The sequence below is a fragment of the Devosia sp. Root105 genome, assembly GCF_001424865.1.
GTDB lineage: Bacteria > Pseudomonadota > Alphaproteobacteria > Rhizobiales > Devosiaceae > Devosia_A.
Genome location: NZ_LMCR01000016.1, coordinates 168,957 through 220,762, shown reverse-complemented (window position 1 = coordinate 220,762; position 51,806 = coordinate 168,957). Strand labels below are relative to the sequence as shown.

Annotated in this window: 71 protein-coding genes and 2 tRNA genes (2 of these 73 cut by a window edge); 46 read left to right on the top strand and 27 right to left on the bottom strand. The window is 64.9% G+C overall.

Annotated features, from left to right (window positions below; translation table 11 throughout):
* Positions 1 to 54 carry the end of a cysteine synthase A gene (cysK, locus tag ASC68_RS17175; protein WP_055881864.1) on the top strand. The gene continues 1,002 nt to the left of window position 1, outside the view, so the window shows 54 of its 1,056 coding nt (coding positions 1,003-1,056); its start codon lies off the left edge, out of view; it ends in the stop codon at positions 52 to 54.
* A 171-nt stretch (positions 55 to 225) separates the two neighbouring features.
* Here cysK and ASC68_RS17170 read toward each other — a convergent pair whose 3' ends face one another.
* Entirely contained in the window at positions 226 to 1,311 is a 1,086-nt protein-coding gene (locus ASC68_RS17170) for a citrate synthase (RefSeq protein ID WP_055881861.1), read from the bottom strand.
* Between the two features lie 73 nt (positions 1,312 to 1,384).
* Between ASC68_RS17170 and ASC68_RS17165 the strand changes: the two genes are divergently transcribed.
* The 6 genes from ASC68_RS17165 to ASC68_RS17140 all read left to right on the top strand — a co-directional run bounded on the left by ASC68_RS17165 (position 1,385) and on the right by ASC68_RS17140 (position 9,244).
* The gene (locus tag ASC68_RS17165) at positions 1,385 to 2,539 is read left to right on the top strand and encodes a citrate synthase (RefSeq protein WP_055881857.1); all 1,155 of its coding nucleotides are present in this window, start codon (positions 1,385 to 1,387) and stop codon (positions 2,537 to 2,539) included.
* Positions 2,540 to 2,739: 200 nt separating this feature from the next.
* Positions 2,740 to 5,181 (top strand): endopeptidase La, encoded by a 2,442-nt coding sequence (gene lon / locus ASC68_RS17160; protein WP_055881854.1) that lies wholly within the window; start codon positions 2,740 to 2,742, stop codon positions 5,179 to 5,181.
* 184 nt (positions 5,182 to 5,365) lie between these two features.
* Complete coding sequence (locus tag ASC68_RS28385; protein ID WP_197421270.1) at positions 5,366 to 6,310, top strand: SH3 domain-containing protein; 945 nt, start codon at positions 5,366 to 5,368, stop codon at positions 6,308 to 6,310.
* A 189-nt stretch (positions 6,311 to 6,499) separates the two neighbouring features.
* Positions 6,500 to 7,402, top strand: coding sequence for an aspartyl protease family protein (locus ASC68_RS17150; RefSeq protein WP_055881852.1), 903 nt, complete (start codon positions 6,500 to 6,502; stop codon positions 7,400 to 7,402).
* Between the two features lie 211 nt (positions 7,403 to 7,613).
* Entirely contained in the window at positions 7,614 to 8,813 is a 1,200-nt protein-coding gene (gene tet, locus ASC68_RS17145) for a Tet(A)/Tet(B)/Tet(C) family tetracycline efflux MFS transporter (RefSeq protein WP_055881849.1), read from the top strand.
* Between the two features lie 155 nt (positions 8,814 to 8,968).
* On the top strand, positions 8,969 to 9,244 hold the full coding sequence (locus ASC68_RS17140; protein ID WP_055881846.1) for an HU family DNA-binding protein: 276 nt from the start codon (positions 8,969 to 8,971) through the stop codon (positions 9,242 to 9,244).
* A gap of 119 nt (positions 9,245 to 9,363) precedes the next feature.
* Here ASC68_RS17140 and ASC68_RS17135 read toward each other — a convergent pair.
* Positions 9,364 to 9,439, bottom strand: a tRNA-Val gene (locus ASC68_RS17135).
* Between the two features lie 181 nt (positions 9,440 to 9,620).
* Here ASC68_RS17135 and ASC68_RS17130 point away from each other — a divergent pair.
* Positions 9,621 to 11,009 carry an FAD-binding oxidoreductase gene (locus ASC68_RS17130; protein ID WP_055881843.1) on the top strand — a complete coding sequence of 463 codons (1,389 nt, stop codon included), beginning with the start codon at positions 9,621 to 9,623 and terminating at the stop codon, positions 11,007 to 11,009.
* Positions 11,010 to 11,163: 154 nt separating this feature from the next.
* Positions 11,164 to 11,240 (top strand) — tRNA-Asp (locus ASC68_RS17125).
* A 65-nt stretch (positions 11,241 to 11,305) separates the two neighbouring features.
* Here the strand turns inward: ASC68_RS17125 and ASC68_RS17120 are convergent.
* Genes ASC68_RS17120 through ASC68_RS17110 form a run of 3 tightly spaced genes read right to left on the bottom strand, consistent with a single transcriptional unit; the run spans position 11,306 to position 12,997 of the window.
* Positions 11,306 to 12,505: a hypothetical protein gene (locus ASC68_RS17120; protein ID WP_055881840.1), complete on the bottom strand. Its 1,200-nt coding sequence runs from the start codon at positions 12,503 to 12,505 to the stop codon at positions 11,306 to 11,308.
* Positions 12,498 to 12,776, bottom strand: coding sequence for a hypothetical protein (locus ASC68_RS17115; RefSeq protein ID WP_055881839.1), 279 nt, complete (start codon positions 12,774 to 12,776; stop codon positions 12,498 to 12,500). Before ASC68_RS17115 ends, ASC68_RS17120 begins: the two co-directional genes overlap by 8 nt.
* A gap of 2 nt (positions 12,777 to 12,778) precedes the next feature.
* Complete coding sequence (locus ASC68_RS17110) at positions 12,779 to 12,997, bottom strand: hypothetical protein (RefSeq protein ID WP_055881837.1); 219 nt, start codon at positions 12,995 to 12,997, stop codon at positions 12,779 to 12,781.
* A gap of 144 nt (positions 12,998 to 13,141) precedes the next feature.
* On the opposite strand from ASC68_RS17110, the gene ASC68_RS29385 reads away from it, so the two are divergent.
* Positions 13,142 to 13,270 carry a hypothetical protein gene (locus tag ASC68_RS29385; protein WP_282569964.1) on the top strand — a complete coding sequence of 43 codons (129 nt, stop codon included), beginning with the start codon at positions 13,142 to 13,144 and terminating at the stop codon, positions 13,268 to 13,270.
* Between the two features lie 2 nt (positions 13,271 to 13,272).
* On the opposite strand, the gene ASC68_RS17100 is transcribed toward ASC68_RS29385, so the two are convergent.
* From ASC68_RS17100 to ASC68_RS17035, 16 genes are all read right to left on the bottom strand, one after another.
* Entirely contained in the window at positions 13,273 to 13,536 is a 264-nt protein-coding gene (locus tag ASC68_RS17100) for a hypothetical protein (RefSeq protein ID WP_055881832.1), read from the bottom strand.
* Positions 13,537 to 13,568: 32 nt separating this feature from the next.
* On the bottom strand, positions 13,569 to 14,240 hold the full coding sequence (locus ASC68_RS17095) for a hypothetical protein (protein ID WP_055881829.1): 672 nt from the start codon (positions 14,238 to 14,240) through the stop codon (positions 13,569 to 13,571).
* The gene (locus tag ASC68_RS17090; RefSeq protein WP_055881827.1) at positions 14,237 to 14,599 is read right to left on the bottom strand and encodes a hypothetical protein; all 363 of its coding nucleotides are present in this window, start codon (positions 14,597 to 14,599) and stop codon (positions 14,237 to 14,239) included. The genes ASC68_RS17095 and ASC68_RS17090 overlap by 4 nt, the downstream gene beginning before the upstream one ends.
* Entirely contained in the window at positions 14,599 to 15,042 is a 444-nt protein-coding gene (locus ASC68_RS17085) for a hypothetical protein (protein WP_055881825.1), read from the bottom strand. Before ASC68_RS17085 ends, ASC68_RS17090 begins: the two co-directional genes overlap by 1 nt.
* Complete coding sequence (locus ASC68_RS17080; RefSeq protein WP_055881823.1) at positions 15,042 to 15,236, bottom strand: hypothetical protein; 195 nt, start codon at positions 15,234 to 15,236, stop codon at positions 15,042 to 15,044. Before ASC68_RS17080 ends, ASC68_RS17085 begins: the two co-directional genes overlap by 1 nt.
* Positions 15,236 to 15,958 carry an exonuclease domain-containing protein gene (locus tag ASC68_RS17075; RefSeq protein WP_055881820.1) on the bottom strand — a complete coding sequence of 241 codons (723 nt, stop codon included), beginning with the start codon at positions 15,956 to 15,958 and terminating at the stop codon, positions 15,236 to 15,238. The genes ASC68_RS17080 and ASC68_RS17075 overlap by 1 nt, the downstream gene beginning before the upstream one ends.
* A complete protein-coding gene (locus tag ASC68_RS17070) occupies positions 15,955 to 16,572 on the bottom strand; it encodes a hypothetical protein (RefSeq protein ID WP_055881817.1) in 618 nt (205 codons plus the stop codon). The genes ASC68_RS17075 and ASC68_RS17070 overlap by 4 nt, the downstream gene beginning before the upstream one ends.
* Positions 16,572 to 17,468: a recombinase RecT gene (locus tag ASC68_RS17065; protein ID WP_055881816.1), complete on the bottom strand. Its 897-nt coding sequence runs from the start codon at positions 17,466 to 17,468 to the stop codon at positions 16,572 to 16,574. The genes ASC68_RS17070 and ASC68_RS17065 overlap by 1 nt, the downstream gene beginning before the upstream one ends.
* Positions 17,469 to 17,470: 2 nt before the next feature.
* On the bottom strand, positions 17,471 to 18,478 hold the full coding sequence (locus ASC68_RS17060) for a PD-(D/E)XK nuclease-like domain-containing protein (protein ID WP_055881813.1): 1,008 nt from the start codon (positions 18,476 to 18,478) through the stop codon (positions 17,471 to 17,473).
* A complete protein-coding gene (locus tag ASC68_RS29380) occupies positions 18,475 to 18,600 on the bottom strand; it encodes a hypothetical protein (protein WP_282569963.1) in 126 nt (41 codons plus the stop codon). Before ASC68_RS29380 ends, ASC68_RS17060 begins: the two co-directional genes overlap by 4 nt.
* Positions 18,597 to 18,938: a hypothetical protein gene (locus ASC68_RS17055; protein WP_055881810.1), complete on the bottom strand. Its 342-nt coding sequence runs from the start codon at positions 18,936 to 18,938 to the stop codon at positions 18,597 to 18,599. The genes ASC68_RS29380 and ASC68_RS17055 overlap by 4 nt, the downstream gene beginning before the upstream one ends.
* A gap of 105 nt (positions 18,939 to 19,043) precedes the next feature.
* A complete protein-coding gene (locus ASC68_RS28710; RefSeq protein WP_156387367.1) occupies positions 19,044 to 19,196 on the bottom strand; it encodes a hypothetical protein in 153 nt (50 codons plus the stop codon).
* Positions 19,196 to 19,387, bottom strand: coding sequence for a hypothetical protein (locus ASC68_RS17050; protein ID WP_055881808.1), 192 nt, complete (start codon positions 19,385 to 19,387; stop codon positions 19,196 to 19,198). The genes ASC68_RS28710 and ASC68_RS17050 overlap by 1 nt, the downstream gene beginning before the upstream one ends.
* A complete protein-coding gene (locus ASC68_RS17045; RefSeq protein ID WP_055881804.1) occupies positions 19,387 to 19,677 on the bottom strand; it encodes a hypothetical protein in 291 nt (96 codons plus the stop codon). Before ASC68_RS17045 ends, ASC68_RS17050 begins: the two co-directional genes overlap by 1 nt.
* A complete protein-coding gene (locus tag ASC68_RS17040) occupies positions 19,677 to 19,862 on the bottom strand; it encodes a hypothetical protein (protein WP_055881802.1) in 186 nt (61 codons plus the stop codon). Before ASC68_RS17040 ends, ASC68_RS17045 begins: the two co-directional genes overlap by 1 nt.
* Positions 19,863 to 20,142: 280 nt before the next feature.
* A complete protein-coding gene (locus ASC68_RS17035; RefSeq protein ID WP_055881800.1) occupies positions 20,143 to 20,772 on the bottom strand; it encodes a LexA family transcriptional regulator in 630 nt (209 codons plus the stop codon).
* A gap of 74 nt (positions 20,773 to 20,846) precedes the next feature.
* On the opposite strand from ASC68_RS17035, the gene ASC68_RS17030 reads away from it, so the two are divergent.
* The 18 genes from ASC68_RS17030 (at position 20,847) to ASC68_RS16945 (ending at position 34,219) form a co-directional block, all read left to right on the top strand.
* A complete protein-coding gene (locus tag ASC68_RS17030) occupies positions 20,847 to 21,041 on the top strand; it encodes a helix-turn-helix transcriptional regulator (RefSeq protein ID WP_055881799.1) in 195 nt (64 codons plus the stop codon).
* Between the two features lie 282 nt (positions 21,042 to 21,323).
* Complete coding sequence (locus ASC68_RS17025; protein WP_156387366.1) at positions 21,324 to 21,788, top strand: hypothetical protein; 465 nt, start codon at positions 21,324 to 21,326, stop codon at positions 21,786 to 21,788.
* Entirely contained in the window at positions 21,788 to 22,873 is a 1,086-nt protein-coding gene (locus ASC68_RS17020) for a phosphoadenosine phosphosulfate reductase family protein (protein ID WP_055882543.1), read from the top strand. The genes ASC68_RS17025 and ASC68_RS17020 overlap by 1 nt, the downstream gene beginning before the upstream one ends.
* A 48-nt stretch (positions 22,874 to 22,921) precedes the next feature.
* Positions 22,922 to 23,533 carry a hypothetical protein gene (locus ASC68_RS17015; protein ID WP_156387365.1) on the top strand — a complete coding sequence of 204 codons (612 nt, stop codon included), beginning with the start codon at positions 22,922 to 22,924 and terminating at the stop codon, positions 23,531 to 23,533.
* A 1-nt stretch (position 23,534) separates the two neighbouring features.
* Entirely contained in the window at positions 23,535 to 23,996 is a 462-nt protein-coding gene (locus ASC68_RS17010; RefSeq protein ID WP_055881792.1) for a hypothetical protein, read from the top strand.
* Entirely contained in the window at positions 23,996 to 24,586 is a 591-nt protein-coding gene (locus ASC68_RS17005) for a hypothetical protein (RefSeq protein ID WP_055881790.1), read from the top strand. The genes ASC68_RS17010 and ASC68_RS17005 overlap by 1 nt, the downstream gene beginning before the upstream one ends.
* A complete protein-coding gene (gene ssb / locus ASC68_RS17000; RefSeq protein WP_055881785.1) occupies positions 24,586 to 25,047 on the top strand; it encodes a single-stranded DNA-binding protein in 462 nt (153 codons plus the stop codon). The genes ASC68_RS17005 and ssb overlap by 1 nt, the downstream gene beginning before the upstream one ends.
* Before the next feature lie 8 nt (positions 25,048 to 25,055).
* Positions 25,056 to 25,574: a hypothetical protein gene (locus ASC68_RS16995; RefSeq protein ID WP_055881782.1), complete on the top strand. Its 519-nt coding sequence runs from the start codon at positions 25,056 to 25,058 to the stop codon at positions 25,572 to 25,574.
* Positions 25,571 to 26,449 (top strand): hypothetical protein, encoded by an 879-nt coding sequence (locus ASC68_RS16990; protein WP_055881779.1) that lies wholly within the window; start codon positions 25,571 to 25,573, stop codon positions 26,447 to 26,449. Before ASC68_RS16995 ends, ASC68_RS16990 begins: the two co-directional genes overlap by 4 nt.
* Positions 26,446 to 28,377 (top strand): DNA cytosine methyltransferase, encoded by a 1,932-nt coding sequence (locus tag ASC68_RS16985; RefSeq protein ID WP_055881777.1) that lies wholly within the window; start codon positions 26,446 to 26,448, stop codon positions 28,375 to 28,377. The genes ASC68_RS16990 and ASC68_RS16985 overlap by 4 nt, the downstream gene beginning before the upstream one ends.
* Before the next feature lie 23 nt (positions 28,378 to 28,400).
* Positions 28,401 to 28,946 (top strand): MT-A70 family methyltransferase, encoded by a 546-nt coding sequence (locus tag ASC68_RS16980; protein ID WP_055881775.1) that lies wholly within the window; start codon positions 28,401 to 28,403, stop codon positions 28,944 to 28,946.
* Entirely contained in the window at positions 28,939 to 29,127 is a 189-nt protein-coding gene (locus ASC68_RS16975) for a hypothetical protein (RefSeq protein ID WP_055881772.1), read from the top strand. The genes ASC68_RS16980 and ASC68_RS16975 overlap by 8 nt, the downstream gene beginning before the upstream one ends.
* The gene (locus ASC68_RS16970) at positions 29,124 to 29,597 is read left to right on the top strand and encodes a GcrA family cell cycle regulator (RefSeq protein ID WP_055881770.1); all 474 of its coding nucleotides are present in this window, start codon (positions 29,124 to 29,126) and stop codon (positions 29,595 to 29,597) included. The genes ASC68_RS16975 and ASC68_RS16970 overlap by 4 nt, the downstream gene beginning before the upstream one ends.
* A gap of 9 nt (positions 29,598 to 29,606) precedes the next feature.
* Entirely contained in the window at positions 29,607 to 29,957 is a 351-nt protein-coding gene (locus tag ASC68_RS16965) for a hypothetical protein (RefSeq protein WP_055881768.1), read from the top strand.
* Entirely contained in the window at positions 29,954 to 32,263 is a 2,310-nt protein-coding gene (locus tag ASC68_RS16960) for an AAA family ATPase (RefSeq protein WP_055881765.1), read from the top strand. Before ASC68_RS16965 ends, ASC68_RS16960 begins: the two co-directional genes overlap by 4 nt.
* Positions 32,260 to 32,604: a hypothetical protein gene (locus tag ASC68_RS16955; protein ID WP_055881763.1), complete on the top strand. Its 345-nt coding sequence runs from the start codon at positions 32,260 to 32,262 to the stop codon at positions 32,602 to 32,604. The genes ASC68_RS16960 and ASC68_RS16955 overlap by 4 nt, the downstream gene beginning before the upstream one ends.
* 23 nt (positions 32,605 to 32,627) lie before the next feature.
* Positions 32,628 to 33,125 (top strand): hypothetical protein, encoded by a 498-nt coding sequence (locus ASC68_RS16950; protein ID WP_055881761.1) that lies wholly within the window; start codon positions 32,628 to 32,630, stop codon positions 33,123 to 33,125.
* A gap of 23 nt (positions 33,126 to 33,148) precedes the next feature.
* Positions 33,149 to 34,219, top strand: a complete 1,071-nt coding sequence (locus ASC68_RS16945; protein ID WP_055881759.1) for a DUF2806 domain-containing protein — start codon at positions 33,149 to 33,151, stop codon at positions 34,217 to 34,219.
* A gap of 85 nt (positions 34,220 to 34,304) precedes the next feature.
* Here ASC68_RS16945 and ASC68_RS16940 read toward each other — a convergent pair whose 3' ends face one another.
* Complete coding sequence (locus ASC68_RS16940; protein WP_197421268.1) at positions 34,305 to 34,760, bottom strand: HIRAN domain-containing protein; 456 nt, start codon at positions 34,758 to 34,760, stop codon at positions 34,305 to 34,307.
* A gap of 16 nt (positions 34,761 to 34,776) precedes the next feature.
* Positions 34,777 to 35,010 (bottom strand): hypothetical protein, encoded by a 234-nt coding sequence (locus ASC68_RS29000; RefSeq protein WP_197421266.1) that lies wholly within the window; start codon positions 35,008 to 35,010, stop codon positions 34,777 to 34,779.
* Between the two features lie 340 nt (positions 35,011 to 35,350).
* Here ASC68_RS29000 and ASC68_RS16930 point away from each other — a divergent pair, with 340 nt between their 5' ends.
* The 3 genes from ASC68_RS16930 to ASC68_RS16920 are packed head-to-tail and all read left to right on the top strand — an operon-like array spanning position 35,351 to position 38,749.
* Positions 35,351 to 35,830 carry a hypothetical protein gene (locus tag ASC68_RS16930; RefSeq protein WP_055881753.1) on the top strand — a complete coding sequence of 160 codons (480 nt, stop codon included), beginning with the start codon at positions 35,351 to 35,353 and terminating at the stop codon, positions 35,828 to 35,830.
* Positions 35,736 to 37,370: a hypothetical protein gene (locus ASC68_RS16925; RefSeq protein ID WP_156387363.1), complete on the top strand. Its 1,635-nt coding sequence runs from the start codon at positions 35,736 to 35,738 to the stop codon at positions 37,368 to 37,370. Before ASC68_RS16930 ends, ASC68_RS16925 begins: the two co-directional genes overlap by 95 nt.
* The gene (locus ASC68_RS16920) at positions 37,367 to 38,749 is read left to right on the top strand and encodes a phage portal protein (RefSeq protein WP_055881751.1); all 1,383 of its coding nucleotides are present in this window, start codon (positions 37,367 to 37,369) and stop codon (positions 38,747 to 38,749) included. Before ASC68_RS16925 ends, ASC68_RS16920 begins: the two co-directional genes overlap by 4 nt.
* On the opposite strand, the gene ASC68_RS16915 is transcribed toward ASC68_RS16920, so the two are convergent.
* Complete coding sequence (locus ASC68_RS16915; protein WP_055881748.1) at positions 38,715 to 38,924, bottom strand: hypothetical protein; 210 nt, start codon at positions 38,922 to 38,924, stop codon at positions 38,715 to 38,717. The genes ASC68_RS16920 and ASC68_RS16915 overlap by 35 nt on opposite strands.
* A 41-nt stretch (positions 38,925 to 38,965) precedes the next feature.
* Between ASC68_RS16915 and ASC68_RS16910 the strand changes: the two genes are divergently transcribed.
* From ASC68_RS16910 to ASC68_RS16885, 6 genes are all read left to right on the top strand, one after another.
* Complete coding sequence (locus ASC68_RS16910) at positions 38,966 to 40,108, top strand: hypothetical protein (RefSeq protein ID WP_055881746.1); 1,143 nt, start codon at positions 38,966 to 38,968, stop codon at positions 40,106 to 40,108.
* Between the two features lie 4 nt (positions 40,109 to 40,112).
* Positions 40,113 to 40,574 (top strand): hypothetical protein, encoded by a 462-nt coding sequence (locus tag ASC68_RS16905; RefSeq protein ID WP_055881744.1) that lies wholly within the window; start codon positions 40,113 to 40,115, stop codon positions 40,572 to 40,574.
* Between the two features lie 12 nt (positions 40,575 to 40,586).
* On the top strand, positions 40,587 to 41,636 hold the full coding sequence (locus ASC68_RS16900; RefSeq protein WP_055881743.1) for a major capsid protein: 1,050 nt from the start codon (positions 40,587 to 40,589) through the stop codon (positions 41,634 to 41,636).
* Between the two features lie 71 nt (positions 41,637 to 41,707).
* A complete protein-coding gene (locus tag ASC68_RS16895) occupies positions 41,708 to 41,971 on the top strand; it encodes a hypothetical protein (RefSeq protein WP_055881741.1) in 264 nt (87 codons plus the stop codon).
* A 113-nt stretch (positions 41,972 to 42,084) separates the two neighbouring features.
* On the top strand, positions 42,085 to 42,417 hold the full coding sequence (locus tag ASC68_RS16890) for a hypothetical protein (RefSeq protein WP_156387362.1): 333 nt from the start codon (positions 42,085 to 42,087) through the stop codon (positions 42,415 to 42,417).
* Positions 42,410 to 42,814 carry a hypothetical protein gene (locus tag ASC68_RS16885; protein WP_055881737.1) on the top strand — a complete coding sequence of 135 codons (405 nt, stop codon included), beginning with the start codon at positions 42,410 to 42,412 and terminating at the stop codon, positions 42,812 to 42,814. The genes ASC68_RS16890 and ASC68_RS16885 overlap by 8 nt, the downstream gene beginning before the upstream one ends.
* Here ASC68_RS16885 and ASC68_RS16880 read toward each other — a convergent pair.
* The gene (locus ASC68_RS16880) at positions 42,811 to 43,287 is read right to left on the bottom strand and encodes a hypothetical protein (protein WP_055881735.1); all 477 of its coding nucleotides are present in this window, start codon (positions 43,285 to 43,287) and stop codon (positions 42,811 to 42,813) included. The genes ASC68_RS16885 and ASC68_RS16880 overlap by 4 nt on opposite strands.
* Before the next feature lie 202 nt (positions 43,288 to 43,489).
* On the opposite strand from ASC68_RS16880, the gene ASC68_RS16875 reads away from it, so the two are divergent.
* Positions 43,490 to 44,539 (top strand): head morphogenesis protein, encoded by a 1,050-nt coding sequence (locus tag ASC68_RS16875; protein ID WP_055881733.1) that lies wholly within the window; start codon positions 43,490 to 43,492, stop codon positions 44,537 to 44,539.
* On the top strand, positions 44,536 to 44,949 hold the full coding sequence (locus ASC68_RS16870; RefSeq protein WP_055881731.1) for a hypothetical protein: 414 nt from the start codon (positions 44,536 to 44,538) through the stop codon (positions 44,947 to 44,949). The genes ASC68_RS16875 and ASC68_RS16870 overlap by 4 nt, the downstream gene beginning before the upstream one ends.
* Here ASC68_RS16870 and ASC68_RS16865 read toward each other — a convergent pair.
* Positions 44,946 to 45,263: a KTSC domain-containing protein gene (locus ASC68_RS16865; protein WP_055882540.1), complete on the bottom strand. Its 318-nt coding sequence runs from the start codon at positions 45,261 to 45,263 to the stop codon at positions 44,946 to 44,948. The genes ASC68_RS16870 and ASC68_RS16865 overlap by 4 nt on opposite strands.
* A 31-nt stretch (positions 45,264 to 45,294) precedes the next feature.
* On the opposite strand from ASC68_RS16865, the gene ASC68_RS16860 reads away from it, so the two are divergent.
* Positions 45,295 to 45,714 carry a phage tail terminator-like protein gene (locus ASC68_RS16860; RefSeq protein ID WP_082528233.1) on the top strand — a complete coding sequence of 140 codons (420 nt, stop codon included), beginning with the start codon at positions 45,295 to 45,297 and terminating at the stop codon, positions 45,712 to 45,714.
* On the opposite strand, the gene ASC68_RS16855 is transcribed toward ASC68_RS16860, so the two are convergent.
* Positions 45,711 to 45,890 carry a hypothetical protein gene (locus ASC68_RS16855; RefSeq protein ID WP_055881726.1) on the bottom strand — a complete coding sequence of 60 codons (180 nt, stop codon included), beginning with the start codon at positions 45,888 to 45,890 and terminating at the stop codon, positions 45,711 to 45,713. The genes ASC68_RS16860 and ASC68_RS16855 overlap by 4 nt on opposite strands.
* Positions 45,891 to 45,968: 78 nt before the next feature.
* Between ASC68_RS16855 and ASC68_RS16850 the strand changes: the two genes are divergently transcribed.
* The 6 genes in view from ASC68_RS16850 to ASC68_RS16825 are tightly spaced (at most 17 nt apart) and all read left to right on the top strand, a layout consistent with a single transcriptional unit that may run on beyond the window.
* Complete coding sequence (locus ASC68_RS16850; protein ID WP_055881723.1) at positions 45,969 to 46,694, top strand: hypothetical protein; 726 nt, start codon at positions 45,969 to 45,971, stop codon at positions 46,692 to 46,694.
* Positions 46,695 to 46,703: 9 nt separating this feature from the next.
* On the top strand, positions 46,704 to 47,036 hold the full coding sequence (locus ASC68_RS16845) for a hypothetical protein (protein WP_055881721.1): 333 nt from the start codon (positions 46,704 to 46,706) through the stop codon (positions 47,034 to 47,036).
* A 17-nt stretch (positions 47,037 to 47,053) separates the two neighbouring features.
* Positions 47,054 to 47,281, top strand: coding sequence for a hypothetical protein (locus ASC68_RS16840; protein WP_055881719.1), 228 nt, complete (start codon positions 47,054 to 47,056; stop codon positions 47,279 to 47,281).
* A gap of 11 nt (positions 47,282 to 47,292) precedes the next feature.
* A complete protein-coding gene (locus ASC68_RS16835) occupies positions 47,293 to 49,011 on the top strand; it encodes a hypothetical protein (protein ID WP_156387360.1) in 1,719 nt (572 codons plus the stop codon).
* A complete protein-coding gene (locus ASC68_RS16830; protein WP_055881715.1) occupies positions 49,011 to 49,847 on the top strand; it encodes a hypothetical protein in 837 nt (278 codons plus the stop codon). Before ASC68_RS16835 ends, ASC68_RS16830 begins: the two co-directional genes overlap by 1 nt.
* Positions 49,847 to 51,806, top strand: partial view of a hypothetical protein gene (locus ASC68_RS16825; protein ID WP_055881713.1) — the 5' portion only. Its footprint extends 587 nt past the window's final position; 1,960 of the gene's 2,547 nt are visible here — the first part of the coding sequence; the start codon lies at positions 49,847 to 49,849; the stop codon falls past the right edge of the window. Before ASC68_RS16830 ends, ASC68_RS16825 begins: the two co-directional genes overlap by 1 nt.

Genomic DNA, 51,806 nt, shown 5'->3' with positions numbered 1-51,806 from the left:
GCCATCTCGGTGTCGACCCCGGGCCAGCAGCTGCCGCCGAAGGTGGCGGCTTAGCACAAGGCTGACCCCCACCCTTGATCCCTCCCCCTAAACAAGGGGAGGGAGACGTTTACCGAGAAGCCTGTGTTTTGGTCTCCCTCCCCTTTCCGGGGCGCTACCGCGTCCCCTAGAGGGGGAGGGGACAGGGGTGGGGGTCAGCTCCCACCGGCGTGAAGAAGCGACGGACTACGCCGCTACCCTCGGCACCGGCCCCACATAGAGCGATTTCGGCCGGATCAGCCGGCCGTTCGCCGCTTCTTCCCTGGCATGGGCGATCCAGCCGCCGATACGGCTGGCGGCAAAGATCGCGGTGAAGGCCGAGCGGGGAAAGCCCAGCGTTTCGAGCAGCAGCGCAGGGTAGAACTCGACATTGGTGGCGAGCACCCGGTCGGGCTTGTGGCGCTTCAGCGCCGCCAGCGCCACCGCCTCGACGTGCTGGGCCAGTTCGACGCGGGTGGTATCGACTGCGCCGGACCGGGTCAGCCGTTCCAGCGCCGCCTTCAGCACATCGGCGCGGGGGTCGCGCACCCGGTAGATGCGGTGACCGAAGCCCATCAGGCGCCGGCCGTTGGCCAGCTCGTTCTCGATCCAGGCCGCGGCCTTGTCGGCGGTGCCGATGGCGTCGAGCATGTCGAGAACAGGCCCGAGTGCCCCGCCGTGCCGCGGGCCCTTCAGCGCACCCAAGGCCGCCAGCGCCGATGAGTTGAGGCCGGCGAGGGTCGAGGCCACCACACGGGCCGCAAAGGTCGAGGCGTTGAGCCCGTGGTCGACCACGGTGACGAGATAGCTGTCGAGTGCCGCTGCGGCCGCCGGATCCGCCGGCCTGTCGCCGAGCATGCTCAGCATATCGGCGGCGTGCCCGAGGCCCGGCTGCGGAGCGCGCGGGCTCTTGCCCGCCTGCAGCCGGATCGCCGCCGGCAAGGCGACCGCAGGAGCCGCGGTCAGCAGTAGCGCGGTTTCGAGATCCGTGCCGTCAGGGAGCCGTGCCATCACGGCCCGAACCCCATCGTAGACCGGCAGCTCGGCCAGCAGCGGAATTTCGCGCTCGACGGTGCGGTAGACGGCGGCCCTCGCGTCGGCCAGCGGCGTGGCCAGATCGCGCGGCAGGTCGGCAAAGAAGCCATCCCAGAGCAGCGCCAGCACCTGCTCGTAGCTCACGTGTCCGGTCAGCGCGTCGAGCGGCTGGCCACGGATGATCAGCCGACCCGCCAGCCCATCCACATCCGAGAGGATGGTTTCCGCTGCGATGACGTCTTCGAGTCCATTGCTCATCTGAGCCTCCTTGGCTGTTTGCAACGGAAGGTAGGCGCGCTAACATTGACGTCAATCTTGATCATATTGATCAATGTTCGAGGTCAACATGTGGCTCAGCGCAGCGGAAGCTCTGACACGGCTCGGCTCCAAGCCGCAGTCGCTCTATGCGAGCGTCAGCCGGGGCCGCATCCGGGCAAAGCCTGATCCGGCGGATACGCGGCGGAGCCTCTATCGCGAGGAAGACGTGGACCGGCTGGCCGCCCGGGCTCGCGGCCGGCGGAGTTCTGCCGCGGTGGCCTCGGAGGCGATCAGCTGGGGCGATCCGGTGCTGCCGTCGGCCATCTCCACCGTGAGCGGCGGGCGGCTCTCCTATCGTAACGTGGACGCGATCGAACTGGCGACCACGGCGACGCTCGAGGACGTGGCTACGCTGTTGTGGGACGGAACATGGAGTTTGCCGGCAAGCGGGCCGGGGCCCGTCGCCACGCCACCGATGGCCGCGGCGTTCGCAGCGCTGGCGGAGCGTGCTGCCGGGGGCGCTCCGAGCTCGGGCCTGGGGCCCTGGCAGTTGCGAAGCGAGGCTGCGAACGTGCTCGGGTGCGTCGCGGACGCGATGCTGGGGGCCGGCGCCGGTTCGTTGCACGTTCGCCTGGCCGACAGTCTGGGACGCCCCGGCGCAGCCGATGTGCTCCGGCGCGCGATGGTGCTCCTGGCTGATCACGAACTCAACGCTTCGACCTTCGCTGCGCGGGTCGCGGTTTCTACGGGGGCCTCGCTGTGGGCCGGCGCGCTGGCCGGGCTCGCCACCTTCACCGGTCCGCGCCACGGCACAGCCGCAGCGGCGGTGCTGGCGCTGGCGCTCGATATCGGCCCGCATGCCGACCGGCCGGGCGATGGTTTGCGCGAGTGGCTGGGGGAAGGGCGGGTGATCCCCGGCTTCGCGCATCGGCTCTATCCGCGGGGGGACGTCCGCGCCGAGGCGCTGCTGGCGGCAATCGAGGTGCCCGCGGCGTTCCGCAGGCTTGCGCGGGTCGCCGAGGAGCTGCTGGGCGATCGGCCCAATGTGGATTTTGCGCTGGCCGCGCTGAGCGCCGCTCATGACTTGCCGCCGCACGCGCCGGCTACCATCTTTGCCTTGGCCCGCACTGTGGGGTGGCTGGCGCACATGCTCGAACAGGTGGCGAGCGGCCAGCTGATCCGCCCGCGCGCCCACTATGTGGGGCCGCCCGTCGGCGCCTCGGGCTGATGCAGCCGCAGCACACAGTAGTGCCGCATTGCGGGCATACCCGTCATTACGGGTAGGTTGACTTGCCCTTTGCCGCGGGCGCCCTATTTAATCAGCAGAATCAGGCTCGCCGCCCATCGTGGGGACCGGCCCGATTGCTAGACGGGCGCGGGCTCGCCCATCCTCCCGAAACGAGCCCTGCGCCCAGGAAAGGACCAAATATGTCGGACGTTACCCAAGGCGGCGCCGGATTCGATCGCGATCGGGTTTACCCCGTGCTGCCGCTACGCGATATCGTTGTCTTTCCGGGCATGATCGTGCCGCTGTTCGTCGGCCGCGAAAAGTCGGTGAAGGCGCTCGAAGAAGTGATGCGCGACGATAAGCACATTCTCGTCGTCACCCAGAAGAATGCCCAGGATGACGATCCGTCGCCTGATGAGATTTATGCCACCGGCACCATCGCCTCGGTGCTGCAGCTGCTGAAGCTGCCCGACGGCACCGTGAAGGTGCTGGTCGAGGGCCTGCGCCGGGCGAAGATCGACCAGTACCTGCAGACCGTCGACTACTTCGAAGCCGAAGCGACGACGCTGCCGGAACCGGAGGAAGACGAGACCGAACTCGAAGCGCTGGCGCGTTCCGCCCAGTCCGAGTTCGAGAACTACGTCAAGCTCAACAAGAAGATCTCGGCCGAGGTGGTCAACGCCGTCAGCCAGATCACCAATCATAGTAAGCTCGCCGACACCATCGCCAGCCACCTGGTGATCAAGATCGAGCAGAAGGAAGAGCTGCTGGGCACCGTTTCGGTGGCCGAGCGGTTGCAGAAGATTCTCGGCCTGATGGAAGGCGAGATCGGCGTTCTGCAGGTCGAAAAGCGCATCCGTTCCCGCGTCAAGCGGCAGATGGAGAAGACGCAGCGCGAGTACTATCTCAACGAGCAGATGAAGGCGATCCAGCGCGAGCTGGGTGATGGCGAGGAAGGCTCGAACGAGCTGACCGAGCTCGAAGAGAAGATCAAGAAGACCAAGCTGTCGAAGGAAGCCCGGATCAAGGCCGATGGCGAGCTGAAGAAGCTCAAGACCATGAGCCCGATGTCGGCCGAAGCGACGGTCGTGCGCAACTATCTCGACTGGCTGCTGACGCTGCCGTGGGGCAAGAAGAGCAAGGTCAAGCGCGACCTGGTCTACGCCGAGCAGGTGCTGGACGAGGATCACTATGGCCTCGAGAAGGTCAAGGAGCGTATCCTCGAGTACCTCGCGGTGCAGTCGCGCACCGGCAAGCTCAAGGGCCCGATCCTCTGCCTCGTCGGCCCTCCGGGCGTCGGCAAGACCTCGCTGGGCAAGTCGATCGCCAAGGCGACCGGCCGTGAGTTCGTGCGCATGGCGCTCGGTGGCGTCCGGGACGAGGCCGAGATCCGCGGCCACCGCCGGACCTATATCGGCTCCATGCCAGGCAAGGTGATCCAGTCGCTCAAGAAGGCGGGTAAGAACAATCCGCTGTTCCTGCTCGACGAGATCGACAAGATGGGCCAGGACTTCCGTGGCGACCCGTCGTCGGCGCTGCTCGAAGTGCTCGATCCGGAGCAGAACAACACGTTCGCCGACCACTACCTCGAGGTCGACTTCGACCTCTCGGACGTGATGTTCGTCACCACCTCGAACACGCTCAACATCCCCGGCCCGCTGATGGACCGCATGGAGATCATTCGCCTGTCGGGCTACACCGAAGAGGAGAAGTTCGAGATCGCGCGGCGCCACCTGATCCCGGAGACGCTGAAGGAGAACGGCCTGCAGCCCAAGGAGTTCGTCATCGACGACGACCAGCTGATGGCTGTGGTCCGCAACTACACCCGGGAAGCCGGCGTGCGTAACCTGAAGCGTGAGCTCTCGAAGCTGATGCGCAAGGCCGTGCGCGACATTCTGGTCAAGAAGTCGACCAAGGTCGTCGTCACCCCGGAGCTGCTCGAGGAATATCTCGGGCCGGCGTTCTTCCGGAACGACAAGATCGACGCCGAGCCGCAGGTCGGCGTGGTGACGGGGCTTGCCTGGACTTCGGTCGGTGGCGAGATCCTGACCATCGAGGGCATTATGACGCATGGCAAGGGCCGCATGACGGTGACCGGCAACCTCAAGGAAGTGATGAAGGAATCCATCACTGCCGCGTCGGGTTACGTGCGTTCGCGGGCCGCCGAGCTCGGCATCAAGCCGCCGCTGTTCGACACGCGCGACATCCACCTGCACCTGCCGGAAGGCGCGACGCCGAAGGATGGCCCGTCGGCCGGCATCGGCATGGCCACGACGATCGTCTCGCTGATGACCGGCATTCCGGTGCGGCATGACATCGCCATGACCGGCGAAGTGACTCTACGGGGCCGTGTCCTGCCCATTGGCGGGCTCAAGGAAAAGCTCCTTGCAGCGCTCCGCTCGGGCATCAAGACCGTCCTCATCCCCGAGGAGAACACCAGGGATCTCAAGGAGATCCCGAAGAACGTGACCGAGGGCATGGAGATCATCCCGGTGAGCCGGATGGACGAGGTGCTGAGCCGCGCCTTGATCCGGCAGCCCGAGCCGATCGAGTGGAAGTATGACGACGACAAGCCGGCCGCGGTGCCGGTGGTCGAGAGCTCGGTCGACGGCGACGAGAGCGGCGCGAGCCTGCCGCACTGAGCCGGTCTTTGATCGATGAAGTTGGAAACGGCGCCCTCGGGCGCCGTTTTCGTTTGTGCGCCGCAGAGTTAGGGCGAAGGTCCAGGTAGTTTGCCACGAAATCTTCACGGACGTCCGACTAGCTGCCGGTTGGACAGCGCTGGAGAAGCGAATGCGAAGCAAGTGGGTTTTGGGGATAGCGACGTTGTTGGCAGCCGTCGTCTCGCTGACGGGACTGTCATTCGCCCAAGATACGCGGACGGAAACGGTAAAGTTCAAACGCGGCGCGAGCAGCACGTCGATCGATGACAGCATCACCGGCTACGAGGGCGTGAGCTACATCGTGGGTGTGAGTGCCGGGCAGCGGATGAGCGTCGAGCTCGATACCGACAATACCAGCAACTATTTCAACATCACGGCGCCCGGCGCGTCCGCGGCGCTGTTCATTGGCTCGACCTCGGGCAACAGCACTTCGTTCGTTATCCCGTCGAGCGGCGACTACAAGATCGACGTCTACCTGATGCGCAATGCGGCGCGCCGGGGCGAAACAGCGAATTACGAGCTCAGCATCGCCGTCGAGGGCAAGGCGGCTGCGCAGGCGCCGAGCAAGCCGGCGCCCAGCAAGCCTGCTCCCGACTTTGCCGATGGCCTCGCCGGCGGCCCGGACTTCTGGCAGGTGCATGGCCTCGCGCGCGGTGACACGCTGAATGTGCGCGCCTCGGCCGCCTCCGGGGCGTCGGTGCTGGGTGTGCTCGACGAGGGTGACGTGATCCGCAACCTCGGCTGCAAGATGAACGGCTCTACCCGCTGGTGCCGCGTCGAAGATCAGACCGGTCTCAATGGCTGGGTCTCGGGCAAGTACCTGCACGAGTCGACCCGCGCCCCGAGCCCGTCGCGCCCGGTGACCCCACCGCCGGCCGGCCAGCCGCCGCTCAGCTCCGATGACGGCGTGCCGGTGGCGATGATGCCGCGCTACTGCACGGGTGAAGCCTCGGCGCAGTTCGGAGTGCGCCTGCAGGACATCACCACCAACGCCGCGTTCAAGAGCGGCAAGCTCTTCGTCTCGCAGGGCTGGTTCGACGGCTCGGGTGGTACGACGTTCTTCAACTGCTATTTCAAGGCGGATGGCACCTTCATCGCCGTGAACTGACCGCCGGGCCTGGCGCGGGAACAACAAGCGGCGCCCTCTGGGGCGCCGTTTCCATACCCAGCTCAAGGCTCCCACCATATTTCCGGCGGCCAGCCTCCCTGCGCGCTTCGCAATCATCCCGCAACCGATATCTGCTTTGCCTCGCTGCGCCGATAGGGCAAGGCAGCGCTAACCGAGGACACCGGCCAGATGACCTTCACCAGACGATCGCTGACTTGCCTGGTCGCTGCGGGAGCGATCGTTGGAGGTCTGGCGCTCTGCGCCGCCTGGGCGGGCGATGCGCTCGCCCGGAGGCCGCTCCAAGCGGAAGCGGTTATTCCGGTCTATCTGTCCTCCAAGCGTCCGCTGGTGATGATGCGGATCGGCGATCATCCGCCGGCGCCGGTGGTCTTCGATACTGGCACCAATGACAACATCCTGGACACGGTCTACGCAGCGCCGTTCGAGCTGCCGCGCATCGGTCCATCGACGTCGATAGACGGCAACACCGGCATTCCCGTGCCGGGCTACCAGACGCACCTCGTCGGCGTACGGCTTGGCGGCGCGCCGATTGCCGACGCACCGGCCAATGTCTTCGATTATCGCAGCACCGACGAGGTCGGCATCTTCGGGCCCAACAGCTTTCCCGGAAAGCTGGTGCTGCTGGATTTGCGGAACGCCGAATTGCGCATCCTGCCGGGAACTGCAATCGCGTCGATGCAGGGCCCCGGCATGCCGTATCTCGGCGACGGCGCTGCCGGTTTGCCGTCCATACCCATCGAGCTGCCGAGCGGAACGGTCGACGCGATACTGGACAGCGGTAATGATTCGACGCTCGTGCTGCCGCTGGATCTGGCCGACGAGCTCGGCGTCGGCGGCACGCTGAAGGAGATCGGCAAGGTGGTTTCGGCGTCCGGCAGTCAGCCGGTCTACGAGGGGCAGGTCACTGGCGACATCAAGATCGGACCGGTCACCCTGAACAACCCGGTGGTCCGGTTCTTCAAGGCCGGGCGGCCGCTGATTGGCCTGCCCGTGCTGCTGCAGATGACGCTGGCGTTCGATCCGAGCAACGGCCGCAGCTGGGTGATCGATGCACACGGAGCAGCCGACTAGCTGTTCGTCCCTCGCCAGTTTGCCTCCCGTCATTCACGCACTCTCGCTCTGGTGTAACGCCCGCGTGATCACCACGTAGGGGTCTTTCGCGCTTTCGAAACGGAAGGTCTGCAACTTTTCCTGAAAGCGCTTCTGGCATTTCGTTTGCACCGCCAAACGAGAACGAATATAGAACGCGTCCCCGCGTGTCAGCCGGCTGGAGGGCCCTGAATTGAACAAGGCACTGATCATCATTCTGGCCGCGGTGACGCTCGATGCGGTCGGCATCGGGCTGATTTTCCCGATTCTGCCGCGCCTGCTCGAGGACGTCACCCATACCGGCGAAGTGACGATGATCATCGGCATCATGCTGGCGCTCTATTCGGCGATGCAGTTCCTGTTCTCGCCGGTGCTGGGGGTGCTCAGCGACCGCTATGGCCGTCGCCCGGTGCTGCTGGTGTCGCTGGCCGGCGCGGCGATCGACTATCTCGTGATGGCGTTCGCGCCCGAGCTCTGGATGCTGGTGCTGGGCCGCGCCATCGCCGGCATCACCAGCGCCAACATGGCGGTCGCCACCGCCTATATCACCGACATCTCGGCCGAGGAGGAGCGCGCCAAGCGCTTCGGCTATTTCCACGCCATGTTCGGCATCGGCTTCATCATCGGGCCGGTGATCGGCGGCATCCTGGGCGACATCTGGGTGCGGGCGCCGTTCCTGGTGGCGGCCGGGCTCAACGCGGTCAACTTCGCGCTGGCGCTGTTCGTCCTGCCGGAATCACGGCCGGGCGATGCCAGCGCCAAGTTCGATTTCGCGACGCTCAACCCGTTCCGGCCGCTCGGCTGGGCTTTCAGCTTCACCGCGCTGCTGCCGCTGATGGCGATCTTCGTCATCATGAACTTCGTCGGCACCATGTACGGCACGATCTGGGCGCTGTTCGGCCAGGACATGTTCCAGTGGAACGGGCTGATGATCGGGCTGTCGCTCGGCGCGTTCGGGCTGTTCCATGCCGGAGCGCAGGCGCTGCTGACCGGCCCTGCGGCGGCGCGGCTGGGCGAGCGCTGGGCCATGGTCCTGGGGATGGCGTGCGAGCTGACGGCGCTGTTGATCCTGGGCTTTGCGGCGCAGGGCTGGATCCTGTTCGCGCTGGCGCCGCTGTTCGCGCTCGGCGGCATCGGCATGCCGGCGCTGCAGTCGCTCACCACACAGCAGGTTGATGGCGACAATCAGGGCAAGCTCCAGGGCGTGCTGGCGAGCCTTGTCAGCCTCTCGGCGGTGTTCGGTCCGATCTTCTTCTCGGCGGTGTATTTTGCCCTCAAACCGACCTGGCCGGGGCTGATCTGGATCGTCGGGGGAGCCGTGTATTTGCTGGCGTTGCCGCTGCTTTTGGGCATCCGCCGGACGCGCGTTGCCACAGTGACGCCCGACGGCTGACAAAGTTGAGCCAGAATTGACGCTTCATTAACAGAATTGCTGTGCCTCGCCTGCGGAAAAGCCCGGATTTCCTTGCGTTCCGAGCAGAATCGAAGAAGGGTCACGGCGTTTTGGTTCGCCTCCACAGGGCGGGCATCCCACAGTGAGGAAACGCTATGTCTAACAAGAACGATCTGATCGGCGTCGTCGCCGACAAGGCGGGCCTGACCAAGGCCGACGCTGCACTGGCTGTCGATGCTGTGTTCGACGCCGTCACCGCGTCGCTGAAGAAGGGCGAAGAAGTCCGTCTCGTCGGCTTTGGTACGTTCGCCGTTTCCAAGCGCAAGGCCTCGATCGGCCGCAACCCGGCAACGGGCGCGGAGATCAAGATCCCGGCTTCTAACCAGGCCAAGTTCAAGCCCGGCAAGGGCCTCAAGGACGCGATCAACTAAGATCGCGTTCCGGTCGACAGACCACATGGCCCCGTGCGCTCGTCGCCGGGGCCATTTGTTTTTGGGGGCAGGGGCCCGGTCTCGCCGCGATGACAGCAGGCGCGTGGGCTTTGGGGAAATGGTGGGCGGTGACGGTCTCGAACCGCCGACCCTCTCGGTGTAAACGAGATGCTCTACCAACTGAGCTAACCGCCCGTCAGCTACTCCTGGGGTCGCCTATTGGCGACGCAGGGGAGCGACGAAGGCGCACTAACTAGGGTCTCGGCCGCAGGCCGTCAACCCGTGCCGCTGAATCTCGCTGTGCCCCGGCGGCTTCCCCCTATAGAGTAGTGCCGCTACGCTGACGGTTCGTCGGACTGAGGCCGGGGAGGGCTCGATGTCGATTGCCGAGGTAGGCCGCTTTGATCTGCCCGGTTTCGCGGGCACTCTGATCCACCCACACCATGCCGGTTACGACGAGGCGCGCCGCGTCTATAACGGCATGATCGATCGCCGGCCGGCGCTGATCGCGCGCTGCAACAGCGCCGACGATGTGGTGCTGGCGCTCGCCCTGGCGCGTCGCGAGGGATTGCCGGTTTCGGTGTTCGGCGGTGGCCACGCGGTCACCGGCTCGGCCGTCTGCGACGATGGCGTCTGCATCGACCTGCGCGGCATGAAGGATATCCGCATCGATCCGGCGGGCCAGACCTGCCGGGCCGAGGCCGGCCTCAACTGGGGCGAATTCGACGCGGCGACGGCGCGGCACGGCCTGGCGCTCACCGGTGGCCGTAACCCAACGACCGGGGTGGCCGGGCTGTCGCTGGGCAGCGGCAGTGGCTGGCTCGAGCGCAAGTTCGGCTATGTCTGCGACAACCTGATCTCGGCCGAAGTGGTCACCGCCGACGGTCGCAAGGTCATTGCGTCCGAAACCGAGAACCCGGATCTGTTCTGGGGCCTGCGCGGCGGCGGCGGCAATTTCGGTATCGTCACTGCCTTTCATTTCCGGCTGCACCGGCTGGGCCCGATCGTCCTCGCCGGCGTGCTGCTCTACCCCGCACCGATGGCGGCGGCGGTACTGCGCCACATGCGCGATTTCATGCGGGCAGCGCCCGACGAGGTGGGCATCGGCATGGTTTTCACCACCGCGCCGGATGCGCCGTTCGTTCCCGAGCCGGCGCGCGGCAAGCCGATCGTCGTCGTGCAGCTGATCTATGCCGGCGACGTGGAGGAGGGAATCAGGGTGCTGGCGCCGTTCCGGGCCTTCGGGCCGCCAGCGGCCGACCTGGTGCAGCCGATGCCCTATACCGAGTTCCAGAAGATGGGCGGCAACTTTCCCGGCTCGCAGAACTACTGGACCGCGGATTTCCTCAACGAGCTGCCGGAGGAAGCGATCGACGCCTATGCGGCGCTGGCGCTGACGCCGCTCTCGCCGCAGTCGGCAATCATCCTCGTGCCGGGAGGCGGCGCGCCGTCACGAGTCGATGAGGAAGCCACTGCCTTCGGCATGCGCACCGCGCCATGGAACGTGCACTATATCTGCGGCTGGACGAATCCCGCCGACAACGCCGCCAACACGGCGCGGGTCAAACAGATCGCCTCTGTGCTGAAGCCGTGGTCGACCGGGCGGGTCTATCTCAATTACATCGGCAACGAGGGGCAGGAGCGCGTCGACGCGGCGTTCGGCGAGAAAAAGCTCGCGCGGTTGCGCGAGCTCAAGGCCAAGTGGGACCCCGACAACGTGTTCCGGCACAACCACAACATCCGGCCGGCCGCTGCCGGGGCGTAAACGGGCGGAAAACGCCAGTCCGCAAAGGCATTTGCAGGCAGACGTGGAAAAGCCGGAAGAAAGTATGCCGGCGACGGAGTTTCGGCGCTTGACACTCTCTGACCCGCCCTCTAAACGGACGCCACGTTGCGCGGACGACTTGTTCGCAAGCGCTGCGGGAGTAGCTCAGTTGGTTAGAGCGCCGGCCTGTCACGCCGGAGGTCGCGGGTTCGAGCCCCGTCTCTCGCGCCACCCTTCTTCTTCAAATCATTGATGAATTCAGGGTGGCGCTGAGTGCCTTAGGGCGCTGTTCCCACTTACCCCGCCGGCGTGTTCCCACTTTTCGTGCGGCTTCCGTTCTCCGCGAGCCGCTTGCGGCCGAGCTTGCGAGCCTCGGCTACCGCTCGGATTGAGCTGGCGTTGACCGGCACGTAGGTGGCGAACAGCGCGTTTGAAGCGGAGAGGGTGTTGCCCATCGCGTGAGACAGCTGCGCCGGTGTGGCATCGCCGGCGATCGCTTCCACAGCTCCAGAACGGCGGAAGTCGTGTCCGAGCATCCTCTTCTCATCCAGACCGAAAACGGCCGCCCTGACCGTCCGGAAGTCATCCCCGAGGGTATCCTTGCTATAGGGAGCCCCTGAGCGGTTTCGGAAGATGGGAGCGTCACCCAGCAGCTCCACCCCCAGGAACTCGATGTAGGCGATCAGCAGGCGAGCGGTGCGACGGCTCAGCTGGCCGCCGACCGGTACGCCGGTCTTGCCGCGCTCGGTGAAGAACAGTCCCCCGATACCGTTGGTGGCGAGCTGCTGCGCCGACAGCGGTCGCACGTCGCCTGGGTTCATCTGGGTGTCCCAGACGACGGCGATCACCACGGCGAGCCCCCGGAAGCCCATTCGCCACGCGCCCTTGGCCAGGCGCGCCACTTCGCCTTCATTCCAGCGCTGGTCTCTCCCCTTGGCGGCGCTGTTGCGCACCGCGAGGGAAGGGTCGGCGTCTCGGATGCAGTATCCGAGCGCAGCGAGCACCTTCCAGAGGGCGCGCCAGATCTTGATGGTCCGATGTGCCTCCCGGAGAGATACGGTCTCCTCGACGTGCTGGCGCAGCTCGCTGATCTCATCGAGGGTGACCGTGCGCGGATCCACGTCGCCGAAGATAGGCTTGATCCGCTTCCAGCCCCGGAACCAGTCCTCCCGGGTGCCCTTGCTTTTACGAGACCATTCATTGGTCTTCCGGAACGCCTTGAAGCCAGCACCGATCGACTTCGGCGGGTAGACAGTCAGCTCCTCGGCGCGCTCGGGCGAGAGGTTCTCTGCTGAGGTGAGGGCCGGGGAGGGCGCCACACCTTTGCGGGTGTCGTCCCAGCGACGATTCCAGGTTTCGGCCAGGGCAAACGCGTCGGGGCCGTCGGGCCCGAGGGGGACGGACTGGAAGCCCGCCTCCCTCATCTTCTTCGTCGGTTCCCAGAATGCCCTGCCGTTGCGCTTCTTCTTGTAGTGCCGCGGCGTGAATTTACCCACGTCCAGACCTCAGCGCGGCGAGGCGCCCACGGATGACGTTGTGGTCGGTCACCGCCTCGCTTGAAGTGACCGCGCCGAAGAGCTCAGGATTGCGCCGCTCAACATAGCGGTCAATCGCCTCGAGGTCGTAGTTGCCGGTCACCTGGTCAGGCAGGGGGAAACCGAGCCCGCGCAGGGCGTCCAGCGAGCCCTCGAATTGGGCGAGCGTCAGCCCGAGGCGGCGAGCCGCCACCTGGGCCGGGACGCATCGAGGCTGGACGTGGAACCGCATCGTTACGCTTTGATGGCCTGAGCGGTTGCCCGGAGGCCGGCGACGCTGTCCTCGAGCATCTTTGCGATGCTGTTCAGCTTCTCCGATGGAGAGCCTTCTCCTTCAATGATCGAGCCACGCGCATCCACGAGCACTGCGGCGAGCTTGCCGTCAGGCTTCCTGATGATGTCACAGGTGAACTGCCATTGGTCGCGGGGTTGAAGGTTGATGACGTCGGCCATGGTGGCCTCCTTGTTGACAAGAGACGGGGCGCCGGGCTCGATGCCGGCATGAATGGGGCGGACCTTCTCGCGAGACTTTCGCGATCGCGGCAGATGCTTGGTGCGTGGACGCACGAGGCCGGTTTGCCCTGGGCGAACCGCGACATGACGCGCGGGATCTGCGAGACCGAGATCACCGCCCTGAAGGGCTTCCGCGACGACACCGAGGAGGAGCGCGTCGTGGTCGATGAGCTGATCCACGACTGGGACATCCTGCGGCTGCAGCTGGGCTGAGGTCATTTCGGACCTTTCGCCACGATCACACGCTTGTCGCCGATCCGCATGATGGTCGCGGTCGCGGTTCTCACGAGATCGTCGTGATCGGACTTCGGACTGATCAGGGTCAGCCCGCCGATGGCGGTCAGCAGTTCCTCGGCCTGGTCGACCTCGGGCATGATGGTGAGGTGGTCCTTCTCGATGCGGTAATCGATGAAGCCGATCCGGACACCGGTGGTCTGGAGGAGCACGAGCTCGCTCCGCTCGGTGATCTGGATCAGCACAATTGGGCTGGGCTGGACTGGTGGGTTTGGCATCAGGCGGCCCTCGCCTGATCGATATGGCAGCGCTCCACCTCGAAGGTGGTGGCGGCGACCCAAGGGTTCGCCTCCCATGAGCCGGGGCCGTTGATCTCGGTCCAGAGTGATGCATAGGAACCGATAGGGTTGTCGACGTACCCATTCCAGCCGCCGTCGCGGTAGCGTTTCCAAAACCGCAGCGAGGTATCGCCGGGCGCGATCTCGCGGGTCACATCCTCGATGCCCTCCGCAATCGCGTCCTCGTCGCTGATCTCCTGCAACCGCTGCACGCGCACCTCGGCGACGTGGAGGGTTATGCGGCTGGCCCACTTCGGCATGTGCATGGCTTGGCGGAACCTACCGGGCTTGAAAGCGTCGGCTGCCGGTCCTTTCCCATCGGCGACGAACCAGACGGGATTTCCGCCCGGAATGTCGCGCGGCGAGGTACCATCGTATCCGACCTCAGCGTGCCAGTGCTCGCGGACATAGAGGCGGTCGCCGACCAAGATCCGAACATCCTTGGCCCGCCAACCAGCGTTGCCCGGGTCGAGCACATAGGAGTCCGACCATGTCCCGTCGAACAGGCTCAGGCGACCGCGCGGTTTGATAACTCGCCGAGTCTGCGTCTTGGTGCCGGCGAGCAGGGCGCGCACCATCGGTCCGCTGAAGGTGATCGGTCTGTCCGTCATGCAACAATGCTCCTGATCGGCCAGTACCTGGCCATTGAGATCACTCTATCGGCGGCCTGGTGGTCGCCGCTGTGGGCCCAGAGGAGAGCCGCCACGAGAATCGGATCGATGCCTTGGGCTTCCCACCAGTCGCGCTCGCCTCGGGCGTGCTGCGCCATGTGGACGTCGTGGGCGAGCGGGACGGTCCAGTTGTCGCCGGGCTTCTGAGCCATGCCGGTGATGTCCTTGCCGTAGCGCAGCTCGCCGTAGCGGACGTGGGCAGCATCAACCGGGCCGGCGCCGCGGACGAGGGACGGCAGCTCCCGGATGAAAGCGAGGTGCCTCTGGGAACGGATGACGGTTCGGCGCTGGCGGAGCATCACCGAGCCTCCGCGAACAGCGGCAACTGCCCGGCACGCTCAAGCTCTTCGAGCTTCCTCAGATGAGCGTCGTGCCGCAAATGGCATTGCTGGCACCAGAACCGGAGATTGTTCAGGCTGTGGTCGACGAGCTTTCCGTCGAGGTGCGCCGTCGTGCAGACGATCATGATGATCTTCAGGACGACCGGTTCCTCGGTCCCGTTCCGGCACCACGCCTCGTCGCCCTGGCGGGGCCACAGGATGCGGAGCCCGTTGTCGCCGAGGGGCAGGGCCTGCACGAACTCGCCGGCCGCCGTGCGGCCTCCCAGTGCGTGGTTCTTTACCCCGCAGTTCTCGCAGCACCCGCCGGCACGGGCTTCGACCTGACGACGAAGCGCCAGCCACTCGGGGGACTGGATCGAGCCGCCGGGGTATAGCGTGAGCTTGCTGGGGCTGATGGGCATCAGATGAGGCCCTTCTCTTCCGCAAGGCTACGCGGCAGGGTGATGTCCACCAGCAGCCGGCCGGACTCGTCGATCTCGATCAGCGAGAGCGGCAGCCATGCCTCGGCATTGGTGTCCAAGGACTCGACCAGCACGGCCTTGTCGGTCCGATGCTTGATGTTGACCTCGATGTCGACGAGTTCGCTGCGGGGCATCACGCGGCCCTCCGCTGGAGGTGCCACTTCGCGGTGAACTTGTCGTCCGCGCTCATGTCGGACTTGTCGACGATCCAATGGAGGTAGCCGGGATCCTCGACAGCGACCTGCTTGAAGGTCTTGCCCTTATGCTTCTGCCCGCCGATCCAGTAGAGGAAGCCGGGCTCCTTGGTGATCTCGACCAGCCGCTCCAGCGGACGCAGAGCGAGTTGCTTGCGGAGAATGTGAGCCGTGACGGTAGCGTCGGGCAAAGCGCGGTGCACGGGCTGAGCGGCCGCGGGATCGAATCCGGGCTCGGCGTCGACCTGCAACTCGTAGCGAAGCGCCTGGTTCGAGTGGCTGACAAACTCGGGCCACGCGCGAAGGCTTACCTTCCACGTGCAAATCCAACGCCTTCCGCCACCTCCGATGAAGTTCTGCTCGAAGTCGGCCTTGTGAGCCGCGAACACGTCATCTGGCCCCATGCCCTTCATCAGCTGGGTGAGCGCCTGGTCCGGACGCATGGCGTCGGCCACGTCCTGGTCGCTGATGTGATGCACCGCGCGGATGTGCGGCGGGATGGGGTGCCCGGGGTTCACGAGGAACGTCACCGGGTTGCCGATCGACATGGTGGAGAGATCGAGATCCACCCAGCCGATCTCGCAGATGGCGTGCTGCTCGTCCTCGGGGAGTCCGCTGGTCTCGATGTCGACCACGCGGACAATGCGCGCTGGATCGGTCATGACGGCTCCCGCCCGACGATGCGGCAGTTTCCGATACGGGAGGCCCGCATGGTACCTTCGGCCTTCCGATCGAGGAGCAGCCGGGCCGTTGACCCGGAGAACTTGGCGCAGGAGAACCCGTCGGCGCCGGCTGTGAGGAAGATGCAGCAGTCGGCCGATCCTGGCTGGCAGACACGCTTCACGAACTCGTCGTTCGGAGCGGCGTCCGGCGAGCCGCGCGACATGTTGCCTTCACCGAAGAACCGGACCTCTGGCACTTCCTCGAAGGCAGCCGCCTCAATGGAGAAGATGGTGCTGGGCGAGACGATGAGGTTGACCGTCCGTCCGTTGAGGGCGCAGAGCGACCACTCCAGATAAGCGGCAACGTTCGAGAAGCCGAAGCGTCCGTCCGCGTTGAACAACCCGGCGCCGTTGCCTCGGCCGCCATGACGAAGCTCCGTAACAGCCTCCGGGTTCGCCCGGAGCGTGTAGCCGTCGCGGTGATAGGCGTGCTCGGCGCGGATGTTCTGGAGGCTCTCGGCGACATCCCAAAAGTGGGGCGCAGCATCGAGTTCGCCCACCTTCCACGGTCGGTCCCAACTCAAGTATTCCAGGCGGCCGGAAACGGTCTGCATCACCGCCTCCCGCCGATGGCCGCTGCGGTCTCGTCGTAGCCGTGCAGCCATGCAGCCGCCTGCTCCGGCGTGAAGTCCTCGGGAGCTTCCCGGACCTCGCCGTCGACACAGGCCGTTCCGCCAGCGCGGACAGCATCAGCATCGTACGCCGCGGGATCAGCCACACTCGCTGACGGGGTTTCGACCTTCGGCTGGTCGACGACAGCCTCGGCGGTCTGGTCGGCCTCTACGGCCTCGCCAATCGCAGTTGCCACGCCGGCGGGATCGAAGCCGCCGACGGGCGTATCCGAGAGACGGGCGGCGAACCCCGAACCGGGCGGCGGGGTGACGTCCTTGATCTCCTGCGCCTCGTCGCGGTCGTAGACGCCGAGGATCACCTCCGGGCAGTGCCGGCGAGCCCAAGAGCGAGCGGAGAAGTAACCGAGCTGCTGCCGGGGATCGGTCTTCCAGAGCGGTGAGTTCTTCGTAGTGATCGCGCCCATCGGCGGCGACTGATAGGTGCATTCCGTGCCGTCGAGCGTTCCGGTGACCGTGCAGGTCAGCGTTGCGCCCTCGCCTTCGTAATCGTACCGGAGGCGACCCTTGATCCCCGACCGGGTGTTGACCACGGCGGCGATCAGCTGCGCCTCGTAGGCAACCCGGTTGCTGACGAAGTAGGACTTCGAGGCTACGGCGAAGGGGTTCATTTGCCAGTCGAGCGCCTGAAGCGCGATCGCCATGCAGGCGCCGACGTCGCCCTGTAGGTGAGGCGGCAGCATCTTGCCGGCGCGGGCCATCACCTCGGCGAACTTTATTACCTCGCCAAGGTTCTGCGGGGCGATGCGGGAGCCGCTGCCCTCCCGGACCATGCCAACCGAAGTCGTAGGCGTGCGTTCAATGGTGGCGACTTCGCCCATGATCAGATCTCGCTTTCAAGAATGTCGAGGTGACGGTCGAATGCGTCCCGCCCCCATTGGTGGATGGGCAACTTGCGGGCATCGGCCTGCCGCGCTGTCGGCCCTGGCCAGATGCCGGTCTTGAGGCAGCGCTCGAAGATTGCAACGGCAGCGAAGACCGCGCGCTCGCCGCGGATCAGGTCTTCGTCGTCGACGGTGATGGGCGAGACGGCATGGACGTCGCCGGTATCGACGAAGATCAGGTGGAAGCCGGCCATGGTCCGATTGAGGACGGCGCTGGCGGCCATGCCGACCATGGCGCCCTGGACGAAGTACCGGCTTTCCCGCACCGCGCGCTCGAGGTCGTAGTCGGAAATGCCGACGCCGGACCGCGGGCTGATCGTCTTCAAGTCAGCGAAGTCATCGCTCGAGCCGGGGATGGCGTCCGGACGAGACTTCAGCCACACATTCCCCTGCTTCCAGAACAGCGATCGCTCGATCTCGCCAGAGAGCGCGCCGGCCATCACCAGCGGGGTATTGCGCAGCCCGCAATTGGTCATGCCTTCCTGCCAGGGCAGCAGCCCGGCCATGCCCTTGATCTTCTCGATCTGGGTGGGCGTGAGGATCGTCTTGCCGCTCTTGGCCTGAGCGGCCTTCCAGTCCCGGCAAACGGTAGCGTTGCCGTTCCAGGGCTTCTCCTCGCCGGTCTTTCGGTCCTCATAGGTCGACGGCTGGATGATGAAACGCTTGCCGAACTCGCGTTCGCCCAGCAGAAGGTGGTGCGCCGCGCGGCCGAGGATGAAGGCTTCCTTGTCCTCCTCGTCGACCCGATGCGGGTTGAGTTCGGAGTGCTTCCAGTAGTTCGCCGGGCTCTGCAGGATCCGGCGGATGCCTGTCGAGCTAAGCGACGGGCCGTCGCATATCTGAGAATGGTAGATCTCGATCGGGAGATCGTAGACCCCGGGCTCGGTGATCTTTTGGCCCTCAGCGATGGTGCGGACTTCCGCCGCGATCGGATGGATTGCGTTCACTTGAACACCTCGATGAAGCCGAGCAGTGCCGGCGTGACGAAGTCGGGGAGGGTGACGATCGCCACGAAGGTCATGGCGAGCAGGAAGGCGGCGGCGTAGGCGCCGAACCTGAGGACGTTCATGCGCGCGCCCTCGCCGCGTTGATGGCGCTGCTCCAGCGCGCCAGCACTTGGATCATGGCGAGGTACGCCTGCAGCTCAGGCTTGCGCTCAGACCGCGCCAGCAGGGCCGCGCGGGCCGCCTTGGTGTGGATCAGCACCAGCTTCGCCAAGTGAATGACCCGGTCGCCGTCGGACAGATCGGCGATCGACTTGAAGGCCGCGGCCAGCACCCGATCCGCAGACGGGTCCCCGAGCGCATCGCAGGGAGGGGCGGCGCTCGGGAACTCGCTGGGATGCCGGTCCGACCAGAGGGCGATCAGGCCAAGGACCGGCGTTGGAGCAGGGGTGACGGGGGGCATGTCACGCACCTGCGCCAATGGCGATGAGGAACATCGCGACGGCGAACATGCCGGCGATGAAGATGCCGAAGTCGGTAAGGTCGCCGTTACGGATGAGGCCGAGCATCACCGGCCCTCCGCTTTGGCGAGCGAGACGGCGACGTAGATCTCGCCGTCTCGATTCTCGGCCACGGTGTAACCGGGGACCTGACGCCACCCGGCCCAATGAAGACGGACAAGCTGGAATGCCAGCCACAGAGTGTGGTGCTTGCGGGCCATCACATGGTCCCCGCTTCAAATCCGCCGGGGGTCGATGTCAGAAGTTCGCGCCAGCCGTAACTATCCCGGACGTACCAGCCGCCACGGCGCCAGTGTGGCCGGCGCCACCGCAGGCTCTTGTTCGGCATCCGAACCAGGATTTTTTCCTGCGTGCCGAGCTTCGCCGTGAGCGGATGTTCCTGTTTTAGCATCACGCCACCTCGGCGATCTGCTCGCCCTCGACGGCCGCGCGGGCCACTTCGTCGAGGTTGAGGTTCGCGAGTGCGATAACCATTGCAGCCGTCTTGCCGATGCCGCGCTTCTCGTTGACCGCATCGAGCAGGTTCACCGAGCCGGCGACGGTCGCGGCGGGCCGCGTGGTCATCTCGTTCAGGTCGGCATCGAAGTACGGCAGGGGCTGGCGCAGCGCCTCGAGGGTGGCGTCGAGCGAGGCCAGGGCCTCGTCGCGGTCGCTGGCGAGTTGCTTGAGGGTGGAGCGCATCACTCGTCCCCCTCGGTCTCGATGATCGCGGCGAGGAGGCTGTCGGTCTCGGACGGGGAGAGCGAAACGCCGCCCTCAACCTCGAAGTCGATGCCGTAGCCGGAGCGGGTGTATGCGACGGTGACCGTCACATCGCGGCTGTCGTCGTCGGTCTCGCGGGTAACGGTGAACTCGATGCTCGCCATCTGAATGCCTTTTCGAAAGCGTCAATCGCTTCGTCTTGGACATATCTATGCGCTCTGCATAATTCATGGTCAAGCAGAATTATGCCAAGCGCATATTTTTCTTGACGGGCGCTCGACCTCGCGCGTATGCATGCGGATAATGGGGTGATCGAGAGAGAGGCGCCGACGCGTCAGCGGCGAGCGCCGGGCTCACCGGCAGGCAGCACTGAAGTGTGGGGCTGACGCCCCACTCTCAAGCTTCTCTGCACTGACGTTGAGATCTCGGATGCGCGCGCGAGACTCAGCGCGGCTTGATCCAGTCGATCGGCGCGGCCCATTCGACGACCTGGTCGACGAGATCCGGGTATAGGCTGTTGATGCTCTGGAGGGTCCATAGGTCGTCGGTTGATCCCTTTCGAAGGATCTTGACGTACATGTCCCCGACAGCGGTCCTCAGCACGGCCTTTTTGTTCACCATTTCCGAAGGCGGCAGCAGCTTCGAGTAATACAGCAGGCTGCCTTCATCGAAGGCGGGGAACCCCGAGTCACCGACAACTTCGACCGCCACGGTATCCGGAGCTGCGTCGGCCGGCTCTTCGACCCATTCGAAAGGTTCGTCGTCGAACGGGGTAATGACCTGGCCCGCTCCGACGCGGCCCGCAAGTCGAACCTTACCTGGAGGAGACAGCGGACGACTGCCGTCGGCCGCCTTGGGGCCGGCGCCGCGTGCGGTAAGCAGCCAATCGGTGGAAACGCCGAAGCGACGGGAATAGAGCTCGATGTTCCCTTTCGGGTCCCGGCTGCCGTTCTCATGGCCAGCGTAGGTGGGGTAGGCCACCCCAAGTGCTTCAGCTGCCTCTGCAGCACGGCGATAGCCAGCCGCGATCCTCGCAGCCTTGATTCGTCCGCCGATATCTTTGTTCGTCGCCATGGAATGCAGTCTGCATAAAAATTCTATGCGTGAGGCATTGACAGAGAATTATGCAGATAGCATAGATCGTCGGTATGAGCAGCACCGACGAGATCAAGAGCTTTCGGAAGGCCCGCGGCTGGAGCCAGACCGATCTGGCTGAACGCCTTGGGGTTGATCAGGCCACCGTGTCGCGCATCGAGCGTGGCGCCAACATGGCCGGACCGGTAGCGCGTCTTCTCGCGCAGTTGATGGCCGAGACTACTTCTGAACAGGCGAGCGCCGCATGACGCCATCGTCCTCAGTCGTGGTGGTGGCTGACCGGCTTCGCCCATTTTCCCGCGGCCAACCTTAGCGGTCCGCTTCTTCGCCTTTCCCATCGTCAATCTCCGCGCCTGCCGTTCGGCAGGACGGGATCGTCTTTGCCGAGTGAAACCTGATGAAAGTCACCCCAACCAGAGACTGCGCGAACGACCGCCAAAGCTTCCAGGCGTGTGCCGGTCGTTCGCTGCGTGGGCCTCTTCATGGGCTGCTCCTTTCGATGCCCCAACATGCATCGAAGGATTTTGCAGATGGGCAAAAAGCCCTTGCTCCCGGAGCAAAAAATGTTTGACGCCGGCGCAATCGACCTGGCGCCCGAGCAGCGCATCGAGCAGGCCAAAAAGTGGGCTCTCGCCCTGTGGGATCGGCTGGCAGCCATGCCCGGCGAGAACCAGGAGAGCGCCATGCACCGCGCGGCGCGGCTGGCGAAGGTCTCGGCGAGCATGATCTGGAGCTTCCGCTACCGGATGCCGAAGAAGCTCGACGTCGCCGCCTACTTTTCCATCAAGGCCGCCTACGAGCGGCACGTCGCATCGGTGGAGGCCAGCCTTGCGGACAATCTTCTCATTCTTCGCTCGCTGCCCTCCAACCCGGGCCGTGATCGGCTGGTGGCTCAGATGGAGGAGTTCCTCCGAGATCAGGAAGGCCAGGAAGGCCGGATTGCTGCCACTGAAACCGATGCCGACTTCGACCAGCGGAACGGGTGGGGGCGGTGATGAACCAGCTCCTCCCGCTCCCGCCCGTCGCGACTGACGAGGAGGTCCTTGCACTCCTCACCGGCGACGCGCCGGTGGCGTTCGGAGTGTCGGGTGGCAAGGACAGCCAGTCCGCGGTGCTCGCCGGCTTCCGCTATCTGGACAGCATCGGCCACGCCGGCCCGCGCCTGTTGGTGCACGCTGACCTCGGATCAGTCGAGTGGAACGACTCCCTCCCATCGTGCCAGGCGCTGGCGCGTCATTTCAGCGCCGAGCTGATCATCGTCAGCCGCAAGGCTGGCGGCCTGATGGAACGCTGGGAGGCGCGCTGGCAGTCCAGCCTCACCAGGTATCGCGAGCTGTCGACCGTCACCCTGGTACTGCCATGGTCCACGCCGGGCATGCGGTTCTGCACATCCGAGCAAAAGACCCACGTCATCACGGCCGAGCTGAAGCGCCGCTTCAAGGGCCGCCAGATCGTCAACGTGACGGGCGTCCGGCGCGCCGAGAGCGCGGCTCGCGCCAAGTCGACAATCACCGGCTGGGATACCGACGGGCGAATCCTCACGTGGCGGCCGATCATCGACTGGTCGACCGAGCAGGTCTTCGACGCCATCGACAATAGCGGCATGGCTCCGCACCCAGCTTACCGCGTGTTCGGGATGGGGCGTGTCTCTTGCCGGTTCTGCATCATGTCCAACCGGGACGACATGGTCGCCGCGGCGGCGCAGCCCGAGGCCCACGGCATCTACCGCCGCATGGTGGGGTTGGAAGCCGACAGCACGTTCGCATTCCAGGGCGCCCGGTGGCTGGGTGACGTCGCGCCGCATCTCCTCAACCCCAACCTTGAGGAACGACTGGCGCAGGCCAAGGTCCGCGCAGCGCGTCGGGTCGCAGCTGAGAAGCGCGTCACCAAGCCGATGCTCTACGTGAAGGGCTGGCCTACCCGGATGCTCACCGACGACGAGGCGGACATTCTGGCCCGCGTCCGCGCCGAGGTTGCCGAGATCATCGGTTTCCCGCCGAGCTTCGCCGACCGCGAGAGCATCCACGATCGCTACGCGCAGCTGATGGCCGACCGACCGAAGCAGACCGCATCCACCTAACGACCGCACCCCGCGCGTGGTGCGCGGGGCTTCACAGGAGCCCGATCTATGCCCACCGGATACACAGCAGGCGTTGCCGACGGCACGGTAACGGACCTTCGCACCTTCGCCCTGACATGCGCCCGAGGCATGGGCGCGCTGATCATGATGCGCGACGAGCCGATGGATGCTCCGCTACCGGAGCGCTTCGAGCCCTCCGAATACAGCCGCAAGGAACTCGACAAGGCGATCGAGCGGCTGAAGGAGCTCAAGGCGATGTCGCCGGAGCAGCTGGCCGCCGGCGCCGCCGCGTGGAACGCCGAAAACGACACCTTCAAGCTGAAGCAGGTTCGCGAGAACCAAGAGCGGCGCGAGCGGTACGACCGTTTGATCGCCGAGGCCGAGGCGTGGCAGGGCGCGCCTGAAGGGCTGAAGGGCTTCATGCTCGATCAGCTTCGCCAGTCCCGGGACTTCGACACCAGCGACGAACCGCTGAAGCACTGCGAGCCGACCCGCTCGCCAGTCGAGTGGTGGGCGGAGGAGTGCCGCAAGGCCGCGTGGAACGTCGAATACCACTCCAAGCAGGACGCCGACGAGCGCCGGCGCACCGACGAGCGCAACGCCTGGTTGGCACAGCTGCGCGCCTCGCTTCCTCCCGCAACCGAAGTCGAAGGAGCCTGACATGGCCAAGACCAAGCGACCACCCGAGCAGAAAAAGAACTCGTTCGAAGACGACGACATGCGCCAGCTCATCGGCGAGATCGAAACCCTCGAATCCGAGAAGGTCTCGATCCGCGCCAAGACGGCCGGCGAGTGCGGCGGCATCTCGAAGAAGATCGGCAACGCCAAGGGCAGGGCTAAGGAACTCGGCATCCCGCTCGCCATCCTCAACGGCCTGCTGAAGACCCGGAAGCTCGAGCGCCAGATCGCGGCGGCCGGGCAGGGTATCCCCGACGACCTCGCCGAGCTGTGGGAGGAGGCTTCGGGCCAGTTCTCATTCCTGGCGCCTGATGAGGAGGAGCCGGAGGAACCCGGCGAGACCGCAGCGCAGCGTGCCGCACGGCAGCGCAGGGCCGAAGCCGACGCACATCACGAAGCCGAGCAGGCCGAGGGCGAAGCCGCTCTCAAGGACCTGGTGAACTGATGTCCAGATCCCTTCTCGCCCTCGATGTCGCGACGACCACAGGCTGGGCGTTCGGTCCGGTCGAGGCCGACGCTCGCCCATCCACCTCCGGGCACATCCGTTTCGGGCGGGAAGGGGCTCCCGACGCCGAGGTGTGGAAGCGGGCACTCATCTGGCTCACCGAGCAGCTGAACGTTCTGCAGCCGACGGTGGTGGCCATTGAGGCGCCGATCAACAGCGCCAGCCCCGAGGGCGGGTCGAACGCTCACACCCTGGGCCGTCTGATCGGCCTGCAGGCGGTGCTGCGCACGGTCGTCGAGATCAAGCTACCGGTCACCGCCAAGCTGATCCACGTCCAGAGCGCGCGGAAGTTCTTCATCAGCCACGGCAACCTGCCGGGCAAGGAAGCGAAGAAGCAGGTTCAGCGCCGCTGCCTTGATCTCGGCTGGCTCGATGAAGACGGCCTGCAGCCCGACCGCGCGGACGCGATGTGCGTCTGGGCGAAGGCCGTCGCGGACATCTGCCCCGAGTTCGCCGCCGGCATGACGCCGCTCGGTGCGCGGAGATCCAACGTCGTCAATCTCATCCCCAAGAGCGAGGTGGCCTTCTGATGGCTGGTTCAGTCTCGAAGACAATTTTGATCGGCAACTTGGGCAAGGATCCCGAGCTCAAGAACAACGGCAACGGCAAGACGTTCGCGGTGTTCTCGATCGCCACCAGCGAAAGCTGGAAGGACGACAAGGGCGAGCGCAAGGAAGTCACCGACTGGCACAACATCACGGTGTTTTCTGAGCCTTTGGTGAGGTTTGCCGAGCATCACCTCAAGAAGGGGATGAAGGTCTACATCGAGGGTCAGAACAAGACCCGGAAGTGGGAGAAGGACGGCCACACCTTCTACTCGACCGATGTGGTGCTGCGCGGCTTCGGCTCGGTCCTGACCTCCCTTGAGAAGCTCGAAAGCTCAGGCGCGCGTGGGCCCTCCGACGAAGGCGATTACGGCACGCCTCGCGATCGCCCGGCCTCCAGCGGCTCTGCCGCCGGCCAATCCCCGTCCGACGACATCCCATTCTGAGGCCAGCCATGAACCTCGTGACCGTCATCACCGACCGCTATGCCACCACCGGAGCCCGCGACCCCGACAGCCTGCACGGGCTGCTCTTCCTGGCAGAGCAGGGCGCTCCAATCCAGAAACTGGCGCGGCTGGTGCGCAGCCGCTCCTTGGTCTCTCTTCTCGATCGGGCCCGTCAGGGCTCAGTCGGCAGGGTCCCGGCCGTCACCGGTGACGAGCACCGGGCCGAGGTGGTGGACTTCCCCGACGGACTGATGCCGGTCCGCTGGAAGCGGGAGGTTGTCGCGCTGCTTCTCCGCTCTGATGGGGTGTCCACGTCGGAGATCCTCGACCTGGCCGTGCGGCTGGGCGTCGAGAGCATCGGCGACAACGCCGGCAGCCTGGTTCGGATGCTCAGGGATGATCTGAAGCCGTTCTCGATCGGCATCGAGAGCGAGAAGGTTGAGGGCTCGAACGCCTTCCGCTTCAAGATCACCGGCACCTCGGCTTGGCGGATGCAGAAGATTATCGCGAACGGGTGGGCGCTATGACCGTCGATCTGATCGCGCGGGCCGAGGCCCGCATTTTCTCCCTGACGTCTCAGGTTGTCGCGCTGGATGCGCAGGCGATGGACATCAGGGACCGCGCCCTGGATTGCCGGCTCGGCATACAGGAGCTGCAGCAGTTCATCACTTTGGCTCGCGAGCTTGCAGACGAGCCCGAGCAGGAACCCCGTCTGAACGCAACGGACGGGCAGGCAGCCGAGTATGCGGTGGTTACGCCCGCAGCTGCCGACCGCGTGACGGCGGAGGATGGTCACGCATCCTCCGCACCAGTTTCGCCCGAAGGGGCGTCCGAAGAGGTGGGCGGGGTTGCCAGTGCCTGCAGCGCCTCAGCCGCCGGGAGCGAGATCCCGGAGCGGAGAGAACTGGACGTGGACGCCGACGCGACAGGCGTGCCAGCCGGAGAGACGGCGGGCCCTTCGGAGCAGTCGGACTCGCACCCGGCTGCTCCGGAGGAACCTCCAGCCCTGAGCAAGCGGCAACAGGTTCGGATCACCCACGAGGATCATCCGGACTGGTCGGGAGCCCAAATCGCCGAGCACCTCGGCCTGAGCAAGGGCTCGGTCAGCGGCCATGCCTCTTCCCTCGGCATCAAGTTCTCGGCCGGTGCCGCGGCGGTCTCAGCCTCCTCGTCGATCACGAAGCTCGATCGCGTCAGGCTGATGCACGAGCAGCACCCTACCTGGACCGCGCGGATGATCGCGCTGCAGCTCGGCGAGAAGGAAGGCACGGTCAGCACGCTGCTAGCGACGGTCCGGAAGGAAGTGCGAGCGCCGGCCGAGCCGAAGCCAGAGTTCAGCAGCGAGCAGGAGATGCGGCAGCACTACGGTGATGTCGCCGCCCGGTTGGGGAAGGCGAAATGAACGCGCACCTCCCATTCTTGTTCGAGGACGCTGAGTTCGGCGACGAGATCATCGTTGACAGCTTTGCCGGCGGCGGCGGCGCGTCGACGGGCATCGAGATGGCGCTCGGTCGCTCGCCCGACTTCGCGATCAACCACGATGCCGAAGCGCTGGCGCTGCACGCCGCCAACCATCCGAAGACGGTCCACCTGTCCGAGAACATCTACAAGGTCGACCCGATGGACGTGGTCGGCAAGCGCAAGGTCGGGCTGCTGTGGGCCTCGCCGGACTGCAAGCACTTCTCGAAGGCCAAGGGCGGCGCACCGGTGAAGCGCAACATCCGCGACCTGGCTTGGACGGTGGTGCTGTGGGCAGAGCGCGTTTCGCCCCGCGTGATCATCCTCGAAAACGTTGAGGAGTTTCAGGGCTGGGGCCCGCTGGTGGCGAACGACAAGGGCGAGCTGATGCCGTGCCCGGATCGGCGCGGCGAGACGTTCAAGGAATGGGTCGCGGCGCTGAAGAAGCTAGGCTATGCGGTTGAGTGGCGCGAGCTTCGGGCCTGCGACTTCGGCGCGCCGACGACCCGCAAGCGCCTGTTCGTCATTGCTCGTCGGGATGGTCGGAAGATCGTCTGGCCGGCGCCGACGCATGCTGCCCCGGGCGGCAACCCGGCGCTGCTGCCTTATCGGACCGCCGCGAACGACGTCATCGACTGGTCAATTCCGTGCCCGTCGATCTTCGACACGTCCGAGCAGATTTTCGAACGCTACGGCCTGCGCGCTGTCCGCCCGCTGGCTGAGGCCACGCTGGCGCGCATCGCCAAGGGCGTGAAGCGGTACGTGATCGATGCGGCAAAGCCGTTCATCGTCGGCTGTGGCGGGCGGATGGGGCAGAGCCCGGCGCGCGGTGTTGACCGTCCGGCGCAGACGTTGACCGCCAAGGCCGACGCCTGCTTGGTCGTGCCCCACGTCACCAAGTTCCGGAACGGTGCTGTCGGCTCCGACATCAGCGAACCCATGCCGACGGTCACGGCGAACAGCTTCATCAAGAGAGCCGGCGGGGCCGCGCCTCTCGGCGTGGTAGCGGCTGTTCTGTCCCAGGCACAGCAGGGTGGTTCGGTGCACGATGTCGATACGCCGCACCCGACCGTCACTGCCTCGCCCAAGGACCAGAACCAGGTGCTTGCCGCGCACCTGCAGAGACAGTTCTCTCGCTCAGTGGGTAGCGCCGCCGACGCCCCGACCGACACCATTGTCGGCCGCTCGAAAGATGCGCTCGTGGCGGCCTCGATGGTCCAGACCGGCTACGGCGAGCGGGAAGGGCAAGAGCCCCGAGCGCTCGACATCGAGAAACCGCTCGGCACGGTCGTTGCCGGTGCGGCGAAGCATGCCGTGGTCGCAGCGTTCCTCGCCCAGCACAACACCGATGTCGTCGGGCACTCGGCGCATGAGCCGGTCAGCACCATCGTTCAGAAGGGCAGCACCCAGGCCGTTGTCTCGGCCGGGCTCCTGAACCTCAAGGGTAGCGCCCGCCGCATGTCCGATGTTGGGGAGCCAAGCCCGGCCGTCACTTCGCAGGGCAACCACCTCGGCGAGGTCCGCGCATTCCTGATGAAGTACTACGGAGTCGACCAGGACCCGCGCCTCGAGGAGCCGCTTTCGACCGTCACCACCCGCGACCGGTTCGGTATCGTCACCGTCGAGGGCGAGCCCTACCAGATCGTCGACATCGGCATGCGGATGCTGACGCCTCGCGAACTGTTCAAGGCTCAAGGCTTCCCTGCCGACTATGAGATCGAAACCGGCGTCTTCGCCGACGGCGCGCGCCGCACCCTGACCAAGACTGCCCAGGTCCGCATGTGCGGCAACTCGGTCTGCCCGCCGATCGCGGCCGCCCTCGTCTCGGCCAACTGCAACGACCTCGCTGTCGTGCGGGAGGCGGCGGAGTGACATGGCCCTTCGCCCACCTCCCGATGTTCGCATACGACTTCATCATGGCCGATCCGCCGTGGCGGTTCGAGACATGGTCGGGCGCCGGCAAGACCCACAAGAGCCCCGAGAACCACTACGACACGATGTCGATCGCCGACATCGCCGCGCTCCCCGTCGGCCATCTGGCCGGCATCGACTGCACGCTCTGGCTCTGGGGCACGCATCCGATGATCGATCAGCAGATCGAGGTGGTCCGGCAGTGGGGCTTCCGCTTCGTCACCTCGGGCGTCTGGGTCAAGCGAACCTCCACCGGCAAGCTCGCTTTCGGTACCGGGTATCGCCTGCGCAGCGCGTCGGAGCCCTTCATCCTCGCCACCAACGGCAACCCGGAGACGGCGAAGAACATCCGTTCGGTTGTCGAGGGACCGGTGCGCGAGCATTCCCGCAAGCCCGATGCCGCTTACTTCGAGGCCGAACGGATGATGCCGCATGCTCGGCGAGCAGATCTCTTCTCCCGCCAGTCCCGTCAGGGCTGGGACGCTTGGGGCAACGAAGCCAGCAAGTTCGACGAGGTCGCCCATGGCTGACCTCCAGATCCAGTCCCGCGCCGATCACGACCGCCTGCGCCAGCGCGCGGCGCAGAAGCACAAGACGAACGAGGCGATCGCCGAAACCACAGTGCGGGTCGTCGCGGAGTTTCTCCGCGGTCGCCCGGCGAGCGCCTGCATGACTGACCTGGTCCAGAAAGCGAAGGAGTTCGGCAGATGAGCGTGCGCGGTACCGGCAACGAGTTCGGCTGGCCCGATGACGCTGTCGAGCTGCTGAAGCGCCGTTGGAACGATGGAGCCTCAGGCTCTGAAATCGCGAAGGAAATCGGGCAGGGCGTCACTCGCAACGCGGTTGTCGCGAAGGTCCATCGCCTGAAGCTGGCGAAGCGGAAGAACCCATCTGCAGCACCGAAGCTACGACCACCGAAGCGGCACGGCAACGCCGGCCAGCCGCAGGCCGCCGCCATCTTGCACAACCTCACGATGCGGAAACTGCCAACCCTTCCGCTGCCCCTCGAGGACGGAGTCGACGTCACCCACCTGATCGGCCTGCAACAGCTCACCGAGCATACTTGCAAGTGGCCGCACGGGGATCAGCTGACGCCCGAGTTCGGGTTCTGCGGTGCTCCATCGCAGGCGGGCAGTCCCTACTGCCAGAACCACCACCGACGCGCATACACCACGATCTAGGCGGTTCCCGTGCTTTCTCAGGACGACATCTACCGCCTCGAGATCAGGGTCAGGCTGCACGCCGAGTCCCTGAGGAAGGCTGCCGAGAGCTTCGACACTTCCGCGGCGCCCGAAGTTCGCTCATACGCCGCTCGGGTCCGCATCGACGCCGACGAGTTCGACCAGGTCGGCAATCTCCTCGTCGGGCTGCAGGGCGACTGGACCCGTCTCGGGCCGATGGTGCGCGAGGGCTACAAGGCCGTGATGGCGGAGTTCGAGCGGAAGAAGGCCGACGCGGCAGCAAGGCGCTCCGAGGCGGTTCATGGAGATTCATCCGATCCAGAACTGGTCGCTCGTGGGAAGGCGCTGAGTGCCGCATGAACGACCGGCTCCCAGAATCCCTGCTCGACGATATCCGCGCCGCGTTGCCGATCACCGATCTGGTCGGCCAGTACGTCGTATGGGACCGGGCGAAGTCGAACGATGGGCGCGGTGACATGTGGGCGTGCTGTCCCTTCCACGGGGAGAGCACCCCCAGCTTCCATGCCGAGGCCCAGGAGGGTCGCTACCACTGCTTCGGGTGCGGAGCATCGGGAGATCACTTCGAGTTCCTGATGGCGCTCGACGGGCGCAACTTCCCCGAGGCGGTCGAAGCCGTAGCAGAGATGGCCGGCATTGAACTGCCAGGGCGACGGGAGGCGGCGAAGCCCGCCCGGACACCGGAGCAGCCGCGGCAGGAGAAAGCCCGTCCGCAGCCAGCTGCAGCGGAGGGCCAGCGTAAGCTGGTGAAGACCTACGACTACACCGATCGGGATGGGAACCTGATCTACCAGGTTTGCCGGTTCCAGATCGAAATGCCAGACGGATCATTCGCCAAAACGAAAGATCGCACAGGGACTTGGAAGACGTTCCTGCAGCGCCGTCCAGCAAACATCGGTGATGGCTCGTGGATCTGGGGACTGTCGGCCGGCGACTTCATGCGCCCGGGTCCGGGCAAGGACTGGTCGGCCTACGACGAAAAGAAGCGCGCCGAGTGGCCGAGTGCCGAGATCCGGACCTTCGCCGAGGGCATTGAGCACACGGTCTACCGCCTGCCGTCGGTCGAGATCGCGATCGCCGAGGGCAAGACGATCCTCCTCGTCGAGGGGGAGAAGGACGCCGACACCTCGGAAGAACTCGGGTGGTGCGGCACCACCAACAGCAGCGGCTCGAAGCACTGGACGGCGGCACATGCTGCCTGCTTTCGCGATGCGGACGTGGTGATCTGCCTCGATAATGACGAGGCCGGCGATCGGGCCGACAAGGTGGCTCGGTCATTGAAGGGCATCGCGCGCCGAGTGCGCGTTCTCGACTTCGCGAAGGTGGTGGAGGGCTTCGACCACAAGGGCGACATCACCGATTGGGTGGAGAAGTTCGGCGGCACCTCAGAGCAGCTCGAGCAGATTATCGCCCGCCTCCCTGACTGGCGACCACGACCACCCACCTCAGCGATGGGCGCGGTCGGGCTGCACCAGCTTCACCACCCGTCGCTGAAGCACGACTTCCTGATTGACGGATTCCTCGATCGGCAGGGCGTTGCGATGATGCCGGGCGCGTCGGGATCGGGGAAGACCTTCCTCATCCTCGAGATGTCGATGTGCACGGCGCTCAATCTCGACTTCTGGGGGATGAAGGTGAAGCCCGGGCTGGTGCTCTACCAGGCCGGCGAGGGCAAGCAGGGCGTCACCAAGCGCCTCGATGGCTGGATGCTCGATCGGGGCATCTCACCGTCCGAGGAGATCCCGTTCCAGATGCTCACCCGCCGGATCAACCTCTTCAACGACGACAAGGATACCGACGACATCATCGCCGAGGGCAGGGCGTGGTCGGAATACTACGGCGTCCCGGTTCGGATGGTGGTGATCGACACCTTCAACAAGGCGATCACCGGTGCCAACGAGAACGCCGGCCAGGACATGACCAAGGTTCTCTCCCGCCTCGAACGGATCTCGGTGACGCTGGATTGCGCCGTGGTCGTACCGATCCACAAGTCCGCCGAGGGGAAGATGCGCGGCCACACCTCGCTCACCGGTGACGTCTCGAACGTCATCAACGTCACCGAGCTCGAGATGAAGGACCGCAACCAGCGAATCATCCGCACCGTGACCCTCGACAAGAACAAGGACGGCGAGAAGGGCCGGCCCATGCGCTTCGTGCTCCGCCAGGTTGTCCTCGATCCAGAACCCGACGGGAAGATCGTCACCACCTGCGTTGTCGATCGGCCGGATGGGGACGAGGAGGAGGCGGCCCGTCAGGGCAAGCTCAGCCTGAACCAGTTCCTGATCCTCAAGGCGCTGAAGGATGCACTTGAGGACCATGGCGAACCGACGCCGGCGGGCATCAGGGCAGGGTCCGCGCTGAAGGTGGTGGTGAAGTACCAGCACTGGGTCGACCGGGTTCGAAAGGTCTGGGTGTTCCAGGCGCCCGAGAACGAACCGGAGAAGCGCAACAAGGAGTTGGAGCGGGTGATGACGCACGCCGGCAAGGTACTGCTGGCCGGTGAGTACATCGGCCGGGACAACGACCTGAAGATCGTCTGGCACACTGGGAAGGAAGACCGGCCGAAGCGCGAGAAGAAGATCGAGGCTCCACCACCACCATTGCCGGCGGATGTTCGTCAGGCGCTCGTCGAGGGAGTGCCGTTTTGAAGAAGGGCGCCCCACAGTTCGAACCGCGCTGGCCGAACCTCAAGGCCATCAAGGTTGGCTGGCTCGCCGGCCGCGGCAACCAGTCCACCGATATCGCGCGGTACCTCGCCGACGGCACGTCGGCGGAGACCATCCGCACCCAGCTGCAGCGCGCCGAGCTCGATCTGATCGGCAAGGACCGCAACATCGTTTACGTCCCGGTGAGGCTGACGGCCTATGAGCGCAAGATGCTCGGCCGCGTGGCAGAGGCCCGCGGGATGTCGCTCGAGCAGTGGATGCGCGACATCGTCGTGAACGCCGGCATTCCCAACGACCTCTATGACGCAGTGGTGGACCCGTGAAAGCATCGGCTCGAGCAATCTTGATGGAGATCCCCGACTATGCGAAGGGCGACCAGGAGCTTTGGACGCCCAAGCTGGTCAAGGATGCCTTGGTCGACGCCTTCCGCATGCTTCGGCGGACCGGGGGCAGGGTGGGGCCTGCCGCCGTTCGGGCGGCGTGGCCGGCCTATCGGATGGATCAGGCGGACTTCATGGAGCAGTCGATCGCCGGGACGCTGCGGGACCGCAGCAGCTCGCGGCCGGAGTATCGCACCCGCATGAACGTCACCCGCATGGAAATAGTCTTGTGCGGGTGGAAGGGCGAGGACGGGCGGGAGCATCCCGCTTGGTTCGTTGGGATCCCGGACTCGGACCTCCGCGAGAAGCTCGAGGCATGGGTGTTCGCGGAGCTGCGTGGCGACGCGACGACGGACCTCTGCATCCGGAAGGGGTGGGCGCTAGCTACTTTCAAGCGGCACCGGGACAGAGCAGCGGGGATAATTGCGCAATCCCTCAATACTGGACGTGTTGACGTCTGGTAATAAGGTCGCAAGTGGAGGGGGCAATGGCAAAAGATGTGCTTGAGAAGGAGCTGACCGTCTCAGGGAAGCTCGAGGAGAACGGTATTAAGGCCGGCACAAACAGCCGGTTCGCGGTTGCCATTGATCGGCTAGGGGGGAACGTCGCCGATTTCGTCAATTTGCTCTTCGAGCCAGGCAACCGAAAGAAGCGAGCAATTTCGGAGGCGGAGATTAAGGTAATCGAGGCCGCTGCAACTGCCGCGGCTAGGGCGGTGAAGGAAGATCCTCAGACAGCAGTTCGCGTAATCGCCGGCATGGTCGGGGCCGCCGCGAGAAAGCAGGAAAGTAAGGACGCCGTACTACAGGAAGCGCTGGAAGACTTGCGCAACGACGCGCCTACTGAAGCACAAGCCGCGAATGAGGAGCCGCTCAGCGAGGAGTTCTTATCTCGTTTCGAGCACTATGCTGAGGATGCGATAACGGATGAGCTGCGGAAACGCTGGGGCCGCGTCTTGGCTTCCGAGGTTCGCGCTCCGGGTACCTTCAGCCGCAAGGTGCTCAGAGTCGTCGACGAGCTGGATAGCGACACTGCTAAGGCATTCGAGGAACTATGTCGGCATCGCATAGACGATGTTGTTCCCCGAGCACTCAGTGGCAGATTGAGCTTCGGAGTGAGCGTCAGCTTGACGGGGGCCGACCTAATTGTAGACCCCACCGGCGGTCAGCGGCGGCTCTGCCGCAAGCAAGCTGATGGAACGGGGACGGAGATGTGGGTGTTCCGCTTCGGCGATAACGCCATCGCTATAGACGTCTCCACAAAGATTGAGCCCGAGTTCGACCTAGACTCAATAAAGCCCTTGATGAGCCTGGGGGATCCAGCGGAGCCAGCTCCCTCGATACCAACATACGTGCTGACCAGCACCGGAAGGGCGTTGGCCTCAATTCTCCCGGTCACAGAACAGACCGCCTTGCATGAATTTGCCCGAGCGGCCGCCAAGCAGATTGAGCCCAGTTGGGTTCGCGTTTATCAGTTGTCTGGTTCCGAGTTTGTGATGACGAGTCAGTTGGACGGGACCGCTGCGGCTCCTGACTCTGCCGCCACTTTGACACCGTGAGCCATTTCCCCCGATTTTGAGGGGGCAAATCGATACCGTGGGTCGCTGTGCCGGTAGTGCGTCCATCCACGCAGAGGCCTGCGTCTCAGCCCCGCCTTTTGCTTCGGCTTGAGTGAGAATAGGGGCTGCTGGATAGTGGGATGAAGCGGATGTCCGTCCATCCTGACGGTTCGATGTAGATTTTGTAGAGTTCGGCAGAGAGCGGGCCGCCCTTCGCCAGCACCTCGTTGCAGATGATCGCGGCGTCGTCGCGATTGACATAGCCGATGTGCCACTCCTGGGCCCTTCGACGGAACCAACCCGCCACTTCGGATACGCCAATCACTTTGATAGCGTTTGCGTCGGCCTTATTGGTTGGCTCTCGTTCAAGTCTGACAGTGTAGTGCCACCCGTTGCGCTCTGCTTTGCGCACTGCGAGCAGGAAGTTGGCGGGGCCGCTGCCGCAGAAGTTTAGGCCGGCCACTAGGCAGGCAACTGGAAATATCTGCACCCAGTCGCCTGTGGGGCGATGTCGATCAACGCCCACCTGTTCGGTTGCCATGCCCGTCCTCGCCAAGTCATGAAGCTTTGGGGCCCGCCGGTTCTCGTGAACGTCTATGGCGCCACTCACCGACGCGAAAGCCGACATAGGCGCCAAACGCCAATCCGAATGCCCAACCCCACACGCCGAAGCCTTGGCCGCCACTTGCAACACCGAAGTTGCGGATGAAGAACGCACCGATCAATGCGCCCGCGATCGCGCCGGTGGCCGACCACGCAAGGCGAGGCCGAGACTGATAGAAATTGAACATGGCCGTGCTCCCAAACCCTAGGCACGAAGCCTTCGCCCAGGCGCAGGCAAAGGGCAAGAGTGCGGCAGAGGCTTACACAGAGGCTGCCGCAGGCCCGTTCCCCAGACATGGATCGTCACCGACGGTCGCGATATGCGGTGGTCAGCCGATCCGTCCACTCGGGGCGCACCGCCCGATGGCGAACTCTAGGCGCTTCTCCGGTGTGCCCTGATCGCGGGTCATCGTGTTTACGCTGTCGACACAGGTATCGAACTCGGTGCGCTTCACTTGGATGCTGAGCGCTACCAAGACCAAGCCAACCAGTATGGCGCCCGCGATCCACTCCGAGCCCCTGTAGTCCATGTCAGTCCTTCCCAATCCCCGCCACGAGAGCTTCGCCCAGCACCTGGCGAAGAGCAAGACGGCTGACGAGGCATATGCACTGGCAGGGTTCAAGCCCAACCGGGGCAACGCTGCCACGCTTAAAGCAAAGCAAAGCATTCAAGATCGCGTGGCCGAGCTGCAGGCGAGGGGCGCCAAGAAGGTCGAGGTGACCCTCGACACCCTCGCCGCTGAACTCGATGAGGCCCGCGATGTGGCCAAGGGCGAGAAGCAGTCGAGCGCCATGGTGCAGGCCACCATGGGCAAGGCGAAGCTCTTCGGGCTGATCGTCGAGAAGCACCGCCACTCCGGCACCGTGCAGGTGGTGACCCTATCCGCCAAGGATCTGGACGGGCTGACCGACGATGAACTTGCCGCTCTTGAAGCAGCCTACCCAGTTCTCGAAAAGCTCGGGCTGGTCGGAGGCGCTGGAAGCGCAGCGCCAGAAGAGGCGGGTTGAGTCCGAGAAGGGCGGATGGGAAGCAGAGCGCCAGCGCTGCGCCGATGGCGTCGAGGGGCTGCTCCACTGGTTCGACAACTACGTCTGGACCTATGACCCGCGCCTGGTAGGCAAGCCCGGCGGGCCGTTCGTCCGCTTCAAGCTCTGGCCGAAGCAGCGGGACTTCATCCGCTGGCTCGAGGAGCGATATCAGGCCGGCGAGGAAGGCCTCGGCGAGAAGAGCCGCGACGTCGGGGTGACCTACCTCTGCGCGGGGTTCGCTCTGCATCACTGGCAGTTCATCGACGGCTTCAAGGCCACATTCGGCTCCCGCAAGGTCGACTATGTGGACAAGAAGGACAACCCGGACAGCATCTTCGCGAAGCTCCGCATCATGCTGCGGCGCCAGCCGCCGGAGCTGCTGCCGAAGGGGTTCAATTGGACCCAGCACGACAACTACATGCGCATCGTCAGTCCGGAGACCGGATCGGTCATCTCGGGTGAGGGTGGCGAGGACATGGGCCGCGGTGGCCGATCGTCGGTCTACTTCGTCGACGAGGCGGCCTTCGTGCCCAACGCCGAGACGGTCGAGAAGGCGCTGTCGGGCAACACCGACTGCGTGATCTGGGTCTCGTCGGTCAATGGCATGGGCAACCTGTTCGCCCGCAAGCGCCACTCGATCCTGAAGCCGCGCCAGATCTTCCGCCTTCACTGGCGGGATGATCCGCGGAAAACCGAGGCATGGGCGCAGGCGAAGGAAGCCAGCTTCTCGGACCCGACCACGTGGGCCAGTGAGTACGATATTGACTACACGGCCTCGGTGGAGGGCATTTGCATCCCCGCCCTGTGGGTGGAGAGCGCCAAGCGCCTGCGGGCTCTGGAGCCTCGCCTGAAGCCGTCGAACGACGGTGTGGTAGGGCTGGACGTCGGTGCCGGCAAGGCAAAGTCGGTGGCGGTGCCTCGCCGTGGCGCGGTTGTCGAGAAGCCGCAGTCGCGCCGCGATCCAGACACTACCGAGACCGCATACTGGGGGCTGGGCATTGCCGCCGAGGCATCAGCGGACCGACTGAACTTCGACGCCCCTGGTGTGGGCGCAGGCGTCTCGTCGACGTTGATGCACAATCCGGCCGAGGGCTTGGTGGTGGTGCCGGTGAACACCGGCCTGCCGCCGCCTGAGGACCGCATCTGGCCCGACGGCCGCACATCCGAGGAGATGTTTGGCAACCTGAAGGCCGAGATCTGGTGGCTCTGCCGCACCGCACTGCAGAGGTCGCACGAGCACGTGCGGTTCCTCGAGGGCAAGGAAGGCGGCAAGGAGCACTCGGTCACTGACCTGCTGGCGCTGCCCAGCGGCGACAAGGAGAGCGACGAGCTCTGCCTGCAGCTGTCGCTGGTGAAGTGGGGTCGAAACGAGAAGGGCAAGATCGTCATCGAGCGCAAAGAGGCGCTCGCTAGGCGCGGGATCTCTTCGCCGGACTATGCCGATGCCCTGATGCTGACCTTCGTCGACCCGCCGGCCGCCCCTGCGGTGGCCATGTTCCTGACCTCGAGGCACCGATGAACGCGCTGACCGTGATGGCCAACGCCGCGATGCGGCGGCTCGACGTGATGTTTCCGGGCTTCTTCGCCCTGGCGAAGCACAACCACTATGCGGACTTCGGCTATCCGACCACGCTGTCATTCCAGCAACTCTATGACATGTACCTGCGCAACGGGATCGCGCATGCCGGGGTGGAAAAGACCATCCTGAAGACCTGGCAGGACATGCCCTTCCTCCTCGAAAAGGAGCGCGACGGGTCCGAGGGCGCGGAAACGAAAGAGACGAAGCTTGAGGGTGAGATCCGGCAGCGCTTCGATGATCTCAGAGTCTGGCAGCATCTCGCCGAGGCCGATCGCCGCTCGCTGGTCGGCGCCTACGCGGGCGTGATCCTGCGCTTTGCAGACAGTCGGCGCTTTCAGGAGCCCGTTCAGCGGGTGCCTGGCGGGCTGCTCGGTATCGTCGAGCTCATTCCCGCATGGGAGGGGCAGCTGACCGTGTCCGAATGGGACATGGACGAGTTGTCGGAGAATTACGGGCAGCCGAGGATGTTCGCCTTCAACGAGGCCAACGTGGCCACGGGGAAGACCAACCACCGGCAGTTCAACATCCACCCCGATCGAGTGATCGTCTGGTCCAAGGATGGCACGGTGCACGGCCGCTCGATGCTGGAGCCCGGTTACAACGACCTGATGACGCTGGAGAAGATCAGCGGCGCCGGTGGAGAGGGGTTCTGGAAGAACGCCAAGTCTGCCCCCGTGTTCGAGGTCGACAAAGAAGCCAAGATCGCCGAGATGGCCAAGGCCATGGGCATCCAGCCGAACGAACTCGCCGACAAGATGAATGAGCAGGTCGACGACTGGCAGAAGGGCTTCGACAAGCTGCTGATGGTGCAGGGCATGCAGGCGAAGACCCTCGGCGTCACGCTGCCCAGCCCGGAGCACTTCTTCGCCATCGCGCTGCAGTCATTCGCCGCCTCGATCCCCATCCCGCTCAAGATCCTCGTCGGGTCTCAGACAGGGGAGCGCGCCAGCACCGAGGACGCCGCGGAGTGGGCGCAGACCAACAATTCGCGCCGCAACAATGTTGTGGTGCCGAACATCACCACGTTCGTCCAGCGCCTTGAGCGCGTGGGCATCCTTCCGGCGAAAGACTGGTTCGTCGACTGGACCGACCTCACCGAGAGCTCGATGGCTGAGAAGGTCGATCGGGCGGTGAAGATGGCCGACACGAACCAGAAGATGAAGGACAGCGGCGAGATCGTGTTCACGCACGAAGAAATCCGCGCCGTTGTCGATCTCGAACCGCTGTCGCCCGCCGAAGCGGCGCTCGAGGATCGGTCCGAGGACGACGAAGAGGCCGCCCTTGCTACGACTTCTTCTCCGCCTCAGCCAGAAGCGTGAGTTCGCGCTTCCCGATGAGGCGACCTGAGGCGTCGCGGATATCCGAGACCCGCTCATCACTGTGCTCGAAGTCGTCGATCGCTTTCAAGCACTTGGTGGCGGTCTCGAACTCAGCGGTCTTGGGGTGAACCCCGGCGATGCGGTTGAGCGGCTGGTAGACGAACGAAAATGGCACTGACGTCCTCCTCGGGCGCGATCCTCTGAAAGGCAACCCTGATGTCCAAGACCGTCCGCGTCAATGTGCGCGCGGTCGCGAACGTGGCCGCCGTGCGCAAAGAGAAGCGCAACGGCCGCGACGTCGTGATCGTGCCGTCGGCGACCATGCCCGATGACATCATCATGAACGGGAGCCAGGGCAAGGTCCTGTATCCCGCTGATGAGATCGCCAAGTCGTTCAAGCAGCTCGAGCGCACGCCGGCGCCGCTCGGTCACCCGATGATCAACGGCAAGTTCGTGTCCGCGCGGGATCCCGAGGGCATCAACATCGGGCACATCGGTGCGTGGAACGAGAACGTCCGCCAGGAGGGCGGCCGCGTCCTGCTCGATAAGGTGATCGACGTCGAAGTGGCGAACCGCTCCGAGGGCGGCAAGGCCGTGCTGGCGGCGATCGACGCCGGCGGCCCCATCCACACTTCGACCGGCCTGTTGGCCCACCTTGAGGACGTCACCAACTCGACCAGCCATCAGCGCGTCGCCCGCGCAATGGTGTTCGATCATGACGCCATCCTCCTGAACGAGGAAGGCGCGGCCACGCCGGAGCAGGGCGTCGGCATGCTGGTCAACGCCCAGGGCGAGACCGAAGAAATCGAGGTCATCAACTCCTCGCTGGAGGGGATGGACCAGGAGATCGACTGGGCGGGCACCCGCCTCATCGAAGCTGTCAGGCGGAAGGCGGATGCGTCCAAGTGGCAGGAATTGAAGGACAGCATCCTGAAAGCGCTCGGACTGGATTTCACCGAGCGGGAACCAACCACCAATCGAAAGGAAGCACCCATGGAGACCATCTCCAAGGAGCAGTTCGATGCGCTTTCCAAGAAGGTCGACACCCTCTCGGAAGGCCTCGGCAGGATTGGCGATACCGTCGGTACCGCAGTCGCCAATGCCATGAAGCCCCTGGTCGATGCCCAGAACTCGGTCATCGCCAACCAGAAGGCCAAGGACGACGAGGAGCTGAAGGGTCTTCGCGAGAAGATCGTCAAGGCCAACCTCCTCGACGAGGCCTCGGCCGGCGAGCTGACGCTCAACGCCGCCCGGGCCCTCGCGAAGCAGGCGGAGCCCGGCAAGGCTGCCACGCTGAATGGTGCCTTCAAGGGCCCGACGCAGCCGGCGGCCTTCAAGCTCCCGAAGGCGGAGGCTTAAGCCCATGGCCCGCTTCAACAAGATCTTCCTTGGTCCCGTGACCAAGGTGAAGCCCGACGTCCGCGAGCTCATCGCGAACGCTGCGCTGAAGCCCGGCCGCCTGGCCGTCATCAGCTCGGGCAAGTGGGTGCTTGCCGGCGCCACCACCGTCGGCAAGGTCTGGATCGTCCAGGACAACTACCTCGCTCTGAAGAGCGTGGATGATGACTGGGCGGCCGACTCCACTGCGATCGGCATCGAGATGCAGGACGACGAGCTCTACGCCGCGCGCGTGGCGAACGGCGTCAACGTCTCGGCCATTGGCACCCCGCTGACCCCCGGCGCCAATGGCACGCTGGCCATTGCCTCCACCTCGGACCTCGTCGTCGCCTATGCCGACGAAGTCTACAACAACAACTCCGGCTCCGAGCAGCTCGTCCGTGTCCGCGCAGCGGGCTCGCAGAGCTACCTGTCGGCCGCGTCGTAAGGAGAAAGCGACATGCGCTATTTCGACGAACAGCTCGTCGCGAACTCCCGGCCGCATCAGGCCTGGTGGAACGAGCTCTCGGTGTCCCGCGAGTGGTGGCACCAGGTCGAGGAGCAGATGGCCTCGGTGGCAAACGCCGCTGCCATCCTGCCCCGCGATGCCTGGATGGACCTCGACGGCATTACCCGCCGGGTGATGCGCAACGACGAGGGCCAGGTCTACATGGCCGACCTGATGCCGCTGGCTAAGCCGGTGCATATCGGCAAGCTGGTGCACATGACCCGCGTCTCCGGCGATGCCGGTACCGTTGTCCGCTCGATGAGCGGTCAGGTGCCGGTTGGCCTCGACAAGGTCACCTATGACTATCGTGGCGTGCCGGTGCCGATCTTCGCGACCGCCTATGGCCGTGAATGGCGCGAGTGGAACACCCTGCAGTCCGAGAACTTCGATGCTCTCGCCGACGATCAGGAAGCCCACACCGCCAAGATCCGGCGCAACATGGCCCAGTACGCGCTCGACGGCGACGCCGGCATCGTGTTCCAGGGCTATGCCGCGTCCGGCATCCGCACCTCGTCGCTGTCCAAGGTCATCAACCTCGGCTCGGCCGGCGGCGGCGCCAACATCGATCTGACCGCTTCCGGCACGACCTCGGACGCGATCGACGCCTTCTTCACCCAGACCCTGGGTGCGATGCTCGACGCGAACCTGATCACCGGCAAGGTCAACATCTATGTCTCGCCGGAGATCGGACGGAACCTCGACCGCTCCTACTCGGGCTCCTCGGGCTTCAAGGGCGGCACTCTGCTGCAGTACCTGCTGACCAACCGTCGCATCAACAAGATCGCGGTGACCTATGAGCTGACGGGCAACGCGTTCTTCGGCTTCGTGCCGAACAGCGACTACATCCGCCCGCTCATCGGCATGGCGGTCAACACGACGGCGATGACCCGCCTCAACCCGACGGACAACTACCAGTTCCTCGTCATGGGCGCGCTGGGCATGGAGATCCGCGCCGACATCAACGGCAAGGCCGGCGTCTTCTACACCACCGACCTGGACTGATGGATCTCTGAGACGGACCGGCTTCGGCCGGCCCGTTCGGTGAGACCGTCCCCCAACCATAGGAGCGCCTGATGCGCATCAAGATCACGAAGCCCGGCATCTACAATGCCAAGGGCGAGGAAATCCGTGTCGGTACCGAACTCGATGTGAAGGGCGAGCCGACGGGCTGGGCCGGCCGCTACGAGGTGATCAGCGGCTCGACCGACGACAAGGAGCCCATCACCGCCGAGCGCGACGAGCTGAAGAAGCAGGCCAACGAGCTCGGGATCGAGTTCCCCCGGAACATCACGACCGAAAAGCTCAAGGAGCTGATCGACGCGAAGCTGGCCGCCTGACGATGTACGGCTCGCTGGCAGGCTGGCGCGCATACGCCGCGGCGCGGGGCGATAACGCTCCCACTGCGGCAAACGACGGGACGGCCACGGCCGCGCTCGTTCGTGGCTCTGACATGATCCGGTTGCGGTATGTCGCCAACCTGCTGCCGGGCTACGGCGTAGATTTCGTTCCCGCGGGCTCCGACCTCCCGCTGGTAGAGGAGGGGGCATACATCGCGGCCTCGCTCGAGCTCGCTAACCCCGGCTTCTTCTCGAAGACTTACACGGCTGCCGAGCAGAAGGTTCTGACCGAGGTGAAGGGCATCAAGTGGACGGTCACCGGGGAGGCCGCCGGCACCTACTCCGCCATGCCGGTAAGCACGCTCATCGAGGCGCTGTTCGCGCCGTACATCTTCGACCGCGACGCTGCCGGCTTCATGTTCCAGGCGCTCGGCTCAAATGCCTGAGGACTGGAACGCCATCGCGGCCGAGGTTGACGCCGCGCTGAAGTCGGTCGCCGACGTCAGCCAGACAGGCGGGTATCCGGCCACGCTGCAGATGCCGCCTTCGGGCGGTCCGGCCAACCCATGGGATCCGCCGGCAGGGTCACCGACCTATGCCACCGTCTTCGTGGTCGAGGGCGTTCGTGAGATCCGGGATGCTGCCGGCACGACCGTGTTGCAGACACAGCGCACGCTGCTAGTGAGCGCCATCGGCGCCGTGCCTGCCAAGGGTCAGCAGATCGCTGTGGGCGTGGCCGAGGCGGACGTCATCGAGTCCACGGTCTGGAACGAGATAGCCGAGGTGCGTCCGGTCAGCCCGGCCGGGACAGTTGTGCTTTACGAGGTCGCCTTGGTCGTCTAGTTGAGGGAAGCCGGTGGACCAGCGGCCTCTGTAAGGCGTGCTAGTCGATTTGCGCGTTTTCCGCGCATTTTCGCCAGGAAGCGTCGGATTTCATCGAAGGTCGTCTTAGTCTCGAGCAACCGCTTGAACAATTCGATTGCTCTCGGCTCACTATCAATATCGACAAGCACGGCAACGAGATAGTTGGTTAAGACGGCACCGGAGTGCCCCGCCGAAAGGCCGTCGCGGTGTGAAGCGCAACAGGCTTCGAGCAAGTTAAGAATGTCGGCGAACGAGCTTTCCTGGTCTTTGGCAGTTTGAGCCTCACCGAACGCGCGCCACGCTTCAGAAAACGCGCTCGTCGCCGACAGCATCATTGACGCGGCGGTAGCGCGCCTGGCCAGGCTAGTCTGGTATGCCGAATAGAGTACCGCCGCGACCGCCAGCGGTAGCGATACAGCGGTGGCAATCCATGAAACCTCTTCGAGTGTCACGGTTCTTTGGGTTTCTCATCGGCTGGGCGCTTAGCGCTATCGTCCCCTCCGACGATGATGCGTCCCAATCGGTCGCGATTGTGTCCCGTAGTCTGCTCTCTAATTTCCAAGAGCTCTTTCAGCTTTTTGTCATCCATCGGCGCACCCCCCGTTTCTTACTGTCCGATCACCAAAGTTGCGCCAAATGTAGACTGGAATCAACATGCTCAAGCGCCTTTCCCAGCACGAGCGCCTGGTGCTGCTGATCGCCGAGTTCGAGCCGAAATTCCGAGAGGCGTTCTTCGCTGTCATTGCAGAGATCAAGTCGTCGATCACTCTGCGGGTGCTGGTCGAGCGGCTCGAGCGGAATGACATCCTCGGCGCTGTAGATGCCCTGCAGATCGAGCCCGAGGCCTTCGCCAGGGTCGAGGTCGCCATTGCCGAGGCCTACAACGGCGGCGGCATGGCGATGGCCGAAAGCCTGCTGCTGCGCGACCCACAGGGGCACCGCATCGCCTTTCGCTTCGGGGTGCGCAATCCAGAGGCCGAGGCGTGGCTCAGAACCCACTCCGCGGCTCTAGTGACGCATATCGTCGAGGATCAACGGGACGGTATCCGCCAGGCGCTGGCCGAGGGATTGGCGCAGGGCAACAACCCGCGCGTGACCGCCCTCGGTGTGGTGGGACGGATCAACCGAGTCAGCGGCAAGCGGGAAGGCGGGATCATCGGCCTCACCTCGCCGCAGGAACGGTTCGTTGCCGCCGCTCGTGCCGAGCTGCTCTCGGGCGATCCGGCGCAGCTCCGCAACTACCTGACCCGAGAGCGTCGCGACAAGCGGTTCGACGGGGCCGTAAGGCGCGCCATTTCATCAGAGAAGCCCGTGGGCGGGCAAACGGTGGTCCGGATGGTCGGCAGGTACGCCGACCGTCTCCTGGCCCTCAGGGGCGAGCTGCTGGCGAGGACCGAGACGATGTTCGCTTTAGGGCAGAGCAGGGACGATGCGATGCGGCAGGCAATCCGGGCCGGCAAGGTTTCGGCGGACCTGGTGACCAAGCACTGGCGCTCGGCCGGCGATAGCCGGGTGCGGCATACCCATCGAGTCCTCAACGGCAACTCGGTCGGTTTCTATGAGGCCTTCCAGTCGCCCTCTGGCGTGCAGTTGCGCTTCCCCGGTGATCCTCAGGCGCCGATCTCGGAGACCAGCGGCTGCCGGTGCAGCGTCGAGTACAAGGTCGACTACGCCGGGCAACTGCTCCGGCGCCTGGCCGCATGACCAGCTTCTCAGCCGTGGTCGGCGAATGGGCTCATGATGTTCAAGGCGCCCTCGAAGCCGTCTTCAAGGTATCCGTTCAAGAGCTTGTCTCGCAACTGAATTCGTTGGTGCCGGTGGATACCGGCTTCCTCCGGGCATCGTTGCGGGCTTCCACCTCGGCGATGCCGGTCCTGAGCCTCGATAACCCTGGCGGAGCGCACTCGCCGGACGCCGGCACCATCGAACTGGTGATCGTAGGCGCCGACCTCGGGGACACGATCTATCTCGGTTACACGGCCAAGTATGGCGCGCATGTCCACTACGGGGCGAACGGCCGCCCCGGGCGCCCATGGGTCGACATGGTGGCGCAGCGCTGGGCCTCGATCGTGGCGGCTAAGTCGGCAGAGGTGAAGGGCAGGCTGGGGCTTTAGCGGCAGTCGAAGCGGCCGTCGACCGCGTTGCTCTTGATGTTCTGGTTGTAGAACCGCCCCTTGGAGTCCGCACCGAGCCAGGCGGCGACGGTGCCCGGGTCGACGTTGCAGTATTGGTAGAAGGTCTCTCTCAGCAGCACGATGACACGGCTCTCCGCGGCATCGTAGCAGATGCGATGAACGAAGCTCGAAACGGTCTCAGTGCAACGGAATTGCTGGAGATCGACACTCCCGATGAACTTGGCGTCGACGCTCCTCGCGATTGCGGGTGACGCGAGCATGACAATAGCGGCGGCGACAAGTCGTCTGAACATCTGAGAGCCCTCGGCGGGCGGAGTTATCAGAATGGCCACCACGGCGGAAGTAGCCATCATGGAGGCGCTGTTCGGGCACCTCGCAACGCTCGCTCTGGTCCCGGTCCATACGATCGCCTGGCCGAACGTGCCGTTCACGCCGCCCGGCAACCAGCGCTATCTGCGGGTGCAGTTCGTGCCGAATGTGGCCAACCGGCTGTTGATCTCGAGCGATGGTCCGCACCAGTTGCTCGGGCTGCTGCAAGTCTCGATCTACGACACGAAGGGGCAGGGCGAGGGACGGGCGCGAGAGACGGCCGGCCTGGTGGCCGCGCATTTCCCCCCCGACTTCAAGATCCACAACGCACCGGTGACGGTGCGCATCACGAAACGCCCGGACGTGGCTGACTTGATCGTCGAGGACGCCGCTATCCAGATCCCGGTGATGATCAGTTGGGAGTGCTGGGCCTAGTGGAGCGTAACGCCTTCAGGTCTCTTTGAAGCTTCCAGCCGGATCAGCTCAACAACCACGTCCAGCGGTTCGATGCCGAGCTGTTCGGCCAACTCCTCGATTTTCTTCATCGTCTCCTGGTGGATGATCGCGACCAGGCGTGTGTCGTCGCCATCAGGCGGGGTTTTCTGGGACATGGCGCGGGCCTTTGTTCAACTGCAACGAACGTTCAACCTGCTCAACGGGTTGGCGTTCCCAAACTCATGGAGGCCCACATGGGCACGCTCTACCCGGTCGCGGGCTGCAAGTACTATATCGGGCCAGCCATCGAGCTTCCCGACGACGACATCACCGAGGCCACATTCACGGGCATCGCGTGGACGCAGGTCAAAAGCTGGCTCGAGGCGGGTAACCTCGGCGACGCCGCGGCGCTGATCACCACCCCGGTGATCGATCGCAGTCGCGACATCAAGCAGAAGGGCACGCGCAACGCTCCCTCCCGCCAGGACAACTTCGGCGTCGTTCCCAGCGACCCGGGCCAGATGGCCATGATCGCTGCCGAGCAGACGGACTACAACTACCCGATCCGCTGCGTGCTCAATGATGAGCCGGTAGTCCGCACCTTCGCGGTGACGATCTCCAATGCGTCTCCGGCCGTGGTGACCAAGGTCGACCACGGGCTCCCCGTCAACACGGCCGTGAAGTTCGCTACGATGGGCTCACTCCCTACCGGACTGACGGCGGGCACTACCTATTACGTGAAGACGGCGGACGACGACACGTTCACCCTGTCGGCGACGCCAGGCGGCACGGCGATCAACACCTCCGGCGCCGGCTCGGGCACCCATACGGCAACCACTGTGCCGTCGCCCTCCGAACGGCTGTTCATCGGCCTGGTCACTGCGGCGACCGAGGCCTTCGGCGGGCCGAACAACGTCCGTCAGCTTCAGTGCACCGTCGAGGTCAACACCAACACCGTTCGCCTTCCGGCGCTCGGGTAAGGAGCAACCATGTCAAACCCCACTCTCGGCGCCGGAAACGTCACCATCACCCTGTCGGGGGAAGAGGTCGTCCTGCGTCCCAACCTCCGGGCAGCGCAGACCATCTCCCGACAGGCAGGCGGCATCGTCGCCGCCATCCAGGCGGTTGGGAAGTTCGACTTCGATGTGATCGCCGGCGTCGTTGCTCTGGGGCTCGGCAAGACCCGGAACGAGGATATCCAACTCGTTGCAGAGCAGGTCTACGAGACCGGTCTGACCGACCTGGTGCCACCGGTGACCACGTACCTCACCAACCTCGCGAACGGCGGGCGGCCGGCGGCCGGTGACAAAAACCCTCAGTAGGCGGTCCGCTCATTGAGTTGACCGACTACTACGACGAGCTCGCCGAGGTCGCTCTCGGCTGGCTCGGGTGGACTGAGGCCGAGGCCTTAGCTGCCGACGTCAATGCCATTGTCGTGGCCCACCGGGGCAGGGTGGCCATGCTCGGCGCCGTCTTCGGCAGCAGCGACGGCGCCACCCAATCCGATCAGCATGTTCGATCCGAACGAGAGATGACCCCCGCGCTCTATGACGCGGTCTTCGGGTAGCGGGAGCATTCATGACCACTGCTCATCTCGGGTTGGCAGTCGACTCCAGTCCTGTCGTTGCCGCTACGCCGGCTCTGCAGAAGATGACCGCGGCGGCAAATGCCGCCGAGGGGGCCGCTGAGAAGCTGACCCGCTCGACGGGCGGTACCTCCGCGACCATGCAGAAGATGGTCGTCGTGCTCGAGAGCCTTGAGCGCGATCTGACCGTGCTCACACACCACGTCGTGAGTGCGGAGAAGGCATTTGACGGTCTCGGTGGCGCTGCGTCGCGCTCCTCGTCCCTGATGAACAACGCTCTGATGATGCGCCGGAACCTCATGTTCCAAATGGCCGACATCGGTCAGGGCGTGCCGCTGCTCTTCCAGTCGCCCGGCTATGGCTTGATCAACCTCGCCAACCAGATGACGCAGGTGGGGCAGGCTTACTACGGCAATGGTGGCATGGGCGCCGCCTTGAAGGATATGGGCGGCATGCTTGGTGGCGCCGCTTCCCGCCTTGCCCCAGTCGCCGCAGTTGTCGCGGTGCTGACCACAGGCTTCGCGGCGATGACCACCGAAATCAACCGCACCGCTGAGCAGCAGGTTCAGCTCGGCGACGTGCTGCTCGCGACGTGGCAGCTTGGCGCTCGGGCGATCACTGGTGCCATGGAGCCCGTTGTCAGTTGGCTCGGGAACCTTTGGGACCAGATCTCGCCCGGCATCAACTTCGCGATGAACGCCCTCATCGGGGCGTTCGACCTCGGCTTCCGTAACGTCGGGACGATCTGGAGCATGCTGCCCAATGCCCTCGGTGATGTCGCCTTCCAGGCCGCGCAGGGGACGATCTCGGGTATCGAGTATCTGATCAACGAGTCCCTGAAGCTCCTGAACAGCTTCATCGTCGAGGCGAACAAGCTGCTCCCCGAGGGCTTCAAGATTGGAGAACTCGGCAAGGTAGACCTCGGCGATCTGAAGAACCCGTTTGCCGGCAAGGACAAGGGTCTTTCCGACCAACTGGGGCAGAACGCTGCCGACGTGCGGTCAAAGACCATGGCGGGCGGCTACACCGCCGATATCGGCGCGCAGGCGCAGAAGAACGCCCGGGCTCGCGAGCTCGAGGAGATCGGCGAGGCCGCAACCAAGGCCGCCGAGGGCCTGAACGTCTTCGATCAGATGATGCGCGATGTTCAGCCTCTCCTTGAGGGGGCGAACGATCCGCTCGTCGAACTGCAGTCCAACATGGACAAGCTCGGGGCGCTGCTCGCCGCTGGTGAGATCAGCTGGGCGCAGTACGGCGAGGCCGCCTCCCGGGCCAGCATGAACGCGGCCGCGGGCATCTTCGACTCCGTCAGCCAGATCACCGGCGTGCTGGCGGGGGCGTTCGAGGACAACAAGGCCATCCAGGCGGCAAATATCGTCGTCGATACTGCCGCTGGCGTGATGAAGGCGTGGAGCCAGGGCGGCATGTTCGCTGCTCCCATGGCGCTGGCCATTGGTGCGGCTGGCGCCGTTCAGTTGGCGAGCGTCCTGAGCGCTAAGCCGGGTTCGGCGCGCGTCGCAGGCTCGTCCGGTGGCGGGGGTGCAGCTGCGCAACCTGCAGCTCCCGTGGCGCCTGCAGCGGTCAACGACACATCGACCAGCATCATCGTTTACGGAGACTCGATCGGCCGCCGCTGCATTGAGGGACTGATCAAGCGGATCAACGACCTTCAGCGGGACGGTGGGGGCAAGCTCAACCTGGAGTTCCGCTGATGGCCGGCGTCATTGTTGCGAGCGGCGCCTATGCGCTCTCGCCGGCAGAGCAGGTGTCGGCGAAGCGTCCGATCATCGGGTGGAAAAACTATCTCACCGCAGAGAACGTCACCGCGACGTCGGAGACAACCGAGGATCCCGCGACCAATCTGGGAAATCCTTCGACCAGCTGGCGATGGACGAGCGCGGTCACCACCCTGCAGTACCTGACCTCGCTGTTCGGCCAGGTGCGGGACGTTGATTGGGCGGGGGTGTGCCGCCACAACTGGGCATCGGCCATTATCGAGACCACTCTGCAAGGGCTTCCTCCCGGCGGCGATGCCAACGACAACGCCGACTGGGTCGACCTCATTGAGACGCACCTCCTAAACGACGACGGCGTCCGCATGTGGCGCTTCACCAAGACACAGTTGATCGGGTTCCGGTGGAAGCTCGATCCCTTCTCGACCGCGCCCTACGCGGCCGTCGCGCGCTGTGGCGAACTCACGGTGCTTCAGGGCATCCCTCCGGAGCACACGCCCATCAAGTTCGGGGACGAGACCGAACAGCGGGATGTCGGCAATCAGGGTGGTGACCATCTGGGGATCGCCATCATCAGCCGTGCCCGCTCTGGGAACATCGTTCAGCAGAACGTCCGCGGGGACTGGTACCGGAGCACTCTAGAGGAGTTCCGCCGTGGCTTCCGCGACGGCGACACCTTCTTCTTCTCCTGGTCTCCCCAACGGTACCCCGACGAGGTCGGCTATTGCTGGCGCGGCGGCGATGCCACGCCGCGGATCGTGCAGACCACCGGCCAGGTCAACATCACCTTTCCGATCAAAGCAGTTGCGCTCTGATGGCTGACTTTCCCGTCACCTACCTTGAGATCGATCTGCCGCGGTGCACCCGCACCTTCGGCGTTGCGCCGTGCGCGGCCACACTGAGCGGACCGAACCCGACGGGCACGATCAAGTGCTTCAACACGCTCGGCACGTGCCAGGACACTGCAAACTTCGCCTCGAGCGTCGTCACGCTGCGTTTCACCAAGGCAACCGAGACTCGCGCCCTCGACATTGCGGCGCTGCCCTACCTGCAGACCGTAGAATACTCGCCGGCCGTCATTCCTCTGGGTGAGCCGAGCCTCGGTCAGCGGCCCTCTATCGAAGCGCACCTCGTCAACGAGGCGTGGCCGGACACCGGGCCGCTGGGGGACAAGTACCGGTCGGAGCGACCGTGGGACGCCTGGCAACAGGGGACCTTCGCCGGAAAGCTGCTAGCCCGCTACAAGTCATTGCGCGGCTTCGCCATGCGCCTCATCAGCGGGCAGGCAGATCAGGCCCTCGAGGACATGGAGGTTCGGCACTTCGTCGTCGAAAGCCATGAACCGCCGACCCTCGAGGGCAATTGGTCTGTCATCGGCAAGGATCCGCTGAAGCTGGCCGACGCCGATCGGGCGCAGGCGCCGAAGTTCACGCCGGGCAAGCTCGTCGCCGACATCCTCGCTGCCGCCGGTACAGCAACGCTTGCCCCTGCCGGCGTCGGCAACGAGCACTATCCCGCGTCGGGCTGGATCAATATCGGCGGCGACGAGATCGTCGCGTTCACCCGCTCGGGCGACACGCTGACCCTGACGCAGCGAGGCGCGTTCGAGACCGAGGCTCAGGACCACAGAGCCGGCGCCCGGTGCCAGCTGTGCCTCTACTTCGACTCGGTCGACCCTGCAGAGGTGCTGCAGACCCTGTTCGTCGATTATGCCGGCATCCCGTCTGGCTACATCCCGATCGCGGACTGGCTTGCCGAAACCGATGCCTACTGGGGGCGGGTGGTCGACCGGTTGATCCCGGAACCGACGGCGGTCAACCGACTGTCAGGCGAGATCATCGAGCAGTGTGGGCTCGCGGGCCCGTGGTGGGACGAGCTCGAGGGGAATTTGCGTCTGCAGGTACTGCGGAACATCGCAACGGACGCGCAGCGCTTCGACACGCTGGTGAACGTCGTCGAGGGATCGGTCGCAGTCGAGCCGCGCCCGGAGCGTCGTCTCAGCCGCGTGCAGGTCTATTTCGGCCTCAAGAACCCGCTCCTCGATACCGAGGACTCGAATAGTTATCTCTCCTCGGTCGAGATTGAGGACGCCGACGCCGAAGAGCTGTACGGGGGCCCTGCTATCAAGCAGGTCTTCTCCCCATGGATTGCCACCGGCGGCGAGGCGACAGCGCTGAAGTGCGCGGCCAAATTGCTGGGCAGGTATGTGCACCCGCCGCGCCATGTCAGCTATGCCACCTACCGTTGGCTGGGTCCGAAGCCGACGTTGGGGCAGGGCGCACAGCTGATCGCGCACATGGAGGATGCTCCCGGTGCCCGGGAGGTCGTGCCGATCCAGAACAACCGCGTCTCGTTCGATGATGCGGTCTTCATGGTCGAAGCCGACGAGATGAGCTTCGAGCCGAAGTATGACACCGGCGGCGAAGACATCCCGACGGTTACCTACTCGGCCAACCAGAACAACCGAAACCTCAAGGACGACTTCGAGAACCTGTATCCGCTGGCCACGCATGGCGACACGGTCAATTTCATCGTCAATGCCGGGGTGATCATCGGCTCGACCTCGACGTCGGTGGCGGCGATGATCGTGGGGAACTGGCCGACGCTGTCGATCACCGGCAACCGCACCAGCGGCAGCCCGACCCTGACCGGCATCGCCGACACCACAGGGCTCGCCATTGGGCAGCGGGTGTTCGGCACCGGCATCCCGGCCGGCGCCAAGATCCTGTCGATCGTGCCGAACACCTCGATCACGCTCACGGCCAACGCCTCTT

Coding starts and splice junctions, on each gene's coding strand:
- ASC68_RS17070 (WP_055881817.1), bottom strand. CDS start 16,572: ATGCAGACCGTTTCCGGCCGCCTGGAATACTTGAGTTGGGACCGACCG.
- ASC68_RS17130 (WP_055881843.1), top strand. CDS start 9,621: ATGTCGATTGCCGAGGTAGGCCGCTTTGATCTGCCCGGTTTCGCGGGC.
- ASC68_RS16945 (WP_055881759.1), top strand. CDS start 33,149: ATGGCAAAAGATGTGCTTGAGAAGGAGCTGACCGTCTCAGGGAAGCTC.
- ASC68_RS17165 (WP_055881857.1), top strand. CDS start 1,385: ATGTTCGAGGTCAACATGTGGCTCAGCGCAGCGGAAGCTCTGACACGG.
- ASC68_RS16830 (WP_055881715.1), top strand. CDS start 49,011: ATGGCCGGCGTCATTGTTGCGAGCGGCGCCTATGCGCTCTCGCCGGCA.
- ASC68_RS17015 (WP_156387365.1), top strand. CDS start 22,922: ATGCCCACCGGATACACAGCAGGCGTTGCCGACGGCACGGTAACGGAC.
- ASC68_RS16990 (WP_055881779.1), top strand. CDS start 25,571: ATGACCGTCGATCTGATCGCGCGGGCCGAGGCCCGCATTTTCTCCCTG.
- ASC68_RS16985 (WP_055881777.1), top strand. CDS start 26,446: ATGAACGCGCACCTCCCATTCTTGTTCGAGGACGCTGAGTTCGGCGAC.
- ASC68_RS16980 (WP_055881775.1), top strand. CDS start 28,401: ATGTTCGCATACGACTTCATCATGGCCGATCCGCCGTGGCGGTTCGAG.
- ASC68_RS16930 (WP_055881753.1), top strand. CDS start 35,351: ATGTCAGTCCTTCCCAATCCCCGCCACGAGAGCTTCGCCCAGCACCTG.
- ASC68_RS17075 (WP_055881820.1), bottom strand. CDS start 15,958: ATGACCGATCCAGCGCGCATTGTCCGCGTGGTCGACATCGAGACCAGC.
- ASC68_RS16855 (WP_055881726.1), bottom strand. CDS start 45,890: ATGTCCCAGAAAACCCCGCCTGATGGCGACGACACACGCCTGGTCGCG.
- ASC68_RS17020 (WP_055882543.1), top strand. CDS start 21,788: ATGAACCAGCTCCTCCCGCTCCCGCCCGTCGCGACTGACGAGGAGGTC.
- ASC68_RS29000 (WP_197421266.1), bottom strand. CDS start 35,010: ATGTTCAATTTCTATCAGTCTCGGCCTCGCCTTGCGTGGTCGGCCACC.
- ASC68_RS17090 (WP_055881827.1), bottom strand. CDS start 14,599: ATGCTCCGCCAGCGCCGAACCGTCATCCGTTCCCAGAGGCACCTCGCT.
- ASC68_RS16875 (WP_055881733.1), top strand. CDS start 43,490: ATGCTCAAGCGCCTTTCCCAGCACGAGCGCCTGGTGCTGCTGATCGCC.
- ASC68_RS16970 (WP_055881770.1), top strand. CDS start 29,124: ATGAGCGTGCGCGGTACCGGCAACGAGTTCGGCTGGCCCGATGACGCT.
- ASC68_RS29385 (WP_282569964.1), top strand. CDS start 13,142: ATGACGCGCGGGATCTGCGAGACCGAGATCACCGCCCTGAAGGGCTTC.
- ASC68_RS17045 (WP_055881804.1), bottom strand. CDS start 19,677: ATGCGCTCCACCCTCAAGCAACTCGCCAGCGACCGCGACGAGGCCCTG.
- ASC68_RS29380 (WP_282569963.1), bottom strand. CDS start 18,600: ATGAACGTCCTCAGGTTCGGCGCCTACGCCGCCGCCTTCCTGCTCGCC.
- ASC68_RS17150 (WP_055881852.1), top strand. CDS start 6,500: ATGACCTTCACCAGACGATCGCTGACTTGCCTGGTCGCTGCGGGAGCG.
- ASC68_RS16890 (WP_156387362.1), top strand. CDS start 42,085: ATGATCCGGTTGCGGTATGTCGCCAACCTGCTGCCGGGCTACGGCGTA.
- ASC68_RS16960 (WP_055881765.1), top strand. CDS start 29,954: ATGAACGACCGGCTCCCAGAATCCCTGCTCGACGATATCCGCGCCGCG.
- ASC68_RS16950 (WP_055881761.1), top strand. CDS start 32,628: ATGGAGATCCCCGACTATGCGAAGGGCGACCAGGAGCTTTGGACGCCC.
- ASC68_RS17050 (WP_055881808.1), bottom strand. CDS start 19,387: ATGCTAAAACAGGAACATCCGCTCACGGCGAAGCTCGGCACGCAGGAA.
- ASC68_RS16850 (WP_055881723.1), top strand. CDS start 45,969: ATGGGCACGCTCTACCCGGTCGCGGGCTGCAAGTACTATATCGGGCCA.
- ASC68_RS17010 (WP_055881792.1), top strand. CDS start 23,535: ATGGCCAAGACCAAGCGACCACCCGAGCAGAAAAAGAACTCGTTCGAA.
- ASC68_RS16835 (WP_156387360.1), top strand. CDS start 47,293: ATGACCACTGCTCATCTCGGGTTGGCAGTCGACTCCAGTCCTGTCGTT.
- ASC68_RS17095 (WP_055881829.1), bottom strand. CDS start 14,240: ATGACGGACAGACCGATCACCTTCAGCGGACCGATGGTGCGCGCCCTG.
- ASC68_RS17085 (WP_055881825.1), bottom strand. CDS start 15,042: ATGCCCATCAGCCCCAGCAAGCTCACGCTATACCCCGGCGGCTCGATC.
- ASC68_RS17065 (WP_055881816.1), bottom strand. CDS start 17,468: ATGGGCGAAGTCGCCACCATTGAACGCACGCCTACGACTTCGGTTGGC.
- ASC68_RS17025 (WP_156387366.1), top strand. CDS start 21,324: ATGGGCAAAAAGCCCTTGCTCCCGGAGCAAAAAATGTTTGACGCCGGC.
- ASC68_RS16860 (WP_082528233.1), top strand. CDS start 45,295: ATGGCCACCACGGCGGAAGTAGCCATCATGGAGGCGCTGTTCGGGCAC.
- ASC68_RS16865 (WP_055882540.1), bottom strand. CDS start 45,263: ATGTTCAGACGACTTGTCGCCGCCGCTATTGTCATGCTCGCGTCACCC.
- ASC68_RS17030 (WP_055881799.1), top strand. CDS start 20,847: ATGAGCAGCACCGACGAGATCAAGAGCTTTCGGAAGGCCCGCGGCTGG.
- ASC68_RS16895 (WP_055881741.1), top strand. CDS start 41,708: ATGCGCATCAAGATCACGAAGCCCGGCATCTACAATGCCAAGGGCGAG.
- ASC68_RS16910 (WP_055881746.1), top strand. CDS start 38,966: ATGTCCAAGACCGTCCGCGTCAATGTGCGCGCGGTCGCGAACGTGGCC.
- ASC68_RS16995 (WP_055881782.1), top strand. CDS start 25,056: ATGAACCTCGTGACCGTCATCACCGACCGCTATGCCACCACCGGAGCC.
- ASC68_RS16975 (WP_055881772.1), top strand. CDS start 28,939: ATGGCTGACCTCCAGATCCAGTCCCGCGCCGATCACGACCGCCTGCGC.
- ASC68_RS16925 (WP_156387363.1), top strand. CDS start 35,736: ATGAACTTGCCGCTCTTGAAGCAGCCTACCCAGTTCTCGAAAAGCTCG.
- ASC68_RS17035 (WP_055881800.1), bottom strand. CDS start 20,772: ATGGCGACGAACAAAGATATCGGCGGACGAATCAAGGCTGCGAGGATC.
- ASC68_RS17170 (WP_055881861.1), bottom strand. CDS start 1,311: ATGAGCAATGGACTCGAAGACGTCATCGCAGCGGAAACCATCCTCTCG.
- ASC68_RS16885 (WP_055881737.1), top strand. CDS start 42,410: ATGCCTGAGGACTGGAACGCCATCGCGGCCGAGGTTGACGCCGCGCTG.
- ASC68_RS17080 (WP_055881823.1), bottom strand. CDS start 15,236: ATGCCCCGCAGCGAACTCGTCGACATCGAGGTCAACATCAAGCATCGG.
- ASC68_RS28710 (WP_156387367.1), bottom strand. CDS start 19,196: ATGGCCCGCAAGCACCACACTCTGTGGCTGGCATTCCAGCTTGTCCGT.
- ASC68_RS17055 (WP_055881810.1), bottom strand. CDS start 18,938: ATGCCCCCCGTCACCCCTGCTCCAACGCCGGTCCTTGGCCTGATCGCC.
- ssb (WP_055881785.1), top strand. CDS start 24,586: ATGGCTGGTTCAGTCTCGAAGACAATTTTGATCGGCAACTTGGGCAAG.
- ASC68_RS16905 (WP_055881744.1), top strand. CDS start 40,113: ATGGCCCGCTTCAACAAGATCTTCCTTGGTCCCGTGACCAAGGTGAAG.
- ASC68_RS17005 (WP_055881790.1), top strand. CDS start 23,996: ATGTCCAGATCCCTTCTCGCCCTCGATGTCGCGACGACCACAGGCTGG.
- ASC68_RS17040 (WP_055881802.1), bottom strand. CDS start 19,862: ATGGCGAGCATCGAGTTCACCGTTACCCGCGAGACCGACGACGACAGC.
- ASC68_RS16870 (WP_055881731.1), top strand. CDS start 44,536: ATGACCAGCTTCTCAGCCGTGGTCGGCGAATGGGCTCATGATGTTCAA.
- ASC68_RS16940 (WP_197421268.1), bottom strand. CDS start 34,760: ATGGCAACCGAACAGGTGGGCGTTGATCGACATCGCCCCACAGGCGAC.
- ASC68_RS17140 (WP_055881846.1), top strand. CDS start 8,969: ATGTCTAACAAGAACGATCTGATCGGCGTCGTCGCCGACAAGGCGGGC.
- ASC68_RS17110 (WP_055881837.1), bottom strand. CDS start 12,997: ATGGCCGACGTCATCAACCTTCAACCCCGCGACCAATGGCAGTTCACC.
- ASC68_RS16900 (WP_055881743.1), top strand. CDS start 40,587: ATGCGCTATTTCGACGAACAGCTCGTCGCGAACTCCCGGCCGCATCAG.
- lon (WP_055881854.1), top strand. CDS start 2,740: ATGTCGGACGTTACCCAAGGCGGCGCCGGATTCGATCGCGATCGGGTT.
- ASC68_RS17115 (WP_055881839.1), bottom strand. CDS start 12,776: ATGCGGTTCCACGTCCAGCCTCGATGCGTCCCGGCCCAGGTGGCGGCT.
- ASC68_RS16845 (WP_055881721.1), top strand. CDS start 46,704: ATGTCAAACCCCACTCTCGGCGCCGGAAACGTCACCATCACCCTGTCG.
- ASC68_RS16920 (WP_055881751.1), top strand. CDS start 37,367: ATGAACGCGCTGACCGTGATGGCCAACGCCGCGATGCGGCGGCTCGAC.